Genomic DNA, 57,671 nt, shown 5'->3' with positions numbered 1-57,671 from the left:
TGTCGTAGTAAAGCTCCTCACGGGTTTCCGTAGCGAATTCGAAATTCGGTCCCTCGACGATCGCATCCACCGGGCAGGCTTCCTGACAGAAGCCGCAGTAGATGCATTTGACCATGTCGATGTCGTAACGCGTGGTCCGGCGGGTGCCGTCGTTGCGGCGCGGGCCGGCCTCGATTGTGATGGCCTGCGCGGGGCAGATCGCCTCGCAGAGTTTGCAGGCAATGCAGCGCTCTTCACCATTGGGATAACGGCGCAAAGCGTGTTCGCCGCGAAAACGCGGGCTCACCGGTCCCTTCTCGTAGGGATAGTTGATTGTCGGCTTCGGCTTGAAGAAGTAACGCATCGCAAGAATGAATGCGGATACGAACTCCTGCAGAAACAGCGATTTGACGGCTTGATTAAGTCCCATCGCTTTTTTGCCTCTCTTTCCTCAACCTGCCAGCTGGCTGGCGGCCCAATACCCGATAATCGGAAAACCGATCACCGGAACACCAAAAATGACGACGCCCAGAAGCGTCTTGTATCTTGCCGCGGCACCACCGTCGCCTCCGGCCTGTCTGTTTTTCGTTTCCATCGCCTGGAGCATCCCTTTCAGGATCTTCCAGTCGAGCCAGCCGACATAAAGGCCGACAGCGGCACCGATCAGCCCGGCAAGCGAGATGCTCACGCCGCGCCCGGAGCCCAGCCCATGATCATCAGCACTGCGGCCACGACAACGACCATACCCAGCGACAGCGGCAGGAACACCTTCCAGCCGAGACGCATCAGCTGATCATAGCGGTAACGCGGCACCATCGCCTTCACCATGGCGAACATGAAGAAGCCGAGGAAACATTTCAGCAGGAACCAGACGATGCCCGGAACCCAGGTGAACGGCGCGAAGTCGAACGGCGGCAGCCATCCACCCATGAAGAAGATGCTCATGAGCGCGCACATCAGGCAGATGGCGACATACTCACCGAGCATGAACATCATGTACGGCGTGGAACCGTATTCGACCATGAAACCGGCAACCAGTTCAGATTCCGCTTCCGCCAGATCGAACGGCGGGCGATTGGTTTCCGCCAGCGCCGAAATGAAGAACACCACGAACATCGGGAACAGCGGCAGCCAGTACCAGTTCAGGAAGGACAGCCATGGCACGCCAAGCAGCGTCGCGAGCCCGGTCTGCTGGGCCATAACGATGCCGGAAAGGTTCAGCGTCCCCGCGCACAGAAGCACCGTGACGATCACGAAGCCGATGGAGACCTCATAGGACACCATCTGCGCGGCAGACCGCAGCGCCGACAGGAAGGGATACTTGGAGTTCGATGCCCACCCGCCGATGATCACGCCGTAGACCTCGAGCGAGGACACGGCGAAAACGAAGAGCACGCCAAGATTGATGTTGGCGATCACCCAGCCGTCGGCGACCGGAATAACCGCCCAGGCAGCCAGCGCCAGCAGAACCGACACCAGCGGAGCCAGCAGGAACAGGATCTTGTTCGAGCCCGCCGGAATGACCGGTTCCTTCAGAACGAACTTCAGAAGGTCGGCAAAACTCTGCAGCAGGCCCCAGGGGCCGACCACGTTCGGTCCACGGCGGATCTGGACGGCTGCCCAGATCTTGCGGTCCGCATAAAGAACGTAGGCGACAATCACCAGAAGCACGACCATCAGCAAAATGCTCTGGAATGCCATCCACAGGAACGGCAGACCGTAGGTCGTCATGAACTCAGCCATATCGGTCCCCTACCCCTTATTCTGCTGCTTCCGCCGCCCGCGTTCTGGCGAGCGCCGAGCACTCCGCCATCACCTTGGACGCGCGTGCGATCGGATTGGTCAGATAAAAGTCCCGGATTACATTTGCAAATCCGGCGTTGTTCATTTTGGCCTTTGCGTTGGCCAGTTTTGCAATATCCGCGGCATCGCCCAGCTCGATCGCGTCGATGCCCGTCATATGCGGCACGGCTTCGAACAGCTTCGAGCGCAACTCGCTCAGCGAATCGAATTCCAGCGTCTGGCCGAGACTTGCGGACAGCGCCCGCAGGATCGCCCAGTCTTCGCGCGCATCGCCCGGCGGGAAGGCAGCCCGTTCGCCCAGTTGGACGCGGCCTTCTGTATTGACGTAGATCGCGGACTTTTCCGTATAGGCGGCGCCCGGCAGGATCACGTCGGCGCGATGCGCACCCTTGTCACCGTGAGTGCCCTGATAGACGACAAACGCGCCATCGGGAACCTCGACCTCATCGACACCGAGCAGGAACATGACATCGAGCGCACCGGATTCGAGCATGGCGGCGGTGTCCTTGCCACCCTCGCCCGGAACGAATCCGATGTCGAGCGCACCCACCTGGGCCGCTTCGGTATGCAGGATGTTGAAGCCGTTCCAGCCGTCCTTGATGACGCCGAGAGACTTAGCCGCCGCCGCAAGAGACGCCAGAACCTCGGCCCCGTCGGCCCGGTTGAGCGCGCCCTGACCGATGATGAACATCGGTCGTTCGGCCTTGCTCGGAGCATGGTCGACAAATTGTTTCAGGCTGTCCGGACCGGCGCCGATATAGGTGACCGGATAGGTCAGGTCGGCGTTTTCGCCGATCAGGCCGATCTGAACGTCACCGCGCGACCAGCGCTTGCGGATGCGCGCATTCAGAACCGGTGCTTCCTGGCGGGGATTGGTGCCGATCAGCATGATAGCGTCGGCCTCTTCGATCCCCTGGATCGTGGAGTTGAAGATATAGCTGGCGCGGCCGTTCTTCGGATGCAGCGGCGACCCCGGGAAACGGCTGTCCATGTTGGCGGAGCCGAGCTTTTCCATCAGGCTCTTCAGCGCGAACATTTCCTCAACGCCCGAAAGCTGTCCTGCCAGCGCACCGATACGCTCGGCCGGTGCCGCTTTCACCTTTTCGGCGATGATTGCGAAGGCTTCCGACCAGGAGACCGGCTGCAGCTTGCCGTCTTTCTTCGCGTAAGGCCGGTCGAGCCGCTGGGTCTTCAGGCCGTCCCAGATGTAACGGGTCTTGTCGGAGATCCACTCTTCGTTGATCTCCTCATTGAGCCTGGGCATCACGCGCATGACTTCCTTGCCGCGCGTATCGACCCGGATCGCCGATCCGAGCGCATCCATCACGTCGATGCTTTCCGTCTTGGTCAGCTCCCACGGACGGGCATGGAAGGCGTAGGGCTTGGACGTCAGCGCACCGACCGGGCACAGATCGACAACGTTGCCCTGCAGTTCAGAGGACAGCGCCGCTTCCAGATAAGTGGTGATTTCAGCATCTTCACCGCGGCCGATCAGGCCCATGTCCGCAACTCCGGCCACTTCCGTGGTGAAGCGAACGCAGCGCGTGCAGTGAATGCAGCGGTTCATGATCGTCTTGACGAGCGGGCCGATATGCTTGTTCTCGACCGCCCGTTTGTTTTCGTCGAAGCGCGAAGTATCGACACCATAGGCCATCGCCTGGTCCTGCAGGTCGCACTCGCCGCCCTGGTCGCAGATCGGGCAATCCAGCGGGTGGTTGATGAGCAGAAACTCCATCACCCCTTCGCGAGCCTTCTTGACCATCTCGGATTTCGTTTCGACCACAGGTGGTTCGCCATTGGGGCCCGGACGCAGATCCTTGACGCCCATGGCGCAGGAAGCGGTCGGCTTCGGCGGTCCGCCCTTGACCTCTACAAGGCACATGCGGCAGTTGCCGGCAATCGACAGCCGGTCGTGATAGCAGAAGCGCGGAACCTCGGCGCCCGCCTCTTCACAAGCCTGAAGCAGCGTATAGTCCGCCGGGACATCCACTTCGTTGCCGTCGATGATGAGCTTCGTCATCCGTTGCTCTCCAAATCCCGTTCCGCTTACTCAGCCGCCACCATGGTCGAAGACGTCTTCGACCTGGCCACAAAGTCATCGATGCGCTCTTCGATGACAGGCCGGAAATTCTTGATCAAGCCCTGGATCGGCCAGGCGGCCGCATCCCCGAGCGCGCAGATCGTGTGCCCCTCGACCTGCTTGGTCACCTTGAACAGCATGTCGATCTCCTCATAGGAGGATTCGCCCTTCACCATGCGCTCCATCACGCGCCACATCCAGCCGGTGCCTTCCCGGCACGGCGTACACTGGCCGCAGCTCTCGTGCTTGTAGAAATAGCTCAGCCGGGCAATCGCCTTGATGATGTCCGTCGACTTGTCCATGACGATCACCGCCGCCGTGCCGAGGCCGGAGCCCATGCCGCGCAGCGTGTCGAAATCCATCGCGGCATCCTTGATCTGCTCCGCCGTGCAGCAGGGCACGGAGGAACCGCCGGGAATAACCGCCAGAAGATTGTCCCAGCCGCCACGGATCCCGCCGCAATGCTTGTCGATCATTTCCGAGAAGGGAACGCCCAGGGCTTCCTCGAAGGTCGCCGGCTGATTGACATGCCCGGAAACACAGAAAAGCTTGGTGCCGGTGTTGTTCGGCTTTCCGATGGCGGAGAACCAGGCCGCGCCACGGCGCAGAATGGTCGGCGCCACGGCAATCGATTCGACGTTGTTCACCGTTGTCGGGCATCCGTAGAGACCGACATTGGCCGGGAACGGCGGCTTCAGGCGCGGCTGGCCCTTCTTGCCTTCCAGGCTCTCCAGCAGCGCGGTTTCCTCGCCGCAGATGTAGGCGCCGGCGCCGTGGTGAACGTAGATGTCGAAATCGTAGCCGTTCTTGTTGTTCTTGCCGATGAGACCGGCATCGTAGGCCTGATCGATGGCCGCCTGCAGGCGCTCGCGCTCACGGATGAACTCGCCGCGCACATAGATATAGGCGGCGATCGCACCCATGGCGAAACCGGCAATCAGACAGCCCTCGACCAGCGTATGCGGGTCATGGCGCAGAATTTCACGGTCCTTGCAGGTGCCGGGTTCCGACTCATCGGCATTGACCACCAGATAGGCCGGACGGCCATCTGATTCCTTGGGCATGAAGGACCATTTCAGGCCGGTCGGAAAGCCCGCCCCGCCACGGCCGCGCAGGCCGCTGTCCTTCATTTCCTGAACGATCCAGTCGCGGCCCTTGTCGATCAGGCCCTTGGTGTCGTCCCACTGGCCGCGCTTCTTCGCGCCTTCCAGGCCCCAGTCATGCAGACCGTAAATATTGGTGAAGATCCGATCCTGATCTTTCAGCATCTCTTCCCCCTAGTCTTCGCTCTTGGAGGAGGCCACTTGACCGGCATCCACGCGCTTGGAAAATTCCGTATCCCCGCCACCGGCGAGCGTTTTGGCCTGTTCGATCCAGCCGTCCCGTTCGATCCGGCCCTTGAATTTCAGCCGGCTGTCGACCCAGGCAACCTCTTGCGGACCCCAGCTTGCGACCTGGTCGAAGTGGTAGAAACCGAGTTCATTCAGCGTTGCTTCCAGCTTCGGACCCACGCCCTTGAGCTTTTTCAAATCGTCCGGCTTGCCGCCACGCGCCTGCGTCAGCGTTTCCGGTGCTTTTTCATTGCCGGCGGGCGCCTGGGGTGTTGCCGCCTTTTTCTCCGGGGCGTCCCCTGCGGTCTTTGCCTTGACTGCCGTTTTTTTACCCGGATCGGACTTTTTCGGCGCGGAAGCTGCCTCGTTCTCGACCGGTTTCTTTTCCGCACGCGCCGCGACTTCGGCTCTCACCCGTGCAACGGCATCCTCCGCCGGAGTGGGAACGCCATCGTAATCATTGCCGCCTGCGTTTATGGGGGCACCGGCAAACAGATGGGAAGCCTTTTCGGATCCGTCGACGATATGGGCAACGGGAAGCTCGCCCCTGGTATCGTCGTCGATGTCGGAGAGTGTGGTCTGACCGCCCTCCGCCATGGCGAAACGGCGACCGTTCTGCGGGCCCGGCGTGACTTCCTTGCCGGCGGCAATGTCGTCGATCAGCTGGTTGAAGCTCTCCGGCGTCAGATCCTCGTAGGTATCCTTGAAGATCTGTACCATCGGTGCATTCACACAGGCGCCCAGGCATTCAACCTCCTCCCAGGAGAACATGCCGTCGTCTGAAATTTCATGCATGTGCTTGGCGATACGGGACTGGCAGATCTTGATCAGGTCTTCCGAGCCGCGCAGCTGGCACGGAGTGGTGCCGCAGACCTGGATATGGGCTTTCTTGCCGACCGGCTGAAGCTGGAACATGGTGTAGAAGGTCGCCACTTCCAGAACACGAATCCTCGGCATGTCCAGAAGGTCAGCGATGTAACGGATCGCAGGCTCGCTCACCCAGCCGTCATTCTGTTCCTGCGCACGCCACAAAAGCGGAATGACCGCGGAGGCCTGACGGCCGGTCGGGTACCGGTCGATCAGCTTCTTTGCCCACGCGAGATTCTTCTCCGTGAAATCGAAGCTGTCTGGTTGTTCCGCGGCAAGTCGGCGAACTGCCATGGTGCTATCCCCGTTCTTTCAAAGTGACCGGAGCCGGACGGGCGGCTGCCAGGGTCGAATATTTCTGGCGGGCGGTCCGCATCAGCGGTCGACCTCACCGAACACGATGTCCATGGACCCGAGCACCGCCGAAACATCAGCGAGCATGTGGCCCCGGCACAGAAAATCCATTGCCTGAAGGTGCGCGTAGCCCGGCGCCTTGATTTTGCAGCGGTACGGCTTGTTGGTGCCGTCGGCAACCAGATAGACGCCGAATTCGCCCTTGGGCGCCTCAACGGCGGCATAAACCTCACCGGCGGGCACATGATAGCCTTCGGTGTAGAGCTTGAAGTGGTGAATAAGCGCTTCCATGGACCGCTTCATTTCACCGCGCTTCGGCGGAACGACCTTCCCGTCGGTCGTGGAAACCGGTCCGGTCTCGACGGTCAGCTTTTCCAGACATTGCTTCATGATGCGGACCGACTGGCGCATCTCTTCCATACGGATCAGATAACGGTCGTAGCAGTCGCCGTTCTTGCCGATCGGAATGTCGAAATCAAGCTCGGAATAACACTCGTAAGGCTGCGATTTGCGGAGATCCCATGCCGCGCCCGAACCGCGAACCATGACCCCGGAGAACCCCCAGGCCCAGGCATCGTCAAGATCGACAACACCGATATCGACATTGCGCTGCTTGAAGATGCGGTTGTCGGTCAGCAGACCCTCGATGTCGTCCAGCGTCTGCAGGAACGGATCGCAGAAATCCCAGATATCGTCGAGCAGATCGCGCGGCAGGTCCTGGTGCACGCCACCCGGGCGCACATAGGCCGCATGCATGCGGGCCCCGCAGGCGCGCTCGTAAAACACCATCAATTCTTCACGCGGCTCAAAACCCCAGAGCGGCGGCGTGAGGGCGCCGACATCCATCGCCTGGGTCGTCACGTTCAGAAGATGAGACAGAATACGACCGATTTCGGAGAAGAGCACACGCACAAGCTGGCCGCGTTTCGGCACTTCGATACCGACCAGACGCTCAACCGCAATGGCAAAGGCATGCTCCTGGTTCATCGGCGCAACATAATCGAGCCGGTCGAAATACGGGATAGCCTGCAGATAGGTCTTCTGCTCGATCAGCTTTTCGGTGCCCCGGTGCAACAGGCCGATATGCGGATCGACCCTGGTCACGACCTCGCCGTCAAGTTCCAGCACCAGGCGCAGCACACCATGGGCAGCCGGGTGCTGCGGACCGAAGTTGATGTTGAAATTCCGTACCTGAGCCTCAGCCATGTTGAGGATCCTGCTGTTGGGTGAAATACGCGATGACTTCAGCACCGGTCATTCTGCTTGTCTCGTTGGCAAAGGCGAAATTGGCAGGCTGTTCGTCGACAAAGATTTCGCTCGTCAGTTTGAAGACAGACGGATCGTCGAAAGCCTGAGCGGAAGCGCTTGTGTGCGAGCCGTCGGCCATCCTCCAGAACAGCGACGTTCCACACGTCTTGCAGAACACACGCTCACCGTAGCCGGAGGACTTGTAGACGCCGAGTGCATCTTCATTTTCCAGCTGAACGTCGTTGCAGCCGACAGCCATGAAGACACCGCCAGTCCAGCGACGGCACATGGAACAATGGCAGATACCCATTTCGGGTTTCTCCGGCTCCGCGGTGAACCGCACCGCGCCACAAAGACAGCCGCCTGAAAGCCGTTCGCTCATCCTTGCCCCGCCCTAATTCGTCGTTGCTTTTTCGTCGCCGGGAAGCACGTAGTCCGTGCCTTCCCAGGGCGAGAGAAAGTCGAAGGTCCGCATTTCCTGGTTCAGCCGCACGGGCTCATAGACGACACGTTTCTTCTCGTCGTCATAGCGCACTTCCACGAACCCGGTGACCGGGAAATCCTTGCGCAGCGGATGCCCGTCAAAACCATAGTCGGTCAGGATGCGGCGCAGGTCCGGATGGCCGGAAAACAGGATGCCATACATGTCATAGGCTTCGCGCTCAAACCATTCAGCGCCGGGAAACAGCGGCGTCAGAGAAGCAACCGGTGTGGTCTCGTCGGTCGCCACCTTCACGCGGATGCGCTGGTTCTGGACCGGAGACAGGAAGTGATAGACCACATCGAAGCGCTTCTCGCGCTCGGGGTAGTCCACGCCGCAGATATCGGTCAGATTGACGAACTTGCAGGAGCTGTTGTCGCGCAGGAAACGGATCGCGTCGAGCACGCCGGTCGCATCCACGGTCAGCGTCAGCTCACCGTATTCGGCCTGCCAGGAAACAAGGATTTCTCCCAGACCAAGCTCAATATGCTCGGCGAGTTCCTTCAAAGTCTCGTCCATCGCGTTCGACCTCACTCCTGGGGAGCCTCAAATTCAAGACGCCGGGCGTCTCATACCTTGAATCCGCCGCCACCGGGCGGCAGATTTCTATCGTTCAATCGTACCGGTACGGCGGATCTTCTTTTGCAGCATCAGGACACCGTAAAGAAGCGCCTCGGCGGTCGGAGGGCACCCCGGCACATAGATATCGACGGGGACAACACGGTCGCATCCGCGCACCACCGAATAGGAATAGTGATAGTAGCCGCCGCCGTTGGCACATGATCCCATCGAGATCACGTAGCGCGGCTCCGGCATCTGGTCATAGACCTTGCGCAGGGCCGGTGCCATCTTGTTGGTCAGCGTACCGGCGACGATCATCACGTCGGACTGACGCGGAGAGGCGCGCGGAGCAAAGCCGAAGCGCTCGGCATCGTAGCGCGGCATCGACATCTGCATCATTTCCACGGCGCAGCAAGCCAGACCGAACGTCATCCACATAAGCGAACCGGTGCGCGCCCACTGGATGAGATTGTCGGTCGAGGTAACAAGAAAGCCCTTGTCGCCGAGCTCATTGTTGACTTCGAGGAAAAACGGATCGTCCGCGCCAACCGGATTGCCGGTATTGGGATCGATGATGCCTTTCGGCTGCCGTGCGACGAGCGGCTCGGTCGAGGTCAATCCCATTCCAGCGCTCCCTTTTTCCATTCGTAGATAAATCCGATGGTCAGCACACCGAGGAAGACCATCATGGACCAGAAACCGTACCAACCGAGTTCGCCGAACACCGTTGCCCATGGGAACAGGAAGGCGACCTCAAGGTCAAAGATGATGAACAGGATAGACACAAGATAAAAGCGCACGTCGAACTTCATGCGCGCGTCGTCGAAGGCGTTGAAGCCGCACTCATAGGCCGACAGCTTTTCCGGGTCCGGATTCTTGTAGGCCAGAATGAACGGGGAAATCAGCAGAGCAAGGCCGATCACCAGGGCAATGCCGATGAAGACGACAATCGGGACATATTCCCGCAACAGTTCTTCCATGTCTTTCGCGTCCTTGCATATGGAGGCGGATCGGGAGGCGATCCAGGCCGGGGCTGCGGCCCTCTCGTCACATCTCCCGACCGAAAGCGCTTGAGCCCGCCGGCCGAGTGAAACCAACATGCGAGCGCACGCTTAGCTTACGACTTGGTGCAACGCAAGACCCAGATCTGGGCAAACTCCTGCCACAGTTGGACCAATTTCCCGCGCACCCTCTACAATTCCCTCTTTTCAGCCACTTTGCAGCGGCACAAAACTTTGCACAAGCAGACAAGGAAATATGCCGCACCTGCGATAGAAATCCACCCCTCCCACAGAATCGGATCTGAACCATCGGTATAGCAAAAGGCGAACAATTTGAAGCCGCTGCGTAACCATGGGAATCGGCCTGTGGAACCGGTCAGCGTGTCACCTGGATGCGACGCATATCGCGAAGCTCCGCAGACGAAGCTGAGATTTCGCATCAAGTTCTATTGGGAAGATATTGAGAATTCGATAAAAACCGTGAGTGGCGCGAGTGACGGGACTCGAACCCGCGACCTCCGGCGTGACAGGCCGGCACTCTAACCAACTGAGCTACACCCGCACATTCACGGCAGTTAAGCGCCCTTCCCTGACCGCTGTCTCAAGCAATCTGGAAAGTGGCGCGAGTGACGGGACTCGAACCCGCGACCTCCGGCGTGACAGGCCGGCACTCTAACCAACTGAGCTACACCCGCTTGCGGAATGAACGAGCGTCCGTTCCGAAGTGGCGCTGATGTACGGCGGCTGGATTGCGAAGTCAAGCGCCGAACACATTCTAATGTGTCGAATTTTTAAAACCCCGCCGGTTACGACACTTCGGACGAATGAATTCCCTTCAGTCTTTGTGGATAAGGTCTCAAGAAAGCAGCAAGCGGTCGGATTCGGCAAAACCGGTTGGTCCGCGCTTTGTCATTTTCCTCAATGCCTTGCACCGATCATGGCGCTAAAAAGTTTCCCAGAGGCCAACAATCGGGACATGACGCGCATCATATCACGATCAGGCAACACCATTGCATATGGCACCCAGGCACGGATCGTGACCTGGCGATACAAATCGGAAAAAAGACCGGGGAAATGGTGGGCGATGAGAGACTCGAACTCCCGACATCTTCGGTGTAAACGAAGCGCTCTACCAACTGAGCTAATCGCCCTCTATGAGGTGAGACGCCTTTTAGGTTGTCCCTTGGCACTTGGCAAGAACAAAATAAAACAGATCCGGCTGATCCCCACCTGCTGTGGATGAGTGCACGCCTGCCCCCGCTATGGTCCTTCCCGATCAAAGGAAACCCGGACAAATACCGCCTCCCCGGCGGTCCCTGCGGCGAGCCTCTTGCTGCTCGGCCTCGCGAGCTTTCCGCTTGCCTCCCTGACGCATGCGGCCAGATCCACGAACGGTGTCAGCGGTGTCGTCATCGGCGCGGGAATCGATTGCTGAAAATGAGAGACCCCGCATCCGGCACCGGATACGGGGTCTCGCGAAGAACTCGCGTGCGAGCGCCTTAGGCGTTCACAGCGTCCTTCAGGCCCTTACCGGCCTTGAACTTCGGCGTCTTAGAAGCCGGGATCTGGATCGTTTCGCCAGTCCGCGGGTTCCGGCCTTCGGTGGCAGCACGTGCGGAAACCGTGAAATTACCGAAGCCGATGATGCGGACTTCGTCTCCGCCTTTCAGCGTCTGAGTGACCACGTCGAAAGTTGCGTCAACTGCTTCGCCTGCCTGCGCCTTGGTGAGGCCGGTCTTTTCTGCAACAGCTGCGATCAGATCGTTCTTATTCATAGCAGATACCTTTCTAAGAAACGGCAGATTGCCGACGATTCCTGTCAGCGCCGTTGCGCGAAATTCGTGCGAAATGACTCGAAACGCAAGTGGTTTTTTCGCAGAAAACCGCCATTTTGACCAATTATTCAAAAGAAAAGCCCCGGATTTGCCGGGGCTTGACATTTTTTGCGCTTGCAAGAGGCTTTTAGTGAGCGAAAAGGCCCGCTTTTTCCTCTTCCGACTCACCCGCCTTGGTTGCGGCTTCCGCAGCGTTTTCATCCCATTCAATCGGCTCGGGAACCCGGACGAGAGCGTTCTTCAGCACCTCTTCCATGCTTGAAACCGGAATGATCTCCAGCGAGTTCTTCACCGAATCCGGGATGTCGGCCAGATCCTTGGCATTGTCTTCAGGGATCATAACCAGTTTGATTCCGCCCCGCAGTGCGGCCAGAAGCTTCTCCTTCAAACCACCGATCGGAAGGATTCTGCCTCGAAGCGTGATTTCGCCCGTCATTGCCACATCCCGGCGAACCGGGATGGCGGTCATCGTGGAGATGACCGCGGTTGCCATGGCGATACCGGCGGACGGACCGTCCTTCGGTGTCGCGCCTTCCGGCACGTGCACGTGAATGTCCTTCTTGTCGAAGGTCGGCGGCTTGATGCCATAGGCGATCGCGCGCGAGCGGACATAGGAGGCCGCTGCCGAAATCGATTCTTTCATCACGTCCTTCAGATTGCCGGTGACAGTCATCTTGCCCTTGCCCGGCATCATCACGCCTTCGATGGTCAGCAACTCGCCGCCGACCTCGGTCCAGGCAAGACCGGTGACAACACCGACCTGGTCTTCCAGCTCGACTTCGCCGTACCGGTAGCGCGGCACACCGAGATATTTCTCGACCACTTCTTCCGTAACGGTGACGCTTTCCTTGTCGCTCATCAGGATATCCTTGACCGCCTTACGGGCAAGGGTCGCCATTTCGCGCTCAAGATTACGCACGCCGGCTTCACGGGTGTAGCGCCGAACAACGAGATGCAGGGCATCGTCCTCAATGGAGAACTCGCCTTCGCGCAGCCCGTGATCCTTCTCCGCCTTCGGGATGAGGTGACGGCGGCAAATTTCCACCTTTTCCTCTTCCGTGTAACCGGCAATCCGGATCACTTCCATACGGTCCATCAGCGGACCGGGGATGTTCAGCGTATTGGCCGTCGTCACGAACATCACGTCCGAAAGGTCGTATTCGACTTCCAGATAGTGATCCATGAAGGACGAGTTCTGTTCCGGATCCAGCACTTCCAGAAGCGCCGAAGACGGATCGCCCCGGAAATCCATGCCCATCTTGTCGATCTCGTCGAGCAGGAAGAGCGGGTTGGACTTCTTCGCCTTCTTCATCGACTGGACGACCTTGCCCGGCATCGAGCCGATATAGGTCCGGCGATGGCCGCGGATCTCGGCCTCATCACGCACGCCGCCCAGCGACATGCGAACGAATTCACGGCCGGTCGACTTGGCGATCGATTTGCCGAGCGAAGTCTTGCCGACACCGGGAGGACCAACAAGGCACAGGATCGGACCGCGCAGCTTGTTCGCCCGGCTCTGCACCGCAAGATACTCGATGATCCGTTCCTTGACCTTTTCGAGACCGTAATGGTCCGTGTCGAGAACCTTTTCGGAAAACGCCAGATCATGCTTGATCTTGGATTTCTTGTTCCACGGAATGCCGATCAGCCAATCGAGATAGTTGCGCACGACGGTCGCCTCGGCGGACATCGGGCTCATCTGCTTCAGCTTCTTCATTTCGGCGGCAGCGCGCTCGCGCGCCTCCTTGGTCAGCTTGGTCTTCTTGATCTTTTCCTCAAGCTCCGCGATCTCATCGCGGCCGTCCTCGCTGTCGCCAAGCTCCTTCTGAATGGCCTTCATCTGCTCATTCAGATAGTACTCGCGCTGGGTCTTCTCCATCTGCCGCTTGACGCGGGAGCGAATGCGCTTTTCGACCTGCAGAACGGAGATTTCGCTCTCCATCATGCCCAGGACGCGCTCAAGCCGCTCGGCGACGGATACGACACCAAGGATTTCCTGCTTTTCCGGGATCTTGATCGCCAGATGCGAAGCGATCGTATCCGCCAGCTTGGAGTAGTCGTCGATCTGGTTGACCGCGCCAAGAACCTCCGGAGAAACCTTCTTGTTCAGTTTCACATAGTTTTCAAACTCGGAAATCACGGAGCGGGCCAGCGCTTCCACTTCGATTTCCTCGCCGTCGCGCTCCGGAAGAACCGTTGCAGTGGCTTCGAAATAATCCGCGCGGTCGCTGTAGTCTCCGATCTGGGCGCGTGCGCCACCTTCGACCAGGACCTTGACCGTGTTGTCCGGAAGCTTGAGCAACTGCAAGACGGTCGCGAGCGTTCCGACGTTATAGATCTGGTCCGGATTGGGGTCATCGTCGGCGGCATTCATCTGGGTTGCCAGAAGAATGTGCTTGTCCGTGGTCATGACCTCTTCCAGGGCCTTGATCGATTTCTCGCGGCCGACAAACAGAGGCACGATCATGTGCGGAAAGACGACGATGTCGCGCAGGGGCAGTACAGGATAGACGGCGGTGCCGTCCGGATCGATGGCGCGTGTTTCTGCGTCGCTCATTTTTTTTCCTTTCTCGGCGTGTTCCGGCCCCACTCGCTAAAAGGCAGCCTGAACACTGAAATACGGCTTTCGGCTGTTGTTCCGATTGGCCGGACCGCAGCACCCCGACTGGGCATGCCGACAATCCGCACGAGCCGTCCTTTAGGGCTATTAGGTGGACACCTGACCTGCCGGTGTCAAGGTCGCGCCATACGATGGCGAAGTCTTGTCTGTTGACGACTCGCTGCCCCGGTGGATAAGCCGCCGGCACGGCACAATCGGGCGAAAAAAGCAAAATGCCGCCCTTGTCGAGCGGCATTTATTCACGATTTTACCGTGTCCGGATCCATCAAGCGCTTGTCGCGGAGGTTTCCTCGCGATCCTCGTAGATATAGAGAGGACGCGCTTCGCCCTTCACCACTTCCGGCGAGATCACGACTTCCTTGACACCCTTGAGGCCCGGCAGCTCGTACATGGTATCGAGCAGAATGGACTCAAGGATGGACCGCAGACCGCGAGCGCCCGTCTTGCGGTGGATCGCCTTGCGGGCAATCGCCTTGAGCGCATCCTCATGGAAGGACAGTTCGACCTGTTCCATTTCGAAGAGCCTCTGATACTGCTTGACCAGAGCGTTTTTCGGCTCTGTCAGGATGGTCACCAGAGCGTCCTCGTCCAGGTCTTCCAGAGTTGCAATCACCGGCAGACGACCGACGAATTCAGGAATGAGACCGAACTTCAGCAGATCTTCCGGCTCCAGCTCCGAAAACAGCTCGCCGATCCGGCGGTCTTCCGGGGCATGCACCTGGGCCTGGAAGCCGATGGAGGTCTGGGTGCCACGGTCGGAAATAATCTTGTCGAGCCCCGCAAAGGCGCCGCCGCAGATGAACAGTATGTTGGTCGTGTCCACCTGCAGGAATTCCTGTTGCGGATGCTTGCGGCCACCCTGGGGCGGGACGGAAGCGACCGTGCCTTCCATGATCTTCAACAGTGCCTGCTGCACGCCTTCACCGGAAACGTCCCGGGTGATCGACGGATTGTCGGCCTTGCGGCTGATCTTGTCGACTTCGTCGATATAGACGATGCCGCGCTGAGCGCGCTCGACATTGTAGTCGGCCGACTGCAGAAGTTTCAGGATGATGTTTTCAACGTCCTCGCCCACATAACCGGCTTCGGTCAATGTGGTGGCATCGGCCATTGTGAACGGCACATCCAGGATCCTGGCAAGGGTCTGCGCCAGAAGCGTCTTGCCGCAGCCTGTCGGACCGACGAGCAGGATGTTGGACTTGGCCAGTTCCACATCGTTGTTCTTGGAGGCGTGGTTCAGGCGCTTGTAGTGGTTGTGGACGGCAACCGAGAGAACCTTCTTCGCACTGCCCTGCCCGATGACATAGTCATCCAGAACATCGCGAATTTCCTGAGGGGTCGGGATCCCGTCCCGTGACTTCACCAGCGAGGATTTGTTTTCCTCGCGAATGATATCCATGCACAGCTCGACACATTCATCGCAAATGAAAACAGTCGGGCCGGCGATCAGCTTACGCACCTCATGCTGGCTCTTGCCGCAGAAGGAGCAGTAGAGCGTATTCTTTGAATCGCTGCCGCTGGCCTTGGTCATACAATTAACCTCGCGTTTTCGGGGAGTGTCTCCCCTTATCTTTCCGGATGCGGTCGAATTATGACTGAACCGGTTTTGAAGAGATGCATTAGCACCCCTTCACAATCTGATGTCACCATGCTTCACCATTAAAAATCAATATAGGTTTAAGGCGAAGATGAAAACCCGGCATTATTCGGGCTTTTTCCGGTCTTAAATCATGGAAATTGTTACCATGCTTAAGACCGGGTAAGCCTGATCACTTTTCAGTCTCTTCACCGAGCGTCGTGCGATCGGTTATCACCTTGTCCACGATCCCGAATTCCTTGGCCCTTTCGGCGGTCATGAAGTTGTCGCGCTCCAGCGCTTCTTCGACCTGATCGAGGCTCTGTCCGGTATGTTTCACGTAGATGTCATTCAGCCGGCGCTTCATCGCAAGAATTTCCTGTGCATGAAGCATGATATCGGCTGCCTGACCGCGAAAACCGCCTGAAGGCTGATGAACCATCACCCGCGCATTCGGCAGAATGAATCGCATGTCCTCATGGCCGGCGGCCAGCAAAAGCGATCCCATCGAGGCTGCCTGACCGATACACAGCGTCGAAACCGCCGGACGGATGAACTGCATCGTGTCGTAGATCGCCAGACCGGAGGTAACGAGACCACCGGGGGAGTTGATATAGATCGCGATTTCCTTGCTCGGGTTTTCCGCTTCCAGATAAAGAAGCTGGGCACAGATCAGGGTAGCCACGTGATCTTCGACCGGGCCGGTCAGGAAGATGATGCGCTCCTTGAGCAATCGCGAATAGATATCGAAGGCCCGCTCTCCGCGGTTTGTCTGTTCGACAACCATCGGCACGAGCGTATTCATGTAGATATCGGCAGGATCCTTCATACCTCATCCATAAGCTTGAGATGGGCCCGGCAGTCAGCCGGACCTGATTCAACCCCCCGAGCGCATCGATCAGGGGCCTGAGTCGAAAAAAGCGACACCCCGTATATATGGGATGTCGCCCTCAACGCAAAGTCATGACAGATACGGCGTGAAGGCAAAGTTAAGACCGCCGCCGCATCTGGGGATTAGTGGGAACAAGCTCAGGCTTCTTCCTCTTCCTCCGCGACCAGTTTCTCCAGCTCTTCCTTGGTCACCGTCTTGTCGGTCACCTTGGCGAGTTCAAGCATGAAGTCGACGACTTTTTCCTCGTAGATCGGAGCGCGCAGGCTTGCCAGCGCCTGCTGGTTGTTCTTGTAGAACTCGAACACCTGCTGCTCCTGGCCCGGAAACTGACGGACCCGGTCATATAGCGCGCGCTGCAGTTCTTCGTCGGTGACCTGAATGTTGTTCTTCTCACCGATTTCGGAAAGCACCAGACCGAGACGCACACGGCGTTCGGCGATCTTGCGGTATTCCGCCCTCGCCTCTTCTTCCGTGGTATCCTCGTCCTCGAAAGTCTTCTCGTTACGCTTCATGTCCTCTTCGACCTGGTTCCAGACCACGTCGAACTCGGAGTTCAGAAGCTTTTCCGGAAGGTCGAAGGAGTAATGCTCGTCCAGCTTGTCGAGAAGCTGACGCTTGACGCGCTGACGGGTCATCTGGCCGAACTGGCCCTCGATCTGGCCGCGAACGATTTCCTTCAGCTTGTCGAGCGATTCAAGGCCGAGGCCCTTGGCAAACTCGTCATCGAGGGTGACTTCACCCGCGACAGAAACTTCCTTTACGACAACGTCGAAGGTTGCCGACTTGCCGGCAAGGTGTTCTGCCGGATAGTCATCCGGAAAAGACACTTCCACGACCTTCTCGTCACCGGCCTTCAAACCGATCAGCTGCTCTTCGAAGCCCGGAATGAACTGACCGGAGCCCAGAACCAGCATGCCGTTTTCGTCGGCGCCGCCCTCGAAGGGCTCACCGTCGATCTTGCCGAGATAGGACATGGTGACACGGTCGCCGTTTTCGGCGGCCCCGTCCTTGGCTTCGAACGGCGTGTTGTTCTTGGCGATGTCGGCAACCTGGGTGTCGACTTCCTCGTCGGCGATCTCGACGACCGGACGCTCGATTTCGATACCGGAGAAATCGACGATCTCGAAGGACGGCAGAACATCGTAGGTCATCTTGAAGGACAGATCGGCATCGCCCGCCAGGATCTTTTCCGCTTCTTCGTCGGGCAGATCGATTTCCGGGGTCAGAGCCGGGCGCTCGGAGCGCTCCTCGACAGCCTTCTGGGTGGTTTCCTGGATAGTATTCGACAGGATTTCCGCCATCGCCTGACGGCCATACATCCTTTTCAGGTGCGCGAGCGGCACCTTGCCCGGGCGAAAGCCCTTGATGTTGGCTTTGGACTTCATGTCGTCCATGTATTCATCGAGCTTGGCGGCGAGATCGCCGGCCGGAATGTCGATCTTGAGCTCTCGCTTCAGGCCCTCGGCGAGGGTTTCGGTTACCTGCATGGGTTTTGTCGTCCTCGATCCTGAGCGGCAGTCCGCTCCGGAGGTTTTGTTTTTAAAATTCCGTGTGCCGCATCGCCTGCACTCCCCTTTTCCCGGAAGCGTCCGAATGACAATGCATCGCCCCGGACGGAATCCGAGACGCACGATGGATGCGCGATAAAGGTTGGTGTGGAAAGTGTCAAGGGGAGAGCGGGGAATTGCGGGGTGAAACCTGCATCAAGGCGGCTTCGATCCGGCCTTTGATTTCTGCCGGGAACACACAAATGCACCGCCCATTCATCCAATAGCCGCGCTCAAGTAGGCCGGTGGCCGGTAATGCGATCAAGCTATGGTACGGATGAAGGGACTTGAACCCCCACGCCTTGCGGCACCAGAACCTAAATCTGGCGTGTCTACCAATTCCACCACATCCGCATCTCAGGGAGATTTTGACCCCCCTGTCTGAAGCGGGGCCTCTATAGCACTGCTGGTTTTTCCGTCAAAGCAAAAAGCTCCGGCCGTATTCAGAGCCCGGCAGTTTTGTCCACAAGCGCACGGATCGCGGTTTTAAGAGCAGGAGCCAGATCCTCGGCAATCAGCCCCGGCCCGGCAACCCGGCCTGCTTCGCCATGCAGCCAGACTGCCTGGCAGGCAGCCTCGAAACCCGGCACGCCTTGCGCCAGAAGCCCGGCGGAGATCCCGGCAAGAACATCGCCGGACCCGGCCGTCGCCAGGAACGGTGGTGCGTTGTCATTGATCGCGGCCCGCCCGTCAGGTGCGGCGACCACCGTATCGGCCCCCTTGAGAAGAACAATGGCGCCGGAGCGTCCCGCCGCCCGGCGCGCGCGGGCGAGCTTGTCGCCTTCAATGTCCGGAAACAGCCGGGCGAATTCGCCGTCATGCGGGGTCAGCAGAACCGGCGCCGGCGTATCGCCAATCAGGGCAAACAGCTCTTCCGCATCGTCTGCAAAGCTCGTCAGCGCATCGGCGTCCAGCACGGTTGCACGGTTTTGTTTCAAAATCGCGGTGACCGCGGCCCGGGTCCTCTCACCGACACCGTAACCGGGCCCGATCAGCACGGCATTGAACCGCCTGTCGGCAAGAAGCGCATCCATGGCTTCCGGTCCGGAAACCTTCTTCAGCATCACCGCCGTCAGATGGCAGGCATTGACCATCATTGCGTCCGGCGGCGAGGCCAGGGTTACCAGCCCTGCCCCGGCCCTCAGGGCCGCGCCTGCCGAAAGCCGCGCCGCGCCCGTGGCCGACATCGGCCCGCCGAAAACAACCGCATGGCCTCTGGTGTATTTGTGGCCTAGCGGATCGGGCCGCGGCCAGTCACCCAGCCAAAGCTCCGGTACATTGTGAAAGGTCGCGGGCGCGATCCGGCCCAGCACATCTGCCTTTATCCCTATGTCAGCGACCGAGACCGGGCCACACAGGCACCGGCCGGGATCGAGAAGGTGCCCCGGCTTGCGGCGGAAAAAGGTTACCGTAGCGTCCGCCTTGACGGCCGCCCCCAAATCCGCGCCGGTCGCACCGTTCACGCCGGACGGCAGATCGACCGCTAGCACCGGACGGCCAGATCGGTTGACAGCCTCCGCAAGGGCCCGGGCCGAGCCGGCGAGCGGCCGGTCGAGCCCGGCCCCGAACAGCGCGTCGATGATCAGATCCGCATGCTCGAGCTCGGCGCTCAGAGCAGGTGCAGTCCCCTCACCATCGGGAACGACCATTTGCGCAAGCACATTTTGCGCGCTCATGCGCACATAGGCCTCGAGCGCATCTCCCGTAAGTGTTTCAGCCGCCTCGAGAAGGTGGACCCGCACCGTGTGTCCAGCGGCGGCAAGACAGCGCGCGGCGATGAACCCGTCGCCACCATTGTTACCGGGGCCGCACAGGATGGAGATCCGGGCGGTTGCGGGGATCATTTTCGTGGCAGCACTTGCCACCGCCTGCCCGGCCTTTTCCATAAGTTCGATACCCTGCACGCCACCGGTTATGGTGATCCGGTCCGCCTGCCCCATTTCCGCAGGCGTCAGCAGAACCGGGTTGGAAAACGCAATGTCCGGGTTCATCTCAAAAGGCCTCCAGATACCCGTTTTGCAACCTGCACAGCTTCGCCGTTTTTGTCGAGTTCTCGGAGTGACATAGAGCCGCTCTCTTCGGTTTTGTCTATTTTTTAGGCTGTTTGCATATTGTTTAATCACAAGATCAGTGCTTCAAACGGAACTCCTCGGAAGAACTGGTTGGTTTTGCCGCTTTTAGTGGCGGAAATCTCCACTCTGAGAAAATATGTAGGAGGCGGCATTGGTTTGGCACGTATCGTGCTTTATAGCCAGCAACGGCCCTCACGGGCCTTTCGGAGCATCCCGCGTCCTGCCGGATCTGGACGAGATGCCCCGAGACCGCAAGATCGATCAACCTGCATTCATATGAGACCATGTGATTGCGGGACGATTGAGGGTCTGCCTGACCCCAAGCCTTCCGAAGGAAGGTCCGCCGAATAATTCCGGCCTGATATGTGGAGAGAGACAAAAGGTGATGAAAAAGATCGAGGCGATCATCAAGCCCTTCAAACTGGACGAGGTCAAGGAAGCTCTGCAGGAGGTCGGCCTCCAAGGCATCACCGTTACGGAAGCCAAAGGCTTTGGCCGACAGAAGGGACATACGGAGCTTTATCGCGGCGCCGAATATGTTGTGGACTTTCTGCCGAAGGTGAAGGTCGAAATCGTGCTCGGCGACGACATGGTCGAAAAAGCCGTTGACGCGATCCGTTCCGCAGCCCAAACCGGCCGAATTGGCGACGGCAAGATCTTTGTTTCCAATATTGAGGAAGCTGTACGTATCCGGACGGGCGAATCCGGTATCGACGCTATCTGACCCACCCGTTCCCGGCATCCGCCGGTGATCCCAATTCCGGTCTCGAGCAACGGGCCAACATTCAAGGACCCCAGCCGGGCCGGAACCAAACCCAACCGTTCACACTATAAATCAAGGGATGGACACTATGACCACTGCCGCTGAAGTCCTGAAGGAGATTCAGGATAAGGACGTGAAATTCGTCGACCTGCGCTTCACCGATCCGAGAGGCAAAATGCAGCACGTCACCATGGACGTTGCTCTTGTAGACGAAGACATGTTCGCTGAAGGCGTTGCCTTCGACGGCTCGTCCATCGCCGGCTGGAAGGCCATCAACGAGTCCGACATGATGCTGATCCTCGATCCGGAATCCGCGCATATCGACCCGTTCTTCGCCCAATCCACACTGGCGATCTTCTGCGACGTCGTCGACCCGATCACCGGCGAAGGCTACAACCGCGATCCGCGCATGACCGCCAAGAAGGCGGAAGCCTACGTGAAATCCGGCAGTTTCGGCGACACGATCTACATCGGTCCGGAAGCTGAATTCTTCATGTTCGACGACGTTCGCTTCACCGCTGACCCGTACAACACGGGCTTCGTTCTCGACGGTGCCGAACTGCCTTCGAACATGGGTTCCGAGTACGAAACCGGCAACCTCGGCCACCGTCCGCGCACCAAGGGCGGCTACTTCCCGGTTCCGCCGATCGACAGCGCCCAGGACATCCGCTCCGAAATGCTGTCCGTCATGGGTGAAATGGGCGTTCCGACTGAAAAGCACCACCACGAAGTGGCCGCTGCCCAGCACGAACTCGGCATGAAATTCGACCACCTGACACGGTGCGCCGACAACATGCAGGTCTACAAATATGTCGTGCACCAGGTTGCCCATGCCTACGGCAAGACCGCGACCTTCATGCCGAAGCCAGTTTTCGGCGACAACGGCACCGGCATGCACTGCCACCTGTCCATCTGGAACAAAGGCGAGCCTGTGTTTGCCGGCAACCAGTATGCCGACCTGTCCGAGACCTGCCTGTACTTCATCGGCGGCATCCTGAAGCACGCCAAGGCCCTGAACGCCTTCACCAACCCGTCGACCAACTCCTACAAGCGTCTGGTCCCGGGTTATGAAGCACCGGTTCTGCTGGCATACTCCTCGCGCAACCGTTCCGCCTCCTGCCGTATTCCGTTCACGGCGTCTCCGAAGGCGAAACGCGTCGAGGTCCGTTTCCCGGATCCGACAGCGAACCCGTACCTGTGCTTCTCCGCGCTGCTGATGGCCGGCCTTGACGGCATCAAGAACAAGCTGCACCCGGGCGATGCCATGGACAAGAACCTCTACGACCTGCCGCCGGAAGAACTCTCCGAAATCCCGACGGTTTGCGGATCGCTCCGTGAAGCTCTGGAAGCTGTCGATGAGGACCGCGAGTTCCTCAAAGCCGGTGGCGTGTTCGACGACGACCAGATCGATGCCTACATCGAACTGAAGATGGAAGAAGTCGAGCGCTTCGAAATGACGCCGCATCCGGTCGAATTCGACATGTACTACTCGGTCTAAGAGCTTCCGCTCTTTTGGATAAGGAAAACCCCGGTCATATGGCCGGGGTTTTTTGTTGAGGTGCCGTTCGCCTAGCATGCCGTTGCAGGATTCAGAGGAAACCTCTGAGTCTGCCGGCTCAAAACGAAAAAGCCTCCCGGAGGAGGCCATTCGTTCGCGTGATGTTGACTACCCTCAGTAACAGACCTGGCGATACCCGACGACCACATACTGGCGATGGTAGGGGTTCCAGCGGCGGATCGGCTGATTGTGGCAGCGTACGGGTGCGTGATAGCGCGGCTGAGCCTGCGAGGCGATGATGGCACCTGCGGCGAGACCAAAAATGGCACCTGCGGCGATGGCGCCTGCACGGCGGTTTCCGGCCTGGGCTTCATTCGGCGTCATGGTGACGGCGGCGGTTGCGACGGTGGCAACGGTTACGGCGGCGATGGCGAACTTGCGAAACATGTCTTTTCCTCTCAACTGGTCTTCAGCGGCATTGGGCTGGCTGATGAGGAAACACTAGCCACCGCGGAAATTTTTCTCTGTGACCGGTGTCACGCTCTGGTTCATTGAAAAAACAGAAGAGGAGAGACCTCACGGCAACGGAATTCTTGTCCGTGCGGGTGACCTCACCGGTCCGTCCGGCAACGAGCATTGCCATCATGGCTCTCGGATCACATGCGACAGGCGTCCTTCAGGTTTTCCGGCTATCGCGATTTACAACGCCCGCTGCACGCGCTAGAGCACGTCCGAAGCGCCGAGAGGCGATACCCGAGAAAAAAATCACGGACAGGCAGGCATGAGCGAGTTCAAATCGGACTTTCTGAACGTTCTTTCGCAGCGCGGTTTCATTCATCAGGTTTCCGACCCGGCCGGGCTGGACGCGCTTTGCCAGAAAGAGGCCGTCACCGCCTATATCGGTTTCGACTGCACGGCGCCGAGCCTCCATGCCGGCTCCCTCGTTCCGATCATGATGCTGCACTGGCTGCAAAAGACCGGGCATCGCCCGATTGCCCTGATGGGCGGCGGAACGACACGCGTCGGCGATCCGTCCGGCAAGGATGAAAGCCGCAAGATCCTCACCGAAGAGATCATCGAACAGAACAAGGCCGGCATCAGGAAGGTGTTTGAGAAACTCCTAACATTCGGCGGCGGACCGACCGATGCCGTCATGCTGGACAATGCGGACTGGCTCCTGAAGCTCAACTATGTGGACTTTCTGCGCGACATCGGCCGGCATTTTTCCGTCAACCAGATGATCCAGCGCGATTCCGTCCGTCTGCGCCTGGAACGCGAACAGCATCTGTCCTTCCTGGAATTCAACTACATGCTGCTCCAGGGCTACGATTTTCTTGAACTCTACCGGCGCACCGGCTGCCGCCTGCAGATGGGCGGGTCCGACCAGTGGGGCAATATCCTGTCCGGGACGGATCTCGTCCGGCGCATGGAAGACACGGAAGCTTTCGCCCTCACCTCCCCGCTCCTGACCACTTCGTCCGGCGCCAAGATGGGCAAGACGGCTGCAGGTGCCGTCTGGCTCAACGAGGAACAGCTCTCCGCCTATGACTACTGGCAGTACTGGCGCAACACCGAGGATGCGGATGTTGAACGTTTCCTGAAACTCTTCACCATTCTGCCGATGGATGAAATCGCCCGCCTTGCGGCCCTTGAGGGTGCGGAGGTCAACGACGCAAAGAAAGTACTTGCGACGGAAGCGACCGCGTTGATCCACGGCCGGGACAAAGCCGAGGCGGCGGCGGAAACCGCCCGTCAGGCCTTTGAGGAAGGTCAGTCCGCCGAAGGCTTGCCGACGGTGGAAATCTCCGGATCAGAGCTTGAAACAGGCCTGGGCGTTCTGTCCGCGTTCGTGACCGCCGGTCTTTGCGCCTCCAACGGGGACGTACGCCGGAACATCAAGGGCGGTGCCGTCCGGATCAACGACCGCAGTGAGCAGGACCACAACCGGCAGCTCTCCCTCGCCGACGTGACACAGGACGGCGTCATCAAGCTGTCGCTCGGCAAGAAGAAGCATGTTCTGCTGAAGCCTGTCTGAAAGGCCCGCTGGACCGCCCCCCCTTGCAACAAGGGTGGCAACCTCTGACGGACAATACCCTGCAGCCAGGTCAGTTCGACTGGAACTCGAACATCTTGCGGAAAATGCCGGGAGCGATCGCGGAGATCGGATTGACCGAAAGAACCGGATCGGAAAGTGAGCCCGACAGCCGGTAAGTGACACCGATCAACCCTTCACCCGAACCGCCGCCAAGAGCGAAACCGAGCAGCGGGATCTTGGCGAAAAAATTATTGAGCGCGTAGATCGGCACGAAAGTGCCCGTGAGATTCAGGGTCTGCTGGGCCAGATCGACGGTTCCGCTGACGGTCCCCCCCAGCGCGTTGCCCTGCAGTGCCCCGCGGCTGATGCTCAGCAAGTCGGCTTCGCGCGTGAAATTGATGTCGAGCGTGTCGAAGCTTGCGGAACCCGTGTTCCGGCCCGCCGCCACCGGCGAATCCGTCCCGTTGTTGCGCCTGCTGATCTGATCGCGTTCGCGGATGCTCCGGATTGCCGGATCTTCGGTGATGCGCAGGGAGGTCACGTTGAAGTCCCCCACCCAGCTGTCTTCATCGGCCATAACGACATTCAGCACACCCGTCCCACCGCGCATACGCTCGTAGAGATCCAGGAACCTGAGCGTCGCACCGGTATTCGCGAAGCGGCCATTGGCCAGTTGCGACCCCTCGTTGTCGTTCACTGTGAATTCGAAATTGGCGCGGCCGTTGACCATACCGCGCAGATCGGCCGAGACGAGCCCTCTCTTGCCCGTGTCAATCTTGCCGGAGAAATTTTCGATTGTCTGCTTGTTGAAGCCCGTCACCCTGTCGATGGTCGCGGCGATTCTGGCCCCGCTTGAAAAGTCACCGGCTCCCTTGCTGCCGCCCGGACTGCGTATGCTCTGTATCAGCCCCCTTCCGTCGAAGGACGAACCGGCGAAGATAATGTCGTAACGCCCATCCGACGCCCGCTGGATATCAACCTCGATATTATCGCCGGGCCGCAGCCTGAAAGTTCCGAAGGACGCCTGGGTCAACTCACCGTCGCTGGTCAACCGCAGCGCACCGCTGATGTTGACGCCCTCCGAAACAAGTTTGAAATCCTGAATGCGACGCTCGTCGGCGGTCTCGACCATCTTGAAGGACGCCGTCGCAGGCACGCCCTTTGCTTTCCGCCAGCCAAGTGCGGACAGCCGCACGTCTGTCTGCCTCAGGTCGACGACGAAATCCTGCCCGTCGGCAACCTTGGTGACGCTGAGCGTCATGCCACCGTCGAGAAACGCGGTCAGGTCGATACCCTTGTCCTTGAGCTTTTCGGCGGTCACCGATACGACGACATCCTGTCTGCCCTCGATGCCGGAATCGCCCAGCGGGACGAGCAGATCGATATCCGCCTTGAACCCGTCGAGAACGCCCTTGCCGGCGATGGCGACCTGATCCTTGTCCGCTTGCAGCGAAACATCCGCGTCGGCAACCGTGTGGCCCATGATCGGATGCGGGTCTGTAAAGTTCTTGAAGTTCCCGTTCGCCTGCCAGTCCACATCAGCCAGGTCGATCTGTCTTTGCATCGGAAATGTCGCTTCGATGTTCATCTCGCCGGTGCCGCTGACCCCATCGTTCCTGATGCCGGCGCGCTCCAGTATCCGGAAAGGTGCGCTGTTCACCATCGCGCCCAGGTCTTCGACGTCGCCTTGCATCAGCGTGGAAACACGTGCGGTCTTGCCGTCCCGGAGCGGCAGATTGTAAATCTCGAAAACTCCGGACGGCAGGATAACCGTTCCGTCCTTCGAAGACATCGCCGACCCGCCGGTCGCCGCAACGCTCAATGTTTCATTTTCTATCGTCAGCGTGCCCTGGAGACCGCTGATTTGCGGAACGTCGCCCACCGGCGTGACGGCCCCGCCGGAAAACGTCATGTCAACGCGCATTCCATTGCCGGACCAGCCAGGATCCGGGTCGCGGGGATTGAAGGCGGGCGGACGCAGGGCGCCTGTATAGGAAACGCTCTCGATCAGTCCTTCCTTGATCCGGTCCACCACCCAGCGCCGTGCCGGGGGAACCAGTGTGATCGGCCAGACCTGTTTTGCCAGGGCGACAGGTATCTTCTCGCCGTCGGCCGCGAGCGCCAGATAAGGCCCCTCAGCGGTAAACTGAAGCGTTGCGACACCGTGAACAACGGCTTTCCCGGATCGGGCCGTGAAGCGGTCGATGCTCAAGAGCCGTTCCTGCGGGTCGAAACGTCCGCGCAGTTGCATGCCTTCCAGCATGTTCGGGTCTTCAGCAACATCCGCCGGACCGAACTGGGGATATTTGCTGTCCAGACTGACACCCCATTCGGGCGTTCCGTCTAGGCCGGGCATGAGAGAGCCTGTAAAAAAGAGCCGTGTGTTGCCTCGGATCACATGCGATGTCGTGATGTCGATTGCCTGCTGGCCCGCCGTGAACAACAGCGACAATGCCGCGTCATCAAAGGCCACAAGGGTCTTGCCGAGCTGGAACCAGCCATCGCGCACCCGGGCAACCGCATTCGCCGAGACAAACTTGCCCTGCTTGTCCAGACTGGCTTCCATTTTCGCGGAAGCCGGCAAGCGCAGGCCCTTTCCGTGTTTGGATGCCGCTTCCGGTCCGAGCAATTCGGCAAGCGTAATGCCGTTGACCACGAGGCCGATATTCTTGAAACCGGCATTTTCCGAAGCGCTCCGGGCAAGTTCCAGACGCCAGTTGGATATATTTCCGGAAATCCGGGCATAGACACGGATCACCCGGTTGCTTCCGCGGAAAATATCCGCGTCGATATTTTTGAACCGCCGGGAAGCGGGTCCCGCAAGTTCGAAGGAGCCGTCCTCGATGCGAACAACCTTCAGGCCGCGCCGGGCGAACTGATCGTCCACAACATCGCTGATCCGGTCGACAGCTTCCATCAAGGGGCCCAGTTCCGGCACCTTGGCGGGCCCGCCGCTCAAGGCCAGTCGGACGTGCGGCTGTTCAAGATCAAGCGATGAAAAATGGATCCGGCCGGAGAAAAGCGCGTCCATGTCGATCGGAGCGGTCAGTTTCGGCAAACGGATGCTGACAGGCGACGGCCCGTCGATGTCCGCCCTTGCATCCTCGATGATGACATCCAGGCCGCCGGGCGCGGTAAAATCGAGGCTCGCGCGGGCCACTGACAGCGTCACGGGGCCCCGTGTTCCCTGCATCGCGAGAAGATGGCCAAGAAAGGGAATGCGCACCGGGCCGGAAGCAAACAGGACCGTCAGCCCCGCAAGGGCGCCAATGAGCACGACCGCGAAGAAAATGCGCACAAGCATGCGACCGGTCTTTCGCGGAGGGGCTGTCTTAGATCCTTTCGGTCTGCCGTTTTTGGGCAAGTAATTCAGTCCATTCTTCCGCCTGAAGGCGCCTGGGCGGTTCAGTGTGATCCCGGGGACAAATCGCCTGCTTCGCTCGGTGTCGCATTGAACGATTCACGGGACACTCTATGGTACAGCGAATGCAACTGCAAAAGCGACAGTCGCAACTTGCCAGACTGCCGGTTCCCGGCATTAACCCACAAACTGTGACAGAAGGAAGGCGTAATGGGAGACCTGAACATTGGAGATACGGCACCGGATTTCGATCTGGAAAGCGATGGCGGTGGCCGCGTCAGCCTCAGCGCATTGAAGGGCAAACCCGTGGTGGCGTATTTCTATCCCAAGGACAACACGCCCGGCTGCACAAAAGAGGCCATTGCCTTTACCGAATTGATGCCGGAGTTCGAAAAATCGGGCGTCACGATCATCGGCATTTCGCCGGATTCAGCAAAGAAACACGACAATTTTATCGCCAAGCATAATCTGGCGGTTCGCCTGGGCGCCGATACGCACACCGGCACGGCGGAAGCCTATGGCGTATGGGTCGAAAAATCCATGTACGGCAAAAAATACATGGGCGTGGAGAGGTCCACATTTCTTGTGGATTCGGCAGGAAAAATCGCCGGGGTCTGGCGCAAGGTGAAAGTGCCCGGCCACGCGCAAGCCGTTCTGGAAGCGGTTCAGGCCCTTTGACACTCCGTAGCGGCGACACAAGGACGGCGCCCTCCTCCGTCCTGCCCCCCACTCTTGTTTCCGCAGCCCGCGCCATCGTTGCCTCTCCGGACACCTCAGAAAAGGTCCGGTTGGCCTACGCGGTGTCGAAAGCCTGGTTTCAACGGGACCTGGCGCTCGGGTCGCCGACAAAGGACGGGACCATGCCCGACCGGCCCGGCCGGCCGGACAAGCCGGTTCTGCTGACCCCGCGCGACATGCCGAAACGCAGTCTGACCGGCAGGTCCGGGCGTCTGGCCCTGATCCATTCTCTCGCCCATATCGAGCTGAATGCGGTCGATCTTACCTGGGACCTGATCGGACGGTTCGCCAATGTCCGTCTGCCGCGTTCCTATTACGACGACTGGGTCCGGGTCGGTCTGGAAGAAGCCAAGCATTTTTCCATGCTCCAGGACCGCCTGGCGAAGCTGGACGCAGCTTATGGCGACATGCCGGCCCATGACGGCCTGTGGGAGGCGGCACAGAGCACCGGGAACGATCTGGCCGCACGGCTGGCCATCATCCCCCTCGTGCTGGAAGCCCGCGGCCTCGACATCACCCCTCCGATGATAGAAAAGGCACGCGGCATCGGCGACGAAGACACGGCCCGATGCCTGGACGTGATCTACCGCGACGAAAAGAACCATGTCGCTTTCGGCGCCAAATGGTTCCGTTTCCTGTGCGATCGTCAGGGAATCAGGCCCGAACCTGCATTTCATGCTTTCGTGCGCAAACACTTCCGCGGCGCGCTCAAACCGCCCTTCAACGACCGCGCACGTTCGGAAGCAGGGCTAACGCCCGGTTTTTACAAGCCTCTCGCGCGCTTGACCGGCTGATTTCAAGGCCGCGAAGACGATTTATTAACCTTACCAAACTCTAATCAGACTCAGTTCTTTTGCAGAATGCAGGCAGTGACTGAGTGAACATGCGACAGCGCCTAAATACGAATCGGCCTTACCAGACGCCGTGGGTGGCGCCACATCATCCGGCACCGGATAAAGGCGCCAAGGCGACAACCTACAGTGTCCGGCCCTTGCACCTGATTTGCGGTGCACTTGCCTGCGTGACTGTAACGCTGGCAGTGTCCGCGACCGTCGGCTACCTCCTCTTGCAACACGACATGACGGTCGAGGCCAGTTCTGAACGCACGGAACTTGTTCTGGAATACCAGGATCGCATCGACCGGCTGCGGGCGGAGATCGAAACCCTGACCAGCCGTCAGATGGTCGACAGGCAAACCGTCGAGATACAGGTCATGGATGTTCTGCGTCGCCAGCAGGGCCTCAATCAGCGCCACGCGATCGTTGCCGATCTCGTGGCCCGAGCCGAATACAACGGCATTTATCTCAACAGCGACCAACCCTTGCCACCGCAAAAACCGGCCTTGGATTCCGGCAATCTCGCCGCGATCGGAAAAGAAGACAAGTCGGCGATCGGTGGTGAGAGTCTGTTGATCGACGAACCGGTGAAGGCCCTCGGCCTGCGAGACGGTTCATCGGACACCATCGATCCGCTTACGATCCTGCAGAAGACGGATTCAGATCCGCTTCAATCCCAATCAACCGTAAAAAAAAACACTGAAAAACAAGCCGCTCTCGACGCGGTAAGAGCTCACATCTCGGCGATGGATGAAGAAAGCACCGTTGCGGTGGATGCCATCACCATCGCCACGGAAAGCCGCATAGACGACATTCTCGACATCACCCGCGCCATCACGCCATCCATCAATGCGACGCTGCGCAGGAAAACCGCGATCGGCGGTCCCTTTCAGCCGATCACCGAAGAGAACTTTCCGGGCCGGCTGCAGCGGGCCACCAAGGCTCTTGAAGCCTTGCGCCGGATCAAGTTCACCACCTTGCGCCTGCCGATAAAACGACCCGTTCGAAACAGTTCCGTTTCCAGCAGCTACGGCCCCCGGGTGGACCCCTTCCTCGGCCGTCTGGCCATGCACACCGGCATCGATTTCAAGGCAGCTTATGGCACACGCGTCTTCGCAACCGCTCCCGGCACGGTGGTCGGCGCCGGGCGCAAGGGAGGCTACGGCAAGATGGTCGAAATCCGCCATGCCAACGGCTTTGTTACCCGCTACGCCCATCTGAGCCGCCTTCGCGTGGCAAAGGGAGACCATGTACTCGCCGGCGACCTGATAGGCAACGTCGGCTCCACCGGCCGCTCGACCGGAGCCCACCTGCACTACGAAATCCGCCGCGGCGACAAACCGAGCAATCCGGCGGCATTTCTCTCCGCCGGCGACAAGCTGGCCGCGCTTTCGCTTTAGCAGAGATCTGAAAAAACGGACGCCTGTTGCTCCCCTTTTGCCTGCTGGCAAATCCCCAATTCATCATCCCGCACGCAACGTAGCGAAAATCCGGGATCGATGAGCTGAGGGGAATCATTAGAAAATAATAACTATAACAATGACTTGTTACTCTCCGGTCCCGGCTTGCTCACCGCTTGGCCGGGATGACGGCGATGACGTCATGGCCTTGTCACTAGGTTTAGGCTGAGGGGGCCAATGCCCCCTCTTCCCTGATCGGGCAGGCCTATTCGATATCTTCGACCGAGACCGGATCGCCGCCGAAGACCCGCTGCGCGAGCGCGGCTTCCATGAACTTGTCGAGGTCTCCGTCCAGAACGTCGCCAGGAGACGTGCTTTCCACACCCGTCCTGAGGTCCTTCACAAGCTGATACGGTTGCAGGACATAGGAGCGGATCTGGTGGCCCCAGCCAATATCCGACTTGGACGCAGCCTCGGCGTTTGCCGCCTCTTCCCGCTTTTTCAGTTCCGCCTCATAGAGCCGGGCCTTCAACATGGACCACGCGGTCGCCCGGTTCTTGTGCTGCGAGCGTTCGGACTGGCACTGGACGACAATCCCCGTCGGCTGGTGCGTGATGCGCACGGCCGAATCTGTGGTGTTGACGTGCTGTCCGCCGGCGCCGGATGCGCGGTAGGTGTCGATCCGGCAATCGCTTTCGTTGATGTCGATGTCGATGCTATCGTCGATCACCGGATAGACCCAGGCGCTGGAAAAGCTTGTGTGGCGGCGCGCGTTGCTGTCATAGGGTGAAATCCGCACAAGACGGTGCACCCCGGACTCGGTCTTCAGCCAGCCATAGGCGTTCTCACCCTTGATCAGCAGGGTTGCGGACTTGATGCCCGCTTCCTCACCATCGTGATATTCCAGCAGTTCGACCTTGTAGCCGCGTTTTTCCGCCCAGCGGCGATACATGCGCAGCATCATCGACGCCCAGTCCTGGCTCTCCGTGCCCCCTGCACCGGAGTTGATTTCCAGATAGGTGTCGTTGGCATCGGCTTCCCCGGAAAGAAGCGAATTGAGCTCGAGTTCGTGAACCTTGTCCTTGAGGCTGCGCAGCGCCTGCTCGGCTTCTGTCACAACGGAAGTGTCATCTTCCATTTCACCGAGTTCGATCAGCTCGATATTATCGGAGAGATCCTGTTGAAGAGCCGTGACACCGCTGATGCCGTCATCGAGCTGCTGGCGCTCGCGCATCAGCTTCTGGGCCTTGGTGGGTTCGTTCCAGAGATCCGGATTTTCCGAAAGGGCGTTCAGTTCTTCCAGCCGGACAAGTGCCTGATCCCAGTCAAAGATGCCTCCTCAGCAGGCTTATGGCCTGCTTGATTTCGTCGACGATCGCTTCCATTTCGGCGCGCATCGGATACCTCGCTTGATTGACATGAAGTGGCCCGGCCACCTTCAGGAGACGCCGGGCCCGATCGGATTTCAAAGCCCCTGAATCCCAACAGACGCCGCTGGCTCTTGAATTGGAGCGGGACATTACCCGCACGGGTTGGCGCTGTAAACCACGCAAGGACCGGAAGCGTTTCGCTCATCGGTCCGAAGGCGGCCGGGGTCAATAAAGGCCGCCCGTCCCGCTGAGAACCGCGCCCGCGGCTTCCGGGGAAACCGAGTGCGGCACGCCCATGGTTTCCTGGAATCCGATCACCGAGTAGCTGTCCGGCGGAGCCATGCCAGGCTTGAAAGATTCCAGGATCGACCCGGGCGTTCCGGCGGCTGTGCGCATGCCGGTGCGGCGGTTGATCGGGATAAGCTGCAGGCCCTTGGGCACCCGGAATTCGACAGGCGGCTTGTCCGACAGCGCCTTCTTGACGAAATCAGTGAAGATCGGTGCAGCAACCTGGCCGCCGGTCGCTCCGCGTCCCATAGGCTTCGGATTGTCGTAACCGACGAAAACGCCAACCGCGAGATCCGGCGTGAAGCCCATGAACCAGGCATCCTTCTCGTCATTGGTCGTACCGGTCTTGCCGGCGACCGGACGGCCGACCGCACGGACAGACGTCGCTGTACCGCGCTGCACGACCCCTTCCATCATGGAAGTGATCTGGTAGGCGGTCATCGGATCGAGAACCTGCTCGCGGTCATCGATCAGCGTCGGTTCTTCCTGGCCTTCCCAGACATCCTGGGTACAGCCGTCGCAGATGCGGCTGTCGTGCTTGTAGATGGTGCGGCCATAGCGATCCTGAATCCTGTCGATCAGGGTCGGGCGGACTTTCCTGCCACCATTGGCGATGGTCGCATAAGCCGTGGTCAGGCGCAGGACAGTGGTTTCCCCGGCGCCGAGCGACATGGACAGGACCGGCAGCATATTGTCGTAGATGCCGAAGCGCTTGGCGTATTCGGCCACCAGCGGCATGCCCATGTCCTGCGCCAGACGTACGGTCATGACGTTTCTGGAAAGCTCGACCCCTGTGCGAAGCGTGGACGGCCCATAGAATTTTCCACCGTAGTTCTGCGGCCGCCAGGTTCCCAGGCCAGGTCCCTGATTGATCTCCAGCGGAGCATCCATGACCACCGACGATGGCGTGTAGCCGTTATCCAGGGCAGCGGCATAAAGGAACGGTTTGAAGGACGAGCCGGGCTGACGGTAGGCCTGAGTGGCCCGGTTGAACTCGCTCTGGGCGTAGCTGAAACCGCCGACCATGGCCAGAACGCGGCCGGTATAGGGATCCATGGCGACAAGCGCGCCGGAAACTTTCGGGATCTGGCGCAATTCGAACGTGCCTGGAGCCACATCGCTTTCATGCACGTAGATCACATCGCCCGGGGCGAGCACGTCTGAAACCGCGCCCGGTGCCCGGCCTTTGACGCGGGCCCATTTCATGGTCTCCAGGAAAAGCGGCCCTGTCTTGCGTTCGTCGGAAAGCTCACCGCTGTCAAGCCTTACCGGCTGGACCCCGACAAGTGCCTGATCGCTACCGCTCTCCAGGACCACCGCCAGTTGCCACTCTGGCAGATCGCTCAAGGCTTCGATCTTTGCCAGGTCGACACCCCAGTCGGCCCCAAGGGGGAGCTTCTCCACCGGACCGTTCCAGCTGCCACGCTGATGGTCGAACTTGATCAGCCCGTCCATGAGCGACTTGCGCGCCATTTTCTGCAGTTCCGGATCGAGTGTCGAGCGGACGGACAGACCACCCTGGTAAAGACGCTTGTCACCGAAGATATCGGCAACCTCGCGGCGGACCTCTTCGGTGAAATACTCCGCCGCAAACAGCTGCGAACCGTGTTCGCGGCGCTTGACGACAATAGCCTTTTCCTTGGCTTCGTCGCCTTCTTCGAGACTGATGTAGCCATCGGCGATCATCCGGTCGATCACGTAGTTACGGCGTGCGATGGCCGCTTCGGTCTTCCTGTAGGGATGATAGTTGCTCGGCCCCTTGGGAAGCGCCGCCAGATAGGCGATTTCATCCAGCGACAATTCGTGCACCGACTTGTCGAAATAAATCAGCGAAGCCGCCGCAACACCATAGGCGCCGAAGCCAAAATAGATCTCGTTTAGATATAGCTCGAGGATCTCGTCCTTCGTATAGGCCTGTTCGATTCTCAACGAGAGAACGGCTTCCTTGACCTTGCGCTCATAGGCTGCCGAACGCCGCTGTTTTTCCTCACTGACCAGATCGGACAGGAGGAAGTTCTTTGCCACCTGCTGAGTGATCGTGGAAGCGCCCTCGGGCCGCCTGCCGGAGCCATAATTCTGAATGAAGCGGACCGCCGCACGGGCGATACCCTCAGGATCGACGCCGATATGGGTGTAGAAATTCTTGTCTTCCGCCGCAATAAAAGCCTGCTTCACCTTGTCCGGGATGGCCTGGATCGGCAGAAACATACGCCGTTCGGTCGCGTATTCGGCCATCAGGCTGCCATCTGCCGCATGGACGCGTGTCATCACGGGCGGTTCGTAATTCTGCAGGGCGGTAAAATCGGGCAGCCCCTCCGTGAGATGCTGCAGATACATCCACACGCCAGCCGCCACCAGCAGTCCGAGGACAGCTCCGATGCCGAACAGATAACCGAAAAACTTCACCAAAAATTTCATACCGCGGGCTCGTCTTTCCCCGTCTTCAAGCGCGTATAGCTTTTTAACATGGATACATTAACTCGGCATTAGAGCACTTTTAAGGAACATACGACTCCGGTGGACCAATTCAGCTTGTTTAAATCGTCGCGACACTTGTCCGACGCCTGGTATCGCCCTGCGCCGCGCCATGGTCGTTAGCTGATTTGTCTCCATCAAATGGCTCCGTGTTGCTTGAAAGTGCTCTAGAAACCGTCCGAAACATTTAGCTGCCTTCCTCGTGCACCAATATGGCGATGCTGAGGCAATTGTCAGTCCCCTCCTCCGATTTGCAATGGCGACACAAGGATTTTACTGAGAGGCCGCTTCCTGCTGGCGCGCCAGCCGGGGACGGAAAAAACCGTGCACAGCTTCGGTAATGGCCCCGGCCATGCGTTCGCGCCACTCATCGGAGATCAGCAGTTTCTCGTCATGTTCATTCGAAAGATAGCCGAGTTCGACGAGAACCGACGGCACGTCATGCGCTTTCAATACGCGAAAACCCGCCGATCTGTGCGGATTGTTGATAAGGCGGACTGCGCTTTTCAGCTCGTTCACAAGCGTTCTGGCAAAATACACCGAAAAGGAGCGGGTTTCCCGGCGCGCCAGATCGAGGAGGATATCCGTCACTTCGCCCGGTCCCGTTTCCAGATCCACACCGGCGATCACGTCAGACATGTTTTCCGTCTCGGCGATTTCCGCGGACAGCTGATCTGAAGCCTTGTCCGAAAGGGTATAGACCGTCGAACCGCGCACCAGTTTCCGGCCCTGGCGGACCGAATCGGCGTGAATGGAGATGAACAGATCGGCGGCCAGTTCATGACCGATCTCGACCCTGCGCCCGAGCGGAATGAATGTGTCGTCCTCACGCGTCATATGCACATCGTAGAGACCGGTGGCGTCCAGCTTTTCCTTCAGGAGCGATGCGAATTCAAGAACGATCGCCTTTTCATGGGTCCCAGCCGCGCTCGTGGCGCCGGTGTCGATCCCTCCATGACCGGGATCGAGAACGATAAGCGGCTTGTCGCCGTTCTTCGGCGCAGTCAGCCTGTCGCTTTTGGACGCGGTTTTTTCGCTGTCAGCTGAAGGAACGGACCGGGATGTTTCTACGAAGGCTGCGAAGTCCTGCGGCGAAGAGCGCACCAGATCCATGACGAGCCGCGCCGGCTGGTCGTCCACGGCAGGCAAAAAGAAGCTTTTGTCCACGCTGACCGGTCCGGTCAGATCCATGACGATACGCGATTTCCCAAGAGCGAACAGCCCGAAACGCCAGTCACTGATAAGACCTCTTCCGGATTCACCCACATCCTGCGGTATGGAAAAAGTCACTTCCGGCAAATCGAGAATGAGCCGGTACGGATTTGCCAGACCGGAGATCACGGGCGTGACCTGTGTATCCATGTCAAGAACGAATCGGGTCCGGTCTTCATCGCCGGCAACTCTGGCGCCCGTCACGACGGGGGGCGTGGTGTCGGCAAGGGCGGCAACGGTGTGAACAGTGAGCGCAAAAGGACATAAAGCCAAAACAAGGCTCGTCCGCGCGACTAACCTGCGAATGCCGCCAAACACCCCGCCAACCTGCGGTTTCATTCCGATTTTCAATTCCATCATACTGGCCATGCTGCTCGAAAACCGTCCGCGTCGAGGCTCTTGCACTCCGTCATACGCCATCAGCGTAATGAGGAAAATAGTTCCGCTATGTCACACTGCTTGCAATGCGGAGCCTTGGATCGTAAAAGTACCTTACGGATTTAGGTTCGAATCCGATACCTTCCCAGGTGACGAAATGGGATGTCTATCCACAACGTCATCGTAATCCAAGGCCTTTAAGCGACAGAACAGAGGCCGTTCTGCCGTTTGTTCAAGTGCCCGGACTGCAGTGGAAAGAGTATCGGCCTCTCTTCGATATCGCTCCGCCTCGCAGCATCATGCCTGTTTCCTTATGGCTGATCCCCGGCGAGGTCAGCAGCGGACCTTGAGAGTGAACCTTTTCCGGAACCGGGTGTAGATGTAGCGGCGAAGCCAACCTGCATGCCGGTGTAATGAAACAATGACTTTAACTCCTGGGCCTGCGTTGCCCCGAAGGACCCGCGTGATGCACATGATGATCGACATGAAGCAAGCCCCCGCTTTTGCGGCCGCTTGCGTTGATCATACGACCGCGCCGGGCGCAGACGCCCTTTCCCATCTTATCAAAACAAATACGGCAGCCATCCTCCTTTCGGGCGATGCGCGTTTTGGATACGCGCCCAGCAGCGCTGCCGTGGAGACGTTCAATAATGGCAAACAAAATGCTGATCGACGCGGGCCACCCGGAAGAAACCCGGGTCGTCGTCGTGCGTGGCAATCGGGTTGAAGAATTCGACTTTGAGGCAGCAAATCGGAAGCAACTTCGCGGGAATATATATTTAGCGAAAGTAACGCGAGTAGAACCCTCGCTTCAGGCGGCGTTCGTTGAATATGGCGGCAACCGCCACGGATTTCTCGCGTTTAGTGAAATTCATCCGGACTACTACCAGATACCTGTCGCGGACCGGGAAGCCCTGCTCGCGGCTGAGGCTGCCGATCGTCAGCGCGACGACGCCGATGCAGAAGAAAAGCCGAAGCGCCGCCGCCGCACCCGCGCGGCCAAAAACGACACAGCGGAAACCGTCGCCAGCGAAAAAGTCGAAACCGAAGACGCGCAGGCGGATGCCGGTGAACAGGCGGATGGCGGTGAAACAGATGTAGCCGCTCCTGCCGACGAGACCTCGGAAGGCCTGGAGGCCAAGGCTGCGGAAGACGAGGACACTCAGGACTCCGATAACGGCGACCAGTCCTCGGGTGACGAGGAAGAAGACGAAGCTCCGGTCCGGGCACGCGGCCGGGGTCGCGGACGCGGTCGTGGGCGTAAATCCGAAGAAGATGACGACGACACCGACGGTGACGACGACGCTGTTGAATCGGTCGGTGCCGAAGATGCCATGGAAGAGGTGCCCGAACGCCGCGCACCGATCCGCAAACAATACAAGATCCAGGAAGTCATCAAGCGCCGCCAGGTCATTCTGGTTCAGGTGGTCAAGGAAGAGCGCGGCAACAAGGGCGCTGCTCTGACAACCTATCTGTCGCTGGCCGGCCGCTACTCCGTGTTGATGCCAAATACCGCCCGCGGTGGCGGTATCTCCCGCAAGATCACCCAGCCGACGGACCGTAAGCGCCTGAAAGAGATCGCCTCCGAACTGGAAGTGCCTGAAGGCATGGGCGTGATCCTGCGCACCGCCGGCGCCAGCCGCACCAAGGCTGAAATCAAGCGCGATTTCGAATATCTGATGCGGCTTTGGGAAAATGTGCGCGAGCTCACCTTGAAGTCCAGTGCTCCAAGCCTCGTCTATGAGGAAGGCAGCCTGGTCAAACGCTCGATCCGCGACCTTTACAACAAGGACATCAACGAGGTCCTGGTTTCCGGCGATGAAGGCTACCGCGAGGCCAAGGACTTCATGCGCATGCTCATGCCGAGCCATGCCAAGAACGTCCAGCCCTACCGCGACCCCTCGCCGCTGTTCATCCGCTTTGGCGTGGAACCGCAGCTCGATGCGATGTTCTCGCCGCAGGTGACGCTGAAGTCCGGCGGTTACATTGTCATCAACCAGACTGAAGCTCTGGTCTCAATCGACGTGAACTCGGGCAAGTCCACCCGCGAGCACAACATTGAAGACACCGCGCTGCAGACAAACCTGGAAGCAGCTGAAGAGGTTACCCGGCAACTGCGTCTGCGCGACCTCGCCGGCCTTGTCGTCATCGATTTCATCGACATGGAAGAGTCGAAGAACAACAGATCTGTCGAACGCAAGCTCAAGGATTGCCTGAAGAACGACCGCGCCCGCATTCAGGTCGGCCGGATCTCGCATTTCGGCCTGCTGGAAATGTCGCGCCAGCGCATCCGCACCGGCGTTCTGGAAAGCTCCACCACACCCTGCCCGCATTGTCAGGGCACCGGCATGATCCGGTCCGTGGAATCCATCGCACTTCATGTCTTGCGGTCGATTGAGGACAATCTGCTCAAGGGCTCGTCACACAATCTGATCATCCGCACGACCACACAGGTTGCACTCTACATCCTGAACCAGAAGCGCGCGAACCTTGTGGATCTTGAAACGCGCTTTGCGATCGAGATCGAGGTTCACGCGGACGACACCATCAACGGCCAGCTCTACGTTCTGGAACGCGGCGCCCTGGTGGACAGGGAACGCTTCCCCGCACCACCTCCCGTGGTTCAGCCCCACACAATTGAAATTGAAGATGCCGACGAGGCTCCAGAGGAGCATCCGGAGGAATCTGAAGAAGAGCAGTCCCTCGATGACGAGGGCGGAGACCGCCGCCGCAAACGCCGCCGCAAGCGCCGGCGGGGCGGATCGGACTCCCAGCCCGAGGGCACCGACTTCAACAACGATCCCGGCACGACGTCCCGGCAGGCGTCGGACGCTGCAGGCGATGCCGAAAGCGAAGACGGCCAGCCGCAGGAAGCCCGTTCCGGTGATGAAGAAGGCGGCGACGACGAACCGCGCCGCAAGCGCCGCCGGGGCCGCCGTGGCGGCCGCAGGGGACGCAAGAACGGTGAAGGCGGCGACTTCAACGGCGAAGACGACGCGAACGGCGACAGCGATACCCCTGCTGAAGCTTCAAAAAGCGAAGCTCCTGAAGGTGTAGAGGCGCCCTCCGAACCGGAAGCAGTTGCTTCCGCAGAGCCTGAGACACCCGAAGTACAGGCAGAACAGGACGCCCCGGACACAGCGAACGCGGAAGCTTCCGCCGCCTCTGTGAACGAGGTTGCTGCCGTGGAAGCGGACACTGCCGAGGCTGACAATGTCGCGGCAAAGGCTTCGGAAAGCGAGGATGTTACGGCGTCCAGTCCTTCCGATGTGTCTGAAAAAGAAGATATCGTCGTCGAAACTCCGACGTCCGAACAACCGGTCGCCAATGACGCTGCAGCGGAGAAGGAAGCGGAAGCTCCCTCTGCCCCGGCCGAACCTGTGGTCACCAGCGAAACGTCTGGTGAAAACAAGGAAGCCAAGCCGAAACGTGCCGGCTGGTGGCGTGGTCGGTCCTTCTTCTGATCACCGCTGAAAACTTTACCGGAGGAATATCCGGATCAACCTGCTTGCAATTTCAAGCAGGCTGATCCGGGAAATGTCTGCACTTCCTCCTGGAGAACTGAATTCAGATTACCCGATTGCCGAATATGCTATTTCAGGAAGGCCGACAGCCGGCTCAACGCCTCTTTCATGTCTTCGTGCGTTCCGGCGAAGGAAAAGCGCAGAAACTCGTGCCCGTGCACCGGGTCGAAATCGACACCCGGCGTCGCGGCGACACCGGCCTGATGCAGCATCTGTCTTGCAAATTCCAGACTGTTTGAACTGAAGCGGCTTATGTCCGCATAGATATAGAACGCCCCGTCCACCGGCAGCAGCCTGTCGAGGCCGATGTCAGGCAGTCCTTTCAGCAGCAACGCCCTGTTGGCCGCGTAGCCGGCCTTGACGCCTTCAAGTTCCTGAACCGCGTCAAGTGCCGCCGTTGCCGCGATCTGGGAAAGCTCCGGCGGAGAAATGTAAAGGCTCTGGGCAATACGCTCCACCGGTCTGACCAGCTGTTCCGGCAGGATCATCCAGCCGATCCGCCAGCCGGTCATGCAGTAATATTTGGAGAAGCTGTTGATGACGATCGCGTTGCTGGAGAACTCAAGCGCGGTCTTCTGTTCCCCGGCATAGTCAAGGCCATGATAGATTTCGTCGGAGATGAACCAGATTCCCCGGCTCTCACAGTAGCCGATCAGATCTTCCAGCGCGTCCGCGCTCATCATGGTGCCGGTGGGATTGGCGGGACTGGCGACCAGGACACCCTTCACAGGTCCGTCCTTCAGGGCTTCTTCCAGATGTTCCGGCGTAAGGCTCCAGCGGGTGTCCGCACCGACTTCCACCTCGACAGGCACCAGGCCGAGCGCCTTCAGGATATTTCGATAGGCGGGATATCCCGGTGCTGTCAGGACCACCCGGTCACCCGGATCGAAGGCGGCCAGAAAGGCCAGGTTGAAGCCTGCCGAAGATCCTGTCGTGGCCATGATCCGCTCGATCGGCACCTCAACGCCGTAGGTCCTCTTGTAGTGCCGGGCCAGCGCATGGCGAAGCGGTTTTACCCCGAGCGCTTCCGTGTAACCGATCCTGCCGTGCCTGAGAGCCTCATCCGCTGCCGCGAGGGCCGCTTTCGGGGCCGGGGCCGAAGGCTGACCGACCTCCATATGCACGATCCTGCGGCCATCCGCCTCAAGTCGCGCCGCCTCCGACAGAACGTCCATGGCGATGAAAGGGGCGACGTCGCTGCGGCGGGAGGGCACAAAGGCTGAGGATGTCATGACGACCTGTTTGTTCCGGAGTTGGTATAACGTCAGGGTTCTCTTGGGTACGTTCACTGGAACGCGGAAGGTTCACGGCCCTTCGTATCGCGGATTCTCGAGCGGGATACAATCCGGCCGCGACATCCGTTGAAAGGGCGCTTCCATTCCGATCCTCTCCGATTTGTAATTACCTTTTCTTGACCGGATCCGCCATGATCCATACCTTCGCCATACATTCATGCGCCTGAGTAGGACAGTATTTGGACGATGAATGTGAGGTTCAATTCGCTGTTACGCTTCGGAGGTATGCGACTTGTCGCGTTTGCTGCCCTTTTCCTTCCAGCCTGAAGAACACTCCGGAATGCGGTTGATGCGCAAGGCCGTTGGCATTGCATGTTCGGCCGCTCTTCTTCTGCCGTTGGCCGCAGCACCCGTGCAGGCTCAGGGCGGACGCCTGCCGCTGGTGCGCGACGCGGAAGCCGAAGAGCTCTTGAAGGATTACGCAAAGCCGATCTTCAAGGTGGCGGGAATCTCGAATTCCGAACCGCAGATCATTCTGGTCAACCAAAAGACCTTCAACGCCTTTGTGCCGGATTCGCGCCGTATGTTCATCAATATCGGCGTCTTGCTCGAAGCGGAAACGCCCGGAGAAGTCATAGGCGTGATCGCCCATGAATCCGGCCATATCTCCGGACGGCATCTCGTCCGGCTGCGCTCGGCCGCGGCCAATGCCCAGATCGTCGCCGTGATCGGCATGATCCTGGGCGCCGGCGCCGCCGCAGCCGGTGCCGCAGCCGGCTCGGGTCAGGCAGCCTCCGGGGGCGCGGCCGCCATTCTCGGATCGGGATCAGTGGGACAAAGGTCGCTGCTCGCCTACCAGCGCGGCGAGGAAGCCTCCGCCGACCGGGCGGCGCTCAGATATCTCGATGCCACCGGCCAGAGTGCCCGGGGCATGCTGAAAAACTTCCAGCGCATGTCCGAACAGCAGCTGTTCTCCCGCAAGTTCGCAGACCCTTACGCCCAGAGCCACCCGATGGCCCAGGAGCGTTATAACGGTCTTTTGAACGACGCCCAGAAGTCGAAATATTTCAACCAGCCGGAAGACTACGTCCTGCAATACCGGCACGATCAGATCCGTGCGAAACTGTTCGCCTTCACCAGCCACCCCTCGGCCACCCTGCGGGCCTATCCGCGCAGCGACAAGAGCCCGGCAGCCCAATACGCGCGGGCAATCGCGGCCATGAAAAGCCGGGGCAAGGGCGCGGTGAAGGAGATTGATGCGCTGATCCGCACGCAGCCGAACAACCCCTATTATTACGAACTCAAGGGCCAGGCGCTGCTGGAAGGCGGAGACCCGAAGGGCGCGATTGCGCCATTCCGCAAGGCCCTGTCCTTCAAACCCAATGAACCGCAGTTTCTTGTCTGGCTCGGATATGCGCTGGTCGGCGCCAACGAGGCGTCCTATCTTCCGGAGGCGGAGCGCATCCTCAAACGGGCCATTCAAAGAGACCCGAACTCGGGCGTTGCCTACAGCCAGCTGGCGATTGCCCACGGGCGCCAGGGCGAGCGGGCCGAAGCCGATCTGGCAACGGCGAAGGGCCTGATGGTCAGCGGTGATTTTCAAGCAGCGCAGCGCTACGCCGCCCGTGCTCAAAAAAGTTTGAAGCGCGGATCGCCCGCATGGCTTCAAGCTGACGACATTGTAGCGTACAAACCACCAGATCTGCCGAATCGCCGCTGACACCTGTAACGCGCATGGTGGCAATGCCGAATGGCTGTGAGCTTGTTGCCTGGAGCAAACCGCGATCTGACGAACGCAGACAGGATGCTCCAATAACTGAAAATAGATCAACTTGTCAGCCGACATGCGATGACACTTGACAGCAGGTTGGCCGAGGGAGCCCCATATGACCTATATCACCAGTTTCAGCCGGAAATTGTGCCCGCCCGCATTGCTGCGCATCCTGTCCGCAAGTGCGCTTGTCCTGAGCCTGATTGCCGGCGCCGCCACCGCGCAGGAGGTCAATCGCGGCGAAATTGAAAAAATCGTGCGCGAGTATCTTCTTCAAAACCCGGAAGTCATCACCGAAGCGCTGACCGAACTGGACCGCAGGGAAAAGGAAGCTGCTGAAACCGCTCGCCTGCAGATGCTGAGCGAAAGCGCGGACATCCTCTTCAACTCCACCCGCCAGGTGGTTCTAGGCAACCCGGAAGGGTCCATTACCCTGGTCGAATTCTTCGACTACAACTGCGGCTACTGCAAGCGCGCGTATGGCGACATGGCACGGCTGATCGAACAGTATCCCGACCTGAAAGTCGTGCTGAAGGAATTCCCGGTGCTCGGCCAGGGCTCGGTCGAAGCCGCCCAGGTCGCGGTTGCGGTCAATACCGTGGCGCCTGAAAAATATGCCAAATTCCACGAAGCACTGCTTCTTGGCCGCAGCCAGGCAAACCGGGCAAGCGCTCTTGCAGCTGCGACCGCTGCCGGCATCGGGGAAGAGGACCTTCTGGCGGCGATGGAAACCGATGAAGCCGGTCAGACGATCGAGGAAGTCTATTCGATCGCCAACCGCCTCGGTCTTACCGGAACGCCGTCCTACGTTGTCGGCGACGAGGTCGTCATGGGCGCAGTCGGCTTCGATCAGCTGCGGGAAAAACTCGACGCCATGCAGAATTGCGGCGAGACAACCTGCTGAGCTTCCTTGCTGACAGACCCAAGTCTGTAGGAAACGGGTCTTCCGTCATGTCTAGGGGAAATCGGGGGTTTTCCTGATCCGATTCAATCCCTATAAGAAGCGTGGCTCGTGTCCGGAACGGTCACGGGCCACAACCCTTTGTCCGCTTTTATCGGCGGTGCAAATAGCGCAGATGCAAGCTGGTCTGGAGCGGATCCAGATCCGTCGGAAAGAACCGCCAAGGCTGTTCATCCGGCACATGCGCTCCTTGCAGACCGAGTACGAGAGCCAAACGATATGCGTAATGATAACAAGAAATTCGACACGGCCATGATCCGGGATCTCGCCATCCTTCTGGATGAGACTAATCTGTCGGAGATCGAGTTGGAACAAGGCGATACGCGCATCCGCGTCGCCCGCCAGATGTCGGTCAATGCCCCTGTCAACATGATGGCTCCCGCCATGGCGCCTGCAGCGGCTGCCCCGGTTGCGCCAGCCCCCGCAGCAGCGGCGCCCGTCCAGGATTCGGCTCCGCATCCCGGAACGGTCCTCTCGCCGATGGTCGGCACTGCCTATCTTTCTCCCGAGCCGGGCGCCGCCCCGTTTATCCAGGTTGGCGACAAGGTGACAGAAGGCCAGTCGATCCTGATTGTCGAAGCCATGAAGACCATGAACCACATTCCCAGCACCAAGGCAGGAACCGTCAAACAGATACTGGTAGACGACGCCCAGCCGGTGGAATTCGGCGAACCGCTCATTATCGTCGAATAAGGGAGCCGCCGTGGCCATGTTTTCCAAAATCCTCATCGCCAATCGCGGCGAAATCGCGCTGCGTATCCTGCGTGCCTGCAAGGAACTCGGCATTTCAACCGTGGCGGTCCATTCCACCGCGGACGCCGACGCCATGCATGTGCGTCTTGCCGACGAAAGCGTCTGCATCGGCCCGCCCTCGGCGCGCGAAAGTTATCTGAACATTCCGCAGCTTCTTGCTGCCTGCGAGATCACGGGTGCCGATGCGGTTCACCCCGGATACGGCTTTTTGTCCGAGAACGCCCGCTTCGCGGAAATTCTGGAAGCCCACAATATCGAATTCATTGGCCCGTCCGCCGAGCATATCCGCATCATGGGCGACAAGATCCAGGCCAAGAAAACCGCCATCGAGCTGGGAATACCGGTGGTGCCCGGATCCGACGGTGCCGTGACCCCGCAGGACGACGCCCACGCGATCGCTCGGGAAATTGGCTATCCGCTTCTGGTCAAGGCTGCCGCCGGCGGTGGTGGCCGCGGCATGAAGGTCGCCATGACGGAGGCGGATCTCGATACCGCACTTTCCACCGCACGTTCGGAAGCCAAGGCGGCTTTCGGCGATGACGCCCTCTATATGGAAAAATACCTCAGCCAGCCCCGCCATATCGAAATCCAGGTTCTGGGCGACGGCAAGGGCAACGCGGTGCATCTGGGCGAACGGGATTGCTCCTTGCAGCGCCGCCACCAGAAGGTTCTGGAAGAAGCGCCCTCGCCGTCCCTGAATGCCGAACAGCGTCACGAAATCGGCGAGATCGTCGCCAAAGCGATGCGCAAGCTGAAATATCGCGGCGTCGGCACGGTGGAGTTTCTCTACGAAAACGGCGAATTCTATTTCATCGAGATGAACACCCGCCTCCAGGTGGAGCACCCGGTCACCGAGATGATCACCGGTATCGATCTTGTCAACGAGCAGATCCGGATCGCCGCCGGGGGCTCTCTGGATATGGTGCAGGAGGACATCCGGTTCGACGGTCACGCCATCGAGTGCCGGATCAATGCGGAAGACCCCGTCACATTCGCACCCTCACCGGGCACCATCACCTATTACCATACGCCCGGCGGACTTGGCGTGCGGGTCGATTCAGGCGTCTATCAGGGCTACAAGATTCCGCCCTATTACGACAGCCTCATCGGCAAGCTCATCGTGCACGGCCGTAACCGCGTGGAATGCATGATGCGCCTGCGCCGCTGCCTCGATGAATTTGTGGTTGACGAAATCAAGTCGACTATTCCGCTTTTCCGCGATTTGGTGGACAATCAGGACATCGCAAACGGTCAGTATGACATTCACTGGCTGGAAAAATACCTGGCCAAGAAGTCAAGCTGACCGAATTTCGGCAAGGACCAGCCCGAGCCGGACGGACTGTGAGGCCCCATGGCTGGATATAAAGACGACGTCGTGATGGAAATCACGCCGCAGGTGCTTTTGAAAGCTTACGCCTGCGGCCTGTTTCCCATGGCCGAATCCGCCGACGATCCTGGTCTTTTCTGGCTGGAACCGGAACAGCGTGGCATTCTCCCGCTTGACGATTTTCACATGCCCCGGCGGCTCAGGCGCACCATCCGCAACGACGTCTTCGAGGTCAGGGTCAGCACCGACTTTCAGGGCATCATCGATGGATGTGCCGAGCCAATGCCCGGCCGCCAGAAAACCTGGATAAACCGCGAGATCCGCCGTCTTTACGGCGAGCTCTTCGAGATGGGCTATTGCCACACGGTGGAAGCCTGGCAGGAGGGTGAACTCGTCGGTGGCCTTTACGGCGTCAGCCTGAACGGAGCTTTCTTCGGCGAAAGCATGTTCACCTTCCGCACGGACGCGTCGAAAGTCTGCCTGGCTCATCTCGTCGCAAGGCTGACCGTTGGCGGCTACAGCCTGCTCGACACCCAATTCGTGACCGATCATCTGAGCAAATTCGGGACGCGGGAAGTCTCCCAGACCGACTACAGCAATCAGCTCTCAGAGGCCTTGAAACTCGAGACCGACTTTTATGCCCTGTCGCCGCAAGCCTGCGGACAGGAAATTCTCGACGTGCTGGACAGCCGCAAGGCCCCACAGGCGTAGATGGTGGCCTCAATGTGCCCGCCGCACCATCACCCGGCCGGCTGCGCCACCATGGCTTGCAAACCGGTTGAGTTTGCTACCTGATTCGTTTCTTGCCAGCATTCCCCAACGTAACATCGCGTTCGTCAGGATCGGTCATGTCAGGGGACGTCAAGGATAGCGGCAACAAGGCGGGGTCGGGGAAGTCCAGGCAGGCCACCGGTTTACCGGAAGAACTCCTCGGGTGTCCGGAAATAACCGCCCCTGCTCCCGACCGGACACCGGGCATTGCCCGCACCGGCCCCACTCCGGAGGAACGAACGGGCCGCAGCGCCGACCCCAGCCATATTATCAGCGACCAGAAGTTCAACAAGGACCTGGCGACTTTGCGCGGCCTGCATTCCTTTCTGATCCGCGAGGCGACCACCCTGCCCGAGAATTTCTCGCTGGGCGAACTCAACTGCCTGAAAGCCGCCGGCGCGACAGTGCAAGGCCGGTCACCGACGGACAGCGAATGGCAGGCGGTGGAGCAGAAAACCCAGATCCTGTTCGCGCTCCTCACCGATGCCAACCGCAAACGGTTTCTGGTGTCGCAAATGCCGAATTTTCTGCCCAGGATCGCGGTCTGGCTGGTTGCGGTCTCCATCGGATCGATGATCCTGTCCGTGCTCATGGCCGAGGTGACGCTCTACAGCAAAGGCGTCGATGTCGCGCTGATGGTGCTGTTCTTCCTGCTTTGGCTGATGTCTCTCGGCGCGATCGGGTCGGCTGCCTTTATCGGCTTCAACGCCATCTCGGTCACCAGCGACATCACCTTCGACATATCCGACACCCGGCTGATCATTCAACGGATCGTGCTGGGCGCCCTCTTCGCGCTGTTCTTCACCCTGCCCTTCGGGTTCCATGAGTTCCTGAGTTTCGTGAAAAGCCTCAGCAATTCCGCCCTCAACAAGACCACCGTCCCGACACGGTCCGAGATTGCCTTCACCAACCAGTCGCTGCTGCTGATCATGCCCTTTGTGCTCGGCTACAGCACGTCCCTGGTGATCCTGATCCTCAACCGGATGATCTCCGCCGCCAGCACCCTCTTCGGCGCTCAGCCGGCGTCAGCCAAAAGCATAAGCAAATAAGCCTTTCACGCGAACCTGGGCCCACGGTTCAAAAACAAAGCCCCGCAACTGCGGGGCTTCAGGATACGTTTTGACTGAATGACCGAAGGCGGCAGGCAAACCGCCTTGCCTCAGTTGCCCGGCGTCCAGGCTTCATAGTCGCCGCTGACCTCGGGACGCGCTTCCGGCGTCAGGATCGAGCCGTGAGGACGGTACGCGGCCGGTGTGCCGGTGTGGTTCTGCTCATGCGGCTTCTGCCAGTGCTTGGCGTGGTAGGTTTCATCCACCGGCGGCGTGTCGACCCTGTGGTGCATCCAGCCGTGCCAGCCTGCGGGAATTTGCGAAGCTTCCGCGAGATCCTTGTAGATCACCCAGCGTTTCTTGCCCGCGCGTTCCTTGTAATACTTGTTGCCGAGCTCGTCTTCCCCGACGAACTCGCCCTTGCGCCACGTGAAGAAGCGGGTGCCCATGGTCTGGCCGTTCCACCAGGTGAAGATTTCAAGCAGCAGAGTTTTCATGGCCCTCAAAAGGTCCCTTGATGACAGATTCTGGAACTCCGGAAACCGCTGAACCTGGATGCCGGATTTCGGCGGACTATGGCGGCAACAGGCGCTTGTGTCCAGTTCGGGCATCCTGCAACTGAGGATAAAACGGCATGCGGGCCGAAACTCAGTGAGACTTGGCGCCCTTGACCGCGGCGAATCCCGCGTTGCGGATGTGTTTTGCCGCCGCCGAATGCTGTATCGGCTCTTTCTTCTTCTCGCCCGCGAACACCGGCCCCCGGCCCGTGTTCTGTGCAAAGGCCGCCTCGACGGCCCCTTCCACCTCGGCACGCTTTTGTGTCGCCATCTGGTGATGCAGGCGCGCACCGGCCAGGGTCTGCATCTTCTCCGCCTGTGCATCCAGGGTCTTCTGTATGCCATAGATGTTGTAGAAGCCGGAGTGCTCCAGTGTCATGGGCCGATCGTCATTCAGGACCCACGTCAGCCGCTTGTACAAGGTGGAGGGAGACACCGGCTTGACCAGCACATGATGCGCGCCGGCGCGCAGCGCCTTGTCCACCAGTGGCCGGGTGCCATGCGCGGTGATGAAGAGAATCGGTACGTAGCAAAGCGGTTCCATATGGCGATGCCGCACGAGACGCAGAAACTGGTACCCGGAGGTCGGCTCCATGCGCCAGTCGGTCAGAATCACGTTTGGCGGCTCGGCAAGGCTGGCCTCCAGCGCATCGTCGGCCGAATCGAAGACCCGCACACGTGCGACCTTGAAGCTGAGAAGAATCGACCTCAGAATCGTCTGCATCGGCTTGCTGTCTTCGACAACGACCGCGTCGACATCCTCCATCGAAAGCCCGAAGGCGGCATGATGCTTCATGAAATGCGGGTCCCTATCCTGTCCTGCCCGCACTAAACCAGACCCGGCTTAAACCCCGTTGAAATCGATCCCGTCCATTTTCTTCAAATTTTCATAAAACTTTACGCATTGTCATCCACAGAAACGACCGCGTGCGCGGTCGGAACCGCTTCGCCGGGAAAGCAAGCGCTAAATTCCAGATGGTTGCGCTTGTCCGGCGCCCTCCCCACTATCCACATTCGCACACAAGATTTTGCGTTTGCCTGCAAACTGGGCACTAGCTGTTGTCACTCACGCCTTGACCTTAAGAATTCGTTTACATTAGTTTCACTATCATTGCGATGTGCGTAGTCGGGAGCCCTTCCGGGCGCTCCGGTCATCCAGAAAGTAAGTGTCAGCGTCCCCATTCCGGCTTTTCAGCCTTAAGCCGGAGGCAGGGTTTCTTTGTGCCTGTTTCTGCGTTCACATCGTGACAAAGCTGTTGAATAACACTATATATAGTGGACCAGATAATCAGATACGCTACATACAGGCTCAGAGCCTGAAAATGACAAGGCGGCATTCGGCTCTGGAATTTCCCGTGTTCCTGTGAACGCGATCAGGAGACTCCAGCACTTTTGAACCGGTCGGTTCTGGATGATCAATCGATTCCGGTTGGCATCCGTTGATCGGGGGCCGGCGGCGACGCCGGGCCGGATGTGATGCGGACGAGAAGTCCGGTTCGGGCAGAACCGGTATGCGATACAAGGGGACTTAGAGAATGCGGATCGAGCGGCGCTATACCAAGGACGGTCAATCGCCTTACGCCACCATAGAATTTCGCACGGCCACCAGCGAGATCCGGAATCCGGATGGTTCGGTCGTCTTCCGCCTGGCCGATATCCAGGTCCCGGCCCAGTTTTCCCAGGTCGCAGCCGACATCCTGGCCCAGAAGTATTTCCGCAAGGCCGGCGTCCCGGCAAAGCTGAAGCCGGTTGAGGAAAACACCGTCCCGTCCTGGCTGTGGCGCCACGAGGCCGATGAGACCGCTCTTGAAGACCTGCCTGAAGACGAGCGTTACGGCTCCGAGATCGACGGCTGTCAGGTGTTCGACCGCCTGGCGGGCACCTGGACCTACTGGGGCTGGAAAGGCGGCTACTTCGACGGCGAAGCCGACGCCCGGGCTTTCTTTGACGAACTCCGCTATATGCTGGCGACCCAGAAGGTGGCGCCGAACTCCCCGCAGTGGTTCAACACAGGCCTGCACTGGGCCTATGGCATTGACGGCCCGAGCCAGGGTCATTTCTATGTCGATTACCAGAGCGGCCGCCTGACCAAGTCCAAGACCGCCTACGAACATCCCCAGCCGCATGCATGCTTCATCCAGTCCGTCGGCGACGACCTGGTGAACGAGGGTGGCATCATGGACCTGTGGGTGCGCGAAGCGCGCCTGTTCAAATACGGATCGGGTACCGGCTCGAACTTCTCCCATGTGCGGGCGGCCGGCGAGCGGCTGTCCGGCGGCGGCAAGTCCTCCGGCCTGATGAGCTTCCTGAAGATCGGTGACCGGGCGGCCGGCGCGATCAAGTCCGGCGGCACCACCCGCCGCGCGGCCAAGATGGTTGTGGTCGATGTCGACCATCCCGACATCGAGGAATACATCAACTGGAAGGTCAAGGAAGAGCAGAAGGTCGCGGCGCTCGTCACCGGTTCGCGCATCTGCCAGAAGCACCTCAGCGCCATCATGCGCGCCTGCGTCAATTGCGAGGCCGACAACGGCGAATGTTTCGACCCGGCCAAGAACCCGGCGTTGAAGCGTGAGATCCGCGCCGCGAAAAAGATGATGGTTCCGGAGAACTACATCCAGCGCGTCATCCAGTTCGCCCGCCAGGGCTTCACCAAGATCGAATTCCCGGTTTACGACACTGACTGGGATTCGGAAGCCTACCTCACGGTCGCCGGCCAGAACTCCAACAACTCCGTGCGCATCACCGACGGCTTCCTCAACGCCGTCGTCGAGGACAGCACCTGGGACCTGACCGCCCGCCGCAGCGGCGAGACGCTGAAAACCGTGCAGGCAAAGGAACTGTGGGAGCAGATCGGCTATGCCGCCTGGGCCTCCGCCGATCCGGGCCTGCAGTACCACACCACCATCAACGACTGGCACACCTGCCTTGCCGATGGCGAAATCCGCGCGTCCAACCCATGCTCGGAATACATGTTCCTGGACGACACCGCCTGCAACCTGGCGTCCCTGAACCTGATGCAGTTCCGCCGCGAGGACGCTTCTTTCGACATCGACAGCTACGAACACGCCGTGCGCCTGTGGACCGTCGTTCTGGAAATCTCGGTGCTGATGGCGCAGTTCCCGTCGAAGGAAATCGCCGAACTGTCCTACAAGTTCCGCACCCTCGGCCTCGGCTACGCCAACATCGGTGGCCTACTGATGACCTCCGGCATTCCCTATGACAGCGAGGAAGGCCGCGCCCTGTGCGGTGCACTGACCGCCGTCATGACCGGTGTCTCCTACGCAACCTCGGCGGAAATGGCCGGCGAACTCGGCTCCTTCCCGGGGTACAAGAAAAACGCCAGGCATATGCTCAAGGTGATCCGCAATCACCGCCGCGCCGCCTATGGCGAAGCGAACGGTTATGAGGATCTGCACACAAACCCGGTTGCGCTCGACCATGCCAACTGCCCGGACAAGGTGATCGTGGACCGGGCCAAGAAGGCCTGGGACCGTGCGCTTGAGCTCGGCGAACAGAACGGCTTCCGCAACGCCCAGTCCACCGTCATCGCCCCGACCGGCACCATCGGTCTGGTCATGGACTGCGACACGACCGGCATCGAACCGGACTTCGCTCTTGTGAAGTTCAAGAAGCTGGCCGGCGGCGGCTATTTCAAGATCATCAACCGCGCCGTTCCCGAGGCCCTGAGCAAGCTCGGCTACTCGGAAAGCGAGATCGGCGAGATCGAAGCCTACGCGGTTGGCCTCGGCTCAATCGATCAGGCTCCCGGCATCAACCCGGCGGCCCTGAAGTCCAAGGGTTTCACCGACGAGAGTCTGACCAAGCTGAAGGATGGCATGAAGTCGGCCTTCGACATCAAGTTCGTCTTCAACCGCTGGACGCTCGGCGACGAGCAGCTTGCAAGCCTCGGCGTTTCCCCCGAGCAGATGGACGATCCGGAATTCGATCTCCTCACCTTCCTCGGCTTCTCAAGGTCGGAAGTCGAAGCCGCCAACACTCATGTCTGCGGCGCGATGACCCTGGAAGGCGCTCCCTTCCTCAAGGAAGAGCACTACCCGGTCTTCGACTGCGCCAACCCGTGCGGCCGTATCGGCAAGCGCTTCCTGTCGGTGGAAAGTCACATCCGCATGATGGCCGCGGCCCAGCCGTTCATCTCCGGCGCGATCTCCAAGACGATCAACATGCCCAACAATGCGACGGTGGAAGACTGCAAGGAAGCCTATCTGCTGTCCTGGAAGCTGGCCCTCAAGGCCAACGCGCTCTACCGTGACGGCTCCAAGCTCTCCCAGCCGCTCAACTCGCAGCTTCTGGCTGACGATGACGAGGATCTGGAAGACACCGCCGAGGAAATCGCCGCAAGGCCCCAGGCAGCACGGGCCGAAGTGGTCGCCGAGCGCATCGTGGAGCGGATCGTCGAGCGGGTCGTGCGCGAGCAGGAAAAGCTGCCTGCGCGGCGCAAGGGCTACACCCAGAAGGCCAAGATCGGCGGACACACCGTGTTCCTGCGGACCGGCGAATACGACGACGGCCGCCTCGGCGAGATCTTCCTCGACATGAACAAGGAAGGCTCGGCGCTGCGCGCCTTCATCAACAATTTCGCCATTTCCGTCTCGCTCGGCCTGCAATACGGCGTGCCGCTGGAGGAATATGTCGACGCGTTCACCTTCACCAAGTTCGAGCCGGCCGGCATGGTCCAGGGCAACGACGCGATCAAGAACGCGACCTCGATCCTCGACTATGTCTTCCGCGAGTTGGCGGTCTCCTACCTTGGCCGGCACGACCTGGCCCACGTCCCGCCGGAAGCCTTCAACGGTCCGGTCGATCCCGGCGCGGTCAGGAGCATGGACAAGGGTGCGTCCGGCGGCGTCGTCTCCCACGGCCTCGTGCGCGGCCAGACCGAGCGCTTCCGCCTCGTTGCCGGTGGCGACCCCGCCGGCGAGGCGACCGACGTCATCTCGGTCAAGACCGCCAGCAGCCCCGCCGCCCAGGTCTCCGCCGTCGCCACGGCCTTCGCCCGCGGCTCGGAAGCCGCCGCCGCGGTGGAAATCTCCACCCCCCCGGCCCAGCAGCCCAACACCGCGGCCCAGCAAATCGCCCAGGCCCGCATGAAAGGCTATGAAGGCGAAAGCTGCTCCGAATGCGGTAACTTCACCATGGTGAGGAACGGAACCTGCCTGAAATGCGACACCTGTGGCGGCACCAGCGGGTGTAGTTGAGGCAAAGCTGTATTGGTGAGAGGACCAAAGTTTTGTTCATAGCACCCAATGTTTTGTACCAACCCGAGGAAATTCCTTGGGTTGGTGCGGAATGGGAGATGGGTGAAAAACGACGGTTGCGGTAATATGCGACACTGGCGAAGAGGTCAGCCTTATGCTTGTTGTCCCGTGTCGCATAGGTTTCACGATTTAGGCCAATAGTCAGCTCATGCGCGCCAGAAACGACAAACCCGCTCGATCAAAAATGATCGCGCGGGTTTTCTCTATTACATGTCTTAAAGATGACCTCGCAGCCCTCAGCAGAACGACAGTTTATGGGGCCTCGTTTTTTAGAAGCAGCCTTTGACACATAGCTCGATGTGACATTGCGAAGAACGTGCAATGCGTGCTCCTCGGCAGCACTCCCTTCATAAGAACATAGATCGGTGTCCAGGAGCTCAGATTGAGCACATTCAAGTTCGCCTCTTTGCGAGTCATTCCTCTACTTGTTTCGAGAGCGGCGCAAGCGCAGCTGCTTTTTCAAACTCTGCTGACGATCGCGCAGGTGAACACCCGTAGACGTCCATCAATGCATTCCAGAATCGGAACAGGAGCGCTCTTCGTTCGTCTGGTGTCCAAGTCTCAAGTTCTTCATCCACATCCGCACGCGCGCTGACAGCCGGGAAGCGTTGCGATTGGTATTGGCCAGGCAAGACGGTGTCGGTCAGATCACCTGCACCCAGCTTGATCCCGATCGGGCCTTTGCCGCCCATGGCTTTAATGGCGGCAATGCCCTTGCGAAGAAACTCATCCAGCGGTGTGAACGGCAGCGCGGAGGCGAAACACTGGCCACCGCTGTTCTCGGCGAAGCAGTTGCTATTGACCGCCCAAAGCTCGCCATTCGACTGGAACCATTGCGTCGCGTTCGTGACGATCATGTCGTTGCGTGCGCCGGTGATATGGCCCCAGACCGACAGTGCGCCATCGCCATTGAGACCCCAATCACCATCTCGCCCACGAATGTTCAGCCCTACGTCCGAAATCCGCTGTTCAAGCTCGACCCTGGCAGGCACCGACCATTCGCGCGGGGCGATGCGTGCAAAGATCCGCGTCCCTTCCCGCAGCTCAACACTGCGCTGCGGCTCCCCCATCGCATTGTTGCGAAACTCAAGCTTCTTCTCCGCCGACGGCCAGATGGCCGGATCGCCACGGCTCGGTGCCTGCCATGAAATCGGCGGCGGAGGCGTCTTTGCCGGCGCTTGCTCGGCCAGGATGGGCACAATGCAGCTCTTCAGAACCTCGGTGAAACGCTTCTGCTCCACCTTGATCTCTTCCTTCGTGGCGCCGTCCTTCAGGTGATAGACTTTCGCGCCGCTCCGGTGACGCCAGTCAAACGGGAGCGCCACGGGACCGGGATAGTGCGCGCCGTTTGCCACCAGGATGATGCGGCCCTGCGAGAGCGCATGTTCCGCATAGCCAAGCTCGGACATGACGTTCGGGTTTTGCAGATGCTTCGGCTCTGAACGCTTGTCTGCGGCCGTGTTCGGCTGAAGCGCTACGGGATCCGTTACTCCAACCGGGGTCATATCCGCGACGAACACATTTGCTCTGGCGATCTTGTCCAGAATCGTCTTCGTGATGTCCGGGGTTCCGGCAACATTCTTGGTATCGTGATCGACCTCGGGTCGCACCGCTTCCTCATAGTTGGGATCGAGGGCGATGAGTTTACATGCACCTTTCAGCGCATCGCGCACAAAATAGTGGTGCAACTTCGGGTCGCGGTCACTTTGCCAAGACCAGAAAATCGTTGTCTTCAATTTCTATCCCCTACAGATCGCCCTGCATTTTGGTACATCAGCGAACAAGTTCATTGCCTAATCCGATGCAGCCGAAAAAGCTTATCGAAGAAATTAGTAATGCGTTTTTCAGCGCCGTCACCAACCAGTTCATTCGCCCCGAACCGATAGACCTCATATCCAGCAAGGCGCAATTCGCGATCAGCCGACACCATATCTGCATAGACCTTCAATGACGGACGGTCGTTTTCCGAGAAGTGATGTTTGCCATCAACTTCAATCACGATGCGCTGATGGTTAGGAAGAAGCAGCAGGAAGTCCATGCGCTGACGCGGCAGAGGCAACCGATGACGTAGGGTCTTCACCACGGCAGGGTCATAGTGCAGATAGACCTGCGGCAGAAGTGCAGGCAGCGCCTCGCCGAGGGCGGGCCGATAGGCCTTGAAGTAAGTCGCGAATAGCTTGCGTTCCGCTTCCGAGGCCAGCGATTCCTGGAGTCGAAATCCAAGTTTTGCGGCATCAGCACCCGGCGTGACTTGGCCCCACCAGGAAACGAGCTCCGACCACAGAAGACCGTTTGCGCCGATGGGGCTGTCGTAGATCAAGCAGTTCTCTTCTCCAGACAAAATGACGATGTCGTTGTTAATTGCATCGGCAAAGCCAATCTCCGGCTTAGGTCCTCGCGACGCAAAGACCAGGTTTTTTGGCCGACCACTGACCCCACGCACCAGAGAGCGGAAACTGAACCGCGGGTGCCCGGATATCTCGCCGTCCTGAGCAAGCTCGTATCCATCCCGCGCGAGTATTCTGTTTAATGCTGCGACCGTCTTTTTCTGCTCATCGCCCGTTCGGGAAAGGGGATGAACGCCTTGCTCAAGCAAGGCGCCGAACCTGGCCTTTGAACAATTGAAGGCCCCGATTTCGCCGAAAAGATGTTCGACGGACCAATCGCCTGGATTTTGATCCATGTGCCGGACGACCTGGTCTCGCAGGCTTTTGCCCCGGCTGCCGAAAAAGTCTTCGAAGGGCGAGGAAAGTGGGAAGTAGCCTTCGACCACTTCCACCGTGTTGCGCTCTCCGGCAAGGTCGTCGCCAAGGATCCGCGCTACGTCTCGTCGTGTGATCTGCGTCAGTGGCGGATCATCGGCTTCTAGCACCTTGCGACCAGCCTCATCGAGCGGGATGTCACCACGAGCAGCTGCGAATTTAACCGCAAGCCGAGCTAAGTCCTCCTGCGTTAAGTTACTGAGCGCCAGTTCAACACGCTGCCCGATCGAGAAGCCCTCCGGCGCAGGTACAATCAGCCCAGCAACTTGCTCTGGCTCCTGGCTCAATTGGGCGTGGCTCATTCCCCGAAGAAGCCTGTAGATGAGTTCGTAAAGGTTATCCCCCACGCCCAGTCCCTTTTAGGATCACTCGCAAAAACGCAAACATGCGCGTAAACAGATAGTCAACCTGATCCAGAGAGGTTAGAGCTTCCTGTGTTGTCTCAGAATGACGAATGCGAAAGCTGTTCCCTATCGAGGTTAGCTCAGCAGCCTCTCGCGCAAGGGCTTCTCGAAATCCAGAGCCGGGCGAGGCGACACGATCTAGCAGCGCATCGGCCTGCGCGCGTTTATTGACGCCAGGTTCCAGCGTCTTCATCCGTTCAAAAGCGTCCCACAGCTTTTCCAACGCGTCCTGCCGATCTTCGGACTTGGGAGAGAGAAACCGTTGGCGCGCAACTCCGAGCAACCGGTCTGTCTCCGTATCGCCAGTCTGAAACATTGTCCAACCGAGCGCATCGGCGATCGGCTGAGGAAGAAGCCGGCGGGCCTGCCCGGACGATGTGATACCAAACGACAAAATTCAGGACCGATGCGCCCAGTCACGCATTCCGATTGACATGATTTTCCATGGCTGATCGATGAGCGTGTTCCAGGCCCGGCAGCACAGGTCGACGATCTGGTCGTAGTCCTTGAAGACCCGGTTTGAGAGCCAGTTTTCTCGCATGTACTGCCATAGGTTTTCGACAGGATTGAGTTCGGGAGATCGGGGTGGCAAAGGCAAGAGTGTGATGTTGTCCGGGATGGCGAGCTTGTTTGACGTGTGCCATCCGGCCTGATCAAGGATGACCACGCCATGGGCA

General features: G+C 59.4%; 42 protein-coding genes, 4 tRNA genes and 1 pseudogene (1 of these 47 running past the window's edge). 14 read left to right on the top strand and 33 right to left on the bottom strand.

All coding sequences use genetic code 11. The features are described from left to right. The 21 genes from nuoI to OA90_RS23465 all read right to left on the bottom strand — a co-directional run. Window positions 1–409, bottom strand: the 5' portion of a protein-coding gene (gene nuoI / locus OA90_RS23565; protein WP_068418507.1) for an NADH-quinone oxidoreductase subunit NuoI. 80 nt of this gene lie to the left of the window's left edge; the window shows 409 of its 489 coding nt (coding positions 1–409); its start codon is at window positions 407–409; its stop codon lies beyond the left edge, outside the window. Between the two features lie 21 nt (window positions 410–430). Continuing rightward, complete coding sequence (locus tag OA90_RS23560; protein WP_068418504.1) at window positions 431–667, bottom strand: NADH dehydrogenase; 237 nt, start codon at window positions 665–667, stop codon at window positions 431–433. Continuing rightward, window positions 664–1,722 carry an NADH-quinone oxidoreductase subunit NuoH gene (gene nuoH, locus OA90_RS23555; protein ID WP_068418497.1) on the bottom strand — a complete coding sequence of 353 codons (1,059 nt, stop codon included), beginning with the start codon at window positions 1,720–1,722 and terminating at the stop codon, window positions 664–666. The genes OA90_RS23560 and nuoH overlap by 4 nt, the downstream gene beginning before the upstream one ends. A 16-nt stretch (window positions 1,723–1,738) precedes the next feature. Then, complete coding sequence (gene nuoG / locus OA90_RS23550) at window positions 1,739–3,802, bottom strand: NADH-quinone oxidoreductase subunit NuoG (protein WP_068418493.1); 2,064 nt, start codon at window positions 3,800–3,802, stop codon at window positions 1,739–1,741. A 26-nt stretch (window positions 3,803–3,828) separates the two neighbouring features. Next, the gene (gene nuoF, locus OA90_RS23545; RefSeq protein WP_068418490.1) at window positions 3,829–5,130 is read right to left on the bottom strand and encodes an NADH-quinone oxidoreductase subunit NuoF; all 1,302 of its coding nucleotides are present in this window, start codon (window positions 5,128–5,130) and stop codon (window positions 3,829–3,831) included. A 9-nt stretch (window positions 5,131–5,139) separates the two neighbouring features. Then, window positions 5,140–6,354 carry an NADH-quinone oxidoreductase subunit E gene (locus OA90_RS23540; protein ID WP_068418487.1) on the bottom strand — a complete coding sequence of 405 codons (1,215 nt, stop codon included), beginning with the start codon at window positions 6,352–6,354 and terminating at the stop codon, window positions 5,140–5,142. An 81-nt stretch (window positions 6,355–6,435) separates the two neighbouring features. Then, the gene (locus tag OA90_RS23535) at window positions 6,436–7,620 is read right to left on the bottom strand and encodes an NADH-quinone oxidoreductase subunit D (RefSeq protein WP_068418485.1); all 1,185 of its coding nucleotides are present in this window, start codon (window positions 7,618–7,620) and stop codon (window positions 6,436–6,438) included. Next, window positions 7,613–8,044, bottom strand: a complete 432-nt coding sequence (locus tag OA90_RS23530; RefSeq protein ID WP_068418482.1) for a GFA family protein — start codon at window positions 8,042–8,044, stop codon at window positions 7,613–7,615. Before OA90_RS23530 ends, OA90_RS23535 begins: the two co-directional genes overlap by 8 nt. 12 nt (window positions 8,045–8,056) lie before the next feature. After that, entirely contained in the window at window positions 8,057–8,662 is a 606-nt protein-coding gene (locus OA90_RS23525; protein WP_068418479.1) for an NADH-quinone oxidoreductase subunit C, read from the bottom strand. A gap of 87 nt (window positions 8,663–8,749) precedes the next feature. Next, window positions 8,750–9,328 (bottom strand): NADH-quinone oxidoreductase subunit B, encoded by a 579-nt coding sequence (locus OA90_RS23520; RefSeq protein WP_068418475.1) that lies wholly within the window; start codon window positions 9,326–9,328, stop codon window positions 8,750–8,752. Beyond that, the gene (locus tag OA90_RS23515) at window positions 9,319–9,684 is read right to left on the bottom strand and encodes an NADH-quinone oxidoreductase subunit A (RefSeq protein WP_068418473.1); all 366 of its coding nucleotides are present in this window, start codon (window positions 9,682–9,684) and stop codon (window positions 9,319–9,321) included. The genes OA90_RS23520 and OA90_RS23515 overlap by 10 nt, the downstream gene beginning before the upstream one ends. Before the next feature lie 506 nt (window positions 9,685–10,190). Further along, window positions 10,191–10,267, bottom strand: a tRNA-Asp gene (locus OA90_RS23510). 56 nt (window positions 10,268–10,323) lie between these two features. Next, window positions 10,324–10,400 (bottom strand) — tRNA-Asp (locus OA90_RS23505). A 380-nt stretch (window positions 10,401–10,780) separates the two neighbouring features. Further along, window positions 10,781–10,856, bottom strand: a tRNA-Val gene (locus OA90_RS23500). Between the two features lie 348 nt (window positions 10,857–11,204). Further along, a complete protein-coding gene (locus tag OA90_RS23495) occupies window positions 11,205–11,480 on the bottom strand; it encodes an HU family DNA-binding protein (protein WP_068418563.1) in 276 nt (91 codons plus the stop codon). Between the two features lie 187 nt (window positions 11,481–11,667). Continuing rightward, the gene (gene lon, locus OA90_RS23490; RefSeq protein ID WP_068418471.1) at window positions 11,668–14,097 is read right to left on the bottom strand and encodes an endopeptidase La; all 2,430 of its coding nucleotides are present in this window, start codon (window positions 14,095–14,097) and stop codon (window positions 11,668–11,670) included. A 328-nt stretch (window positions 14,098–14,425) separates the two neighbouring features. After that, the gene (gene clpX / locus OA90_RS23485) at window positions 14,426–15,691 is read right to left on the bottom strand and encodes an ATP-dependent Clp protease ATP-binding subunit ClpX (protein WP_068418469.1); all 1,266 of its coding nucleotides are present in this window, start codon (window positions 15,689–15,691) and stop codon (window positions 14,426–14,428) included. 238 nt (window positions 15,692–15,929) lie between these two features. Continuing rightward, entirely contained in the window at window positions 15,930–16,565 is a 636-nt protein-coding gene (locus OA90_RS23480) for an ATP-dependent Clp protease proteolytic subunit (RefSeq protein ID WP_068418464.1), read from the bottom strand. Between the two features lie 200 nt (window positions 16,566–16,765). Next, a complete protein-coding gene (gene tig, locus OA90_RS23475) occupies window positions 16,766–18,115 on the bottom strand; it encodes a trigger factor (protein ID WP_068418460.1) in 1,350 nt (449 codons plus the stop codon). Window positions 18,116–18,444: 329 nt separating this feature from the next. Continuing rightward, a tRNA-Leu gene (locus tag OA90_RS23470) sits at window positions 18,445–18,529 on the bottom strand. A gap of 89 nt (window positions 18,530–18,618) precedes the next feature. After that, on the bottom strand, window positions 18,619–20,166 hold the full coding sequence (locus OA90_RS23465; RefSeq protein WP_068418457.1) for a bifunctional ADP-dependent NAD(P)H-hydrate dehydratase/NAD(P)H-hydrate epimerase: 1,548 nt from the start codon (window positions 20,164–20,166) through the stop codon (window positions 18,619–18,621). Between the two features lie 466 nt (window positions 20,167–20,632). On the opposite strand from OA90_RS23465, the gene OA90_RS23460 reads away from it, so the two are divergent. Together OA90_RS23460 and glnA are read left to right on the top strand one after the other, a co-directional pair. After that, window positions 20,633–20,971, top strand: a complete 339-nt coding sequence (locus tag OA90_RS23460) for a P-II family nitrogen regulator (RefSeq protein ID WP_006934743.1) — start codon at window positions 20,633–20,635, stop codon at window positions 20,969–20,971. Between the two features lie 127 nt (window positions 20,972–21,098). Continuing rightward, window positions 21,099–22,508, top strand: coding sequence for a type I glutamate--ammonia ligase (glnA, locus tag OA90_RS23455; RefSeq protein WP_068418454.1), 1,410 nt, complete (start codon window positions 21,099–21,101; stop codon window positions 22,506–22,508). A 174-nt stretch (window positions 22,509–22,682) separates the two neighbouring features. On the opposite strand, the gene OA90_RS23450 is transcribed toward glnA, so the two are convergent. Then, a complete protein-coding gene (locus tag OA90_RS23450) occupies window positions 22,683–22,955 on the bottom strand; it encodes a tyrosyl-tRNA synthetase (RefSeq protein WP_068418451.1) in 273 nt (90 codons plus the stop codon). Window positions 22,956–23,289: 334 nt separating this feature from the next. On the opposite strand from OA90_RS23450, the gene tyrS reads away from it, so the two are divergent. Beyond that, window positions 23,290–24,543 (top strand): tyrosine--tRNA ligase, encoded by a 1,254-nt coding sequence (gene tyrS, locus OA90_RS23440; protein ID WP_068418445.1) that lies wholly within the window; start codon window positions 23,290–23,292, stop codon window positions 24,541–24,543. A gap of 70 nt (window positions 24,544–24,613) precedes the next feature. On the opposite strand, the gene OA90_RS23435 is transcribed toward tyrS, so the two are convergent. Continuing rightward, the gene (locus tag OA90_RS23435) at window positions 24,614–27,847 is read right to left on the bottom strand and encodes an AsmA-like C-terminal domain-containing protein (protein WP_156510611.1); all 3,234 of its coding nucleotides are present in this window, start codon (window positions 27,845–27,847) and stop codon (window positions 24,614–24,616) included. A 267-nt stretch (window positions 27,848–28,114) separates the two neighbouring features. On the opposite strand from OA90_RS23435, the gene bcp reads away from it, so the two are divergent. The 3 genes from bcp to OA90_RS23420 all read left to right on the top strand — a co-directional run bounded on the left by bcp (window position 28,115) and on the right by OA90_RS23420 (window position 30,878). Continuing rightward, window positions 28,115–28,582 carry a thioredoxin-dependent thiol peroxidase gene (gene bcp / locus OA90_RS23430; RefSeq protein WP_068418439.1) on the top strand — a complete coding sequence of 156 codons (468 nt, stop codon included), beginning with the start codon at window positions 28,115–28,117 and terminating at the stop codon, window positions 28,580–28,582. 41 nt (window positions 28,583–28,623) lie between these two features. Next, the gene (locus tag OA90_RS23425; protein WP_208986271.1) at window positions 28,624–29,436 is read left to right on the top strand and encodes a ferritin-like domain-containing protein; all 813 of its coding nucleotides are present in this window, start codon (window positions 28,624–28,626) and stop codon (window positions 29,434–29,436) included. Between the two features lie 89 nt (window positions 29,437–29,525). Further along, complete coding sequence (locus OA90_RS23420; protein WP_068418432.1) at window positions 29,526–30,878, top strand: M23 family metallopeptidase; 1,353 nt, start codon at window positions 29,526–29,528, stop codon at window positions 30,876–30,878. 265 nt (window positions 30,879–31,143) lie between these two features. Here OA90_RS23420 and prfB read toward each other — a convergent pair. From prfB to OA90_RS23405, 3 genes are all read right to left on the bottom strand, one after another. After that, a protein-coding gene (prfB, locus tag OA90_RS23415; RefSeq protein WP_156510610.1) for a peptide chain release factor 2 occupies window positions 31,144–32,275 on the bottom strand; the annotation gives its coding sequence in 2 pieces (ribosomal slippage) (window positions 31,144–32,205 and window positions 32,207–32,275; 1,131 coding nt in all). 198 nt (window positions 32,276–32,473) lie between these two features. Beyond that, window positions 32,474–34,945, bottom strand: a complete 2,472-nt coding sequence (locus tag OA90_RS23410) for a penicillin-binding protein 1A (RefSeq protein ID WP_068418560.1) — start codon at window positions 34,943–34,945, stop codon at window positions 32,474–32,476. Between the two features lie 339 nt (window positions 34,946–35,284). Beyond that, a complete protein-coding gene (locus OA90_RS23405) occupies window positions 35,285–36,562 on the bottom strand; it encodes an N-acetylmuramoyl-L-alanine amidase (RefSeq protein ID WP_068418558.1) in 1,278 nt (425 codons plus the stop codon). A 689-nt stretch (window positions 36,563–37,251) separates the two neighbouring features. Here OA90_RS23405 and OA90_RS23400 point away from each other — a divergent pair. After that, window positions 37,252–40,065 carry a ribonuclease E/G gene (locus tag OA90_RS23400; RefSeq protein WP_068418426.1) on the top strand — a complete coding sequence of 938 codons (2,814 nt, stop codon included), beginning with the start codon at window positions 37,252–37,254 and terminating at the stop codon, window positions 40,063–40,065. A gap of 128 nt (window positions 40,066–40,193) precedes the next feature. Here OA90_RS23400 and OA90_RS23395 read toward each other — a convergent pair whose 3' ends face one another. Then, on the bottom strand, window positions 40,194–41,357 hold the full coding sequence (locus OA90_RS23395; protein WP_068418424.1) for an aminotransferase class I/II-fold pyridoxal phosphate-dependent enzyme: 1,164 nt from the start codon (window positions 41,355–41,357) through the stop codon (window positions 40,194–40,196). Between the two features lie 295 nt (window positions 41,358–41,652). Here OA90_RS23395 and OA90_RS23390 point away from each other — a divergent pair, with 295 nt between their 5' ends. The 6 genes from OA90_RS23390 (at window position 41,653) to OA90_RS23365 (ending at window position 47,992) form a co-directional block, all read left to right on the top strand. Further along, window positions 41,653–43,080, top strand: coding sequence for a M48 family metalloprotease (locus tag OA90_RS23390; RefSeq protein WP_068418421.1), 1,428 nt, complete (start codon window positions 41,653–41,655; stop codon window positions 43,078–43,080). A 166-nt stretch (window positions 43,081–43,246) separates the two neighbouring features. Continuing rightward, window positions 43,247–44,035, top strand: coding sequence for a DsbA family protein (locus tag OA90_RS23385; RefSeq protein ID WP_068418419.1), 789 nt, complete (start codon window positions 43,247–43,249; stop codon window positions 44,033–44,035). Between the two features lie 276 nt (window positions 44,036–44,311). Continuing rightward, window positions 44,312–44,785 carry an acetyl-CoA carboxylase biotin carboxyl carrier protein gene (gene accB / locus OA90_RS23380; protein ID WP_068418416.1) on the top strand — a complete coding sequence of 158 codons (474 nt, stop codon included), beginning with the start codon at window positions 44,312–44,314 and terminating at the stop codon, window positions 44,783–44,785. Between the two features lie 16 nt (window positions 44,786–44,801). Beyond that, a complete protein-coding gene (gene accC / locus OA90_RS23375; protein WP_068418414.1) occupies window positions 44,802–46,148 on the top strand; it encodes an acetyl-CoA carboxylase biotin carboxylase subunit in 1,347 nt (448 codons plus the stop codon). Between the two features lie 48 nt (window positions 46,149–46,196). Further along, window positions 46,197–46,883 (top strand): leucyl/phenylalanyl-tRNA--protein transferase, encoded by a 687-nt coding sequence (aat, locus tag OA90_RS23370; protein WP_068418411.1) that lies wholly within the window; start codon window positions 46,197–46,199, stop codon window positions 46,881–46,883. Window positions 46,884–47,020: 137 nt separating this feature from the next. Beyond that, window positions 47,021–47,992, top strand: a complete 972-nt coding sequence (locus OA90_RS23365) for a hypothetical protein (RefSeq protein WP_068418406.1) — start codon at window positions 47,021–47,023, stop codon at window positions 47,990–47,992. Window positions 47,993–48,102: 110 nt separating this feature from the next. Here the strand turns inward: OA90_RS23365 and OA90_RS23360 are convergent, their stop codons facing one another. Both OA90_RS23360 and OA90_RS23355 read right to left on the bottom strand, forming a co-directional pair. Further along, window positions 48,103–48,489, bottom strand: a complete 387-nt coding sequence (locus OA90_RS23360; RefSeq protein ID WP_068418555.1) for an NADH:ubiquinone oxidoreductase subunit NDUFA12 — start codon at window positions 48,487–48,489, stop codon at window positions 48,103–48,105. A gap of 151 nt (window positions 48,490–48,640) precedes the next feature. After that, the gene (locus tag OA90_RS23355) at window positions 48,641–49,345 is read right to left on the bottom strand and encodes a response regulator (RefSeq protein WP_208986268.1); all 705 of its coding nucleotides are present in this window, start codon (window positions 49,343–49,345) and stop codon (window positions 48,641–48,643) included. A gap of 739 nt (window positions 49,346–50,084) precedes the next feature. Between OA90_RS23355 and OA90_RS23350 the strand changes: the two genes are divergently transcribed. Beyond that, window positions 50,085–53,768, top strand: a complete 3,684-nt coding sequence (locus tag OA90_RS23350) for a vitamin B12-dependent ribonucleotide reductase (protein ID WP_068418402.1) — start codon at window positions 50,085–50,087, stop codon at window positions 53,766–53,768. Window positions 53,769–54,241: 473 nt separating this feature from the next. On the opposite strand, the gene OA90_RS23345 is transcribed toward OA90_RS23350, so the two are convergent. The 4 genes and pseudogenes from OA90_RS23345 to OA90_RS23330 all read right to left on the bottom strand — a co-directional run. Next, the gene (locus tag OA90_RS23345; protein WP_068418399.1) at window positions 54,242–55,564 is read right to left on the bottom strand and encodes a hypothetical protein; all 1,323 of its coding nucleotides are present in this window, start codon (window positions 55,562–55,564) and stop codon (window positions 54,242–54,244) included. A 50-nt stretch (window positions 55,565–55,614) separates the two neighbouring features. Beyond that, complete coding sequence (locus OA90_RS23340) at window positions 55,615–56,892, bottom strand: hypothetical protein (protein ID WP_068418550.1); 1,278 nt, start codon at window positions 56,890–56,892, stop codon at window positions 55,615–55,617. 34 nt (window positions 56,893–56,926) lie between these two features. After that, window positions 56,927–57,388 (bottom strand): annotated as a pseudogene (locus OA90_RS23335) (hypothetical protein); the annotation flags it as partial. Between the two features lie 3 nt (window positions 57,389–57,391). Beyond that, window positions 57,392–57,671, bottom strand: a 280-nt coding sequence (locus tag OA90_RS23330) for a transposase (RefSeq protein ID WP_199823691.1), incomplete at its 5' end; no start/stop codon positions are given.

It is taken from the genome of Labrenzia sp. OB1, assembly GCF_001624695.1.
GTDB lineage: Bacteria > Pseudomonadota > Alphaproteobacteria > Rhizobiales > Stappiaceae > Roseibium.
This window is presented reverse-complemented; position numbering and strand designations above follow the sequence as displayed.

Excerpts from the sequence above, each read along its gene's own strand:
- nuoH (WP_068418497.1), bottom strand. The coding sequence starts at position 1,722 with ATGGCTGAGTTCATGACGACCTACGGTCTGCCGTTCCTGTGGATGGCA.
- nuoG (WP_068418493.1), bottom strand. The coding sequence starts at position 3,802 with ATGACGAAGCTCATCATCGACGGCAACGAAGTGGATGTCCCGGCGGAC.
- nuoF (WP_068418490.1), bottom strand. The coding sequence starts at position 5,130 with ATGCTGAAAGATCAGGATCGGATCTTCACCAATATTTACGGTCTGCAT.
- OA90_RS23540 (WP_068418487.1), bottom strand. The coding sequence starts at position 6,354 with ATGGCAGTTCGCCGACTTGCCGCGGAACAACCAGACAGCTTCGATTTC.
- OA90_RS23535 (WP_068418485.1), bottom strand. The coding sequence starts at position 7,620 with ATGGCTGAGGCTCAGGTACGGAATTTCAACATCAACTTCGGTCCGCAG.
- OA90_RS23530 (WP_068418482.1), bottom strand. The coding sequence starts at position 8,044 with ATGAGCGAACGGCTTTCAGGCGGCTGTCTTTGTGGCGCGGTGCGGTTC.
- OA90_RS23525 (WP_068418479.1), bottom strand. The coding sequence starts at position 8,662 with ATGGACGAGACTTTGAAGGAACTCGCCGAGCATATTGAGCTTGGTCTG.
- OA90_RS23520 (WP_068418475.1), bottom strand. The coding sequence starts at position 9,328 with ATGGGATTGACCTCGACCGAGCCGCTCGTCGCACGGCAGCCGAAAGGC.
- OA90_RS23515 (WP_068418473.1), bottom strand. The coding sequence starts at position 9,684 with ATGGAAGAACTGTTGCGGGAATATGTCCCGATTGTCGTCTTCATCGGC.
- OA90_RS23495 (WP_068418563.1), bottom strand. The coding sequence starts at position 11,480 with ATGAATAAGAACGATCTGATCGCAGCTGTTGCAGAAAAGACCGGCCTC.
- lon (WP_068418471.1), bottom strand. The coding sequence starts at position 14,097 with ATGAGCGACGCAGAAACACGCGCCATCGATCCGGACGGCACCGCCGTC.
- clpX (WP_068418469.1), bottom strand. The coding sequence starts at position 15,691 with ATGACCAAGGCCAGCGGCAGCGATTCAAAGAATACGCTCTACTGCTCC.
- OA90_RS23480 (WP_068418464.1), bottom strand. The coding sequence starts at position 16,565 with ATGAAGGATCCTGCCGATATCTACATGAATACGCTCGTGCCGATGGTT.
- tig (WP_068418460.1), bottom strand. The coding sequence starts at position 18,115 with ATGCAGGTAACCGAAACCCTCGCCGAGGGCCTGAAGCGAGAGCTCAAG.
- OA90_RS23465 (WP_068418457.1), bottom strand. The coding sequence starts at position 20,166 with ATGAACCCGGACATTGCGTTTTCCAACCCGGTTCTGCTGACGCCTGCG.
- OA90_RS23460 (WP_006934743.1), top strand. The coding sequence starts at position 20,633 with ATGAAAAAGATCGAGGCGATCATCAAGCCCTTCAAACTGGACGAGGTC.
- glnA (WP_068418454.1), top strand. The coding sequence starts at position 21,099 with ATGACCACTGCCGCTGAAGTCCTGAAGGAGATTCAGGATAAGGACGTG.
- OA90_RS23450 (WP_068418451.1), bottom strand. The coding sequence starts at position 22,955 with ATGTTTCGCAAGTTCGCCATCGCCGCCGTAACCGTTGCCACCGTCGCA.
- tyrS (WP_068418445.1), top strand. The coding sequence starts at position 23,290 with ATGAGCGAGTTCAAATCGGACTTTCTGAACGTTCTTTCGCAGCGCGGT.
- OA90_RS23435 (WP_156510611.1), bottom strand. The coding sequence starts at position 27,847 with ATGCTTGTGCGCATTTTCTTCGCGGTCGTGCTCATTGGCGCCCTTGCG.
- bcp (WP_068418439.1), top strand. The coding sequence starts at position 28,115 with ATGGGAGACCTGAACATTGGAGATACGGCACCGGATTTCGATCTGGAA.
- OA90_RS23420 (WP_068418432.1), top strand. The coding sequence starts at position 29,526 with ATGCGACAGCGCCTAAATACGAATCGGCCTTACCAGACGCCGTGGGTG.
- OA90_RS23405 (WP_068418558.1), bottom strand. The coding sequence starts at position 36,562 with ATGAAACCGCAGGTTGGCGGGGTGTTTGGCGGCATTCGCAGGTTAGTC.
- OA90_RS23400 (WP_068418426.1), top strand. The coding sequence starts at position 37,252 with ATGGCAAACAAAATGCTGATCGACGCGGGCCACCCGGAAGAAACCCGG.
- OA90_RS23395 (WP_068418424.1), bottom strand. The coding sequence starts at position 41,357 with ATGACATCCTCAGCCTTTGTGCCCTCCCGCCGCAGCGACGTCGCCCCT.
- OA90_RS23385 (WP_068418419.1), top strand. The coding sequence starts at position 43,247 with ATGACCTATATCACCAGTTTCAGCCGGAAATTGTGCCCGCCCGCATTG.
- accB (WP_068418416.1), top strand. The coding sequence starts at position 44,312 with ATGCGTAATGATAACAAGAAATTCGACACGGCCATGATCCGGGATCTC.
- accC (WP_068418414.1), top strand. The coding sequence starts at position 44,802 with ATGTTTTCCAAAATCCTCATCGCCAATCGCGGCGAAATCGCGCTGCGT.
- aat (WP_068418411.1), top strand. The coding sequence starts at position 46,197 with ATGGCTGGATATAAAGACGACGTCGTGATGGAAATCACGCCGCAGGTG.
- OA90_RS23365 (WP_068418406.1), top strand. The coding sequence starts at position 47,021 with ATGTCAGGGGACGTCAAGGATAGCGGCAACAAGGCGGGGTCGGGGAAG.
- OA90_RS23360 (WP_068418555.1), bottom strand. The coding sequence starts at position 48,489 with ATGAAAACTCTGCTGCTTGAAATCTTCACCTGGTGGAACGGCCAGACC.
- OA90_RS23355 (WP_208986268.1), bottom strand. The coding sequence starts at position 49,345 with ATGAAGCATCATGCCGCCTTCGGGCTTTCGATGGAGGATGTCGACGCG.
- OA90_RS23350 (WP_068418402.1), top strand. The coding sequence starts at position 50,085 with ATGCGGATCGAGCGGCGCTATACCAAGGACGGTCAATCGCCTTACGCC.
- OA90_RS23340 (WP_068418550.1), bottom strand. The coding sequence starts at position 56,892 with ATGAGCCACGCCCAATTGAGCCAGGAGCCAGAGCAAGTTGCTGGGCTG.